This is a genomic window from Exiguobacterium qingdaonense, from assembly GCF_018617855.1.
Lineage (GTDB): Bacteria > Bacillota > Bacilli > Exiguobacteriales > Exiguobacteriaceae > Exiguobacterium > Exiguobacterium qingdaonense.
On sequence record NZ_JACSKY010000003.1, the window covers coordinates 228,939 to 271,510 of the forward strand.

Annotated in this window: 41 protein-coding genes and 1 pseudogene (1 of these 42 only partly in view); 35 read left to right on the top strand and 7 right to left on the bottom strand. The window is 48.1% G+C overall.

Translation table 11 applies throughout. The features are described from left to right. From atpB to mreB, 12 genes are all read left to right on the top strand, one after another. Positions 1-26 carry the 3' portion of a F0F1 ATP synthase subunit A gene (gene atpB / locus KNP00_RS06080; protein ID WP_215143241.1) on the top strand. It extends 712 nt beyond the left edge of the window, so the window shows 26 of its 738 coding nt (coding positions 713-738); its start codon lies beyond the left edge, outside the window; the stop codon is at positions 24-26. A 65-nt stretch (positions 27-91) separates the two neighbouring features. Continuing rightward, positions 92-313: a F0F1 ATP synthase subunit C gene (gene atpE, locus KNP00_RS06085; protein ID WP_214694520.1), complete on the top strand. Its 222-nt coding sequence runs from the start codon at positions 92-94 to the stop codon at positions 311-313. A 71-nt stretch (positions 314-384) separates the two neighbouring features. Then, on the top strand, positions 385-912 hold the full coding sequence (atpF, locus tag KNP00_RS06090; protein WP_215143243.1) for a F0F1 ATP synthase subunit B: 528 nt from the start codon (positions 385-387) through the stop codon (positions 910-912). Continuing rightward, entirely contained in the window at positions 912-1,445 is a 534-nt protein-coding gene (locus tag KNP00_RS06095) for a F0F1 ATP synthase subunit delta (RefSeq protein ID WP_215143245.1), read from the top strand. Before atpF ends, KNP00_RS06095 begins: the two co-directional genes overlap by 1 nt. A gap of 18 nt (positions 1,446-1,463) precedes the next feature. Further along, on the top strand, positions 1,464-2,972 hold the full coding sequence (atpA, locus tag KNP00_RS06100) for a F0F1 ATP synthase subunit alpha (RefSeq protein ID WP_215143247.1): 1,509 nt from the start codon (positions 1,464-1,466) through the stop codon (positions 2,970-2,972). A 36-nt stretch (positions 2,973-3,008) separates the two neighbouring features. Next, a complete protein-coding gene (atpG, locus tag KNP00_RS06105; RefSeq protein WP_215143249.1) occupies positions 3,009-3,866 on the top strand; it encodes an ATP synthase F1 subunit gamma in 858 nt (285 codons plus the stop codon). 34 nt (positions 3,867-3,900) lie between these two features. Further along, the gene (gene atpD, locus KNP00_RS06110; RefSeq protein WP_074035892.1) at positions 3,901-5,319 is read left to right on the top strand and encodes a F0F1 ATP synthase subunit beta; all 1,419 of its coding nucleotides are present in this window, start codon (positions 3,901-3,903) and stop codon (positions 5,317-5,319) included. A 28-nt stretch (positions 5,320-5,347) separates the two neighbouring features. After that, positions 5,348-5,758, top strand: coding sequence for a F0F1 ATP synthase subunit epsilon (locus KNP00_RS06115; protein WP_012727354.1), 411 nt, complete (start codon positions 5,348-5,350; stop codon positions 5,756-5,758). Between the two features lie 149 nt (positions 5,759-5,907). Beyond that, the gene (locus tag KNP00_RS06120; protein ID WP_215143251.1) at positions 5,908-7,098 is read left to right on the top strand and encodes an EAL and HDOD domain-containing protein; all 1,191 of its coding nucleotides are present in this window, start codon (positions 5,908-5,910) and stop codon (positions 7,096-7,098) included. Positions 7,099-7,298: 200 nt separating this feature from the next. Beyond that, positions 7,299-7,517 carry a DUF1146 family protein gene (locus tag KNP00_RS06125; RefSeq protein ID WP_215143253.1) on the top strand — a complete coding sequence of 73 codons (219 nt, stop codon included), beginning with the start codon at positions 7,299-7,301 and terminating at the stop codon, positions 7,515-7,517. A 238-nt stretch (positions 7,518-7,755) separates the two neighbouring features. Further along, entirely contained in the window at positions 7,756-9,057 is a 1,302-nt protein-coding gene (gene murA / locus KNP00_RS06130) for a UDP-N-acetylglucosamine 1-carboxyvinyltransferase (protein WP_215143255.1), read from the top strand. 81 nt (positions 9,058-9,138) lie between these two features. Then, positions 9,139-10,125 carry a rod shape-determining protein gene (mreB, locus tag KNP00_RS06135; RefSeq protein ID WP_215143257.1) on the top strand — a complete coding sequence of 329 codons (987 nt, stop codon included), beginning with the start codon at positions 9,139-9,141 and terminating at the stop codon, positions 10,123-10,125. Between the two features lie 215 nt (positions 10,126-10,340). Here the strand turns inward: mreB and KNP00_RS06140 are convergent, their stop codons facing one another. Next, positions 10,341-11,120, bottom strand: a complete 780-nt coding sequence (locus KNP00_RS06140) for a response regulator (protein WP_215143259.1) — start codon at positions 11,118-11,120, stop codon at positions 10,341-10,343. Then, the gene (locus KNP00_RS06145) at positions 11,101-12,879 is read right to left on the bottom strand and encodes a sensor histidine kinase (RefSeq protein ID WP_215143262.1); all 1,779 of its coding nucleotides are present in this window, start codon (positions 12,877-12,879) and stop codon (positions 11,101-11,103) included. The genes KNP00_RS06140 and KNP00_RS06145 overlap by 20 nt, the downstream gene beginning before the upstream one ends. Before the next feature lie 186 nt (positions 12,880-13,065). Here KNP00_RS06145 and KNP00_RS06150 point away from each other — a divergent pair, with 186 nt between their 5' ends. The 4 genes from KNP00_RS06150 to KNP00_RS06165 all read left to right on the top strand — a co-directional run bounded on the left by KNP00_RS06150 (position 13,066) and on the right by KNP00_RS06165 (position 17,856). Next, on the top strand, positions 13,066-15,021 hold the full coding sequence (locus tag KNP00_RS06150; protein ID WP_215143264.1) for a sensor histidine kinase: 1,956 nt from the start codon (positions 13,066-13,068) through the stop codon (positions 15,019-15,021). A 97-nt stretch (positions 15,022-15,118) separates the two neighbouring features. Continuing rightward, positions 15,119-15,892 carry a flagellar hook-basal body protein gene (locus KNP00_RS06155; RefSeq protein WP_215143266.1) on the top strand — a complete coding sequence of 258 codons (774 nt, stop codon included), beginning with the start codon at positions 15,119-15,121 and terminating at the stop codon, positions 15,890-15,892. Positions 15,893-15,903: 11 nt separating this feature from the next. Beyond that, positions 15,904-16,686, top strand: coding sequence for a flagellar hook-basal body protein (locus KNP00_RS06160; protein WP_215143268.1), 783 nt, complete (start codon positions 15,904-15,906; stop codon positions 16,684-16,686). Between the two features lie 66 nt (positions 16,687-16,752). Further along, positions 16,753-17,856, top strand: a complete 1,104-nt coding sequence (locus KNP00_RS06165) for a glycerate kinase family protein (RefSeq protein WP_215143270.1) — start codon at positions 16,753-16,755, stop codon at positions 17,854-17,856. A gap of 13 nt (positions 17,857-17,869) precedes the next feature. Here the strand turns inward: KNP00_RS06165 and mscL are convergent, their stop codons facing one another. Continuing rightward, the gene (gene mscL, locus KNP00_RS06170) at positions 17,870-18,250 is read right to left on the bottom strand and encodes a large conductance mechanosensitive channel protein MscL (RefSeq protein ID WP_215143272.1); all 381 of its coding nucleotides are present in this window, start codon (positions 18,248-18,250) and stop codon (positions 17,870-17,872) included. A 194-nt stretch (positions 18,251-18,444) separates the two neighbouring features. On the opposite strand from mscL, the gene KNP00_RS06175 reads away from it, so the two are divergent. From KNP00_RS06175 to KNP00_RS06235, 13 genes are all read left to right on the top strand, one after another. Beyond that, a complete protein-coding gene (locus KNP00_RS06175) occupies positions 18,445-18,699 on the top strand; it encodes a DNA-directed RNA polymerase subunit beta (RefSeq protein WP_215143274.1) in 255 nt (84 codons plus the stop codon). A 13-nt stretch (positions 18,700-18,712) separates the two neighbouring features. Then, complete coding sequence (fabZ, locus tag KNP00_RS06180) at positions 18,713-19,135, top strand: 3-hydroxyacyl-ACP dehydratase FabZ (RefSeq protein ID WP_215143276.1); 423 nt, start codon at positions 18,713-18,715, stop codon at positions 19,133-19,135. Positions 19,136-19,146: 11 nt separating this feature from the next. Continuing rightward, positions 19,147-19,602, top strand: coding sequence for a hypothetical protein (locus KNP00_RS06185; protein WP_215143278.1), 456 nt, complete (start codon positions 19,147-19,149; stop codon positions 19,600-19,602). Positions 19,603-19,698: 96 nt separating this feature from the next. Continuing rightward, positions 19,699-21,435, top strand: coding sequence for a methyl-accepting chemotaxis protein (locus KNP00_RS06190; protein ID WP_215143280.1), 1,737 nt, complete (start codon positions 19,699-19,701; stop codon positions 21,433-21,435). A 63-nt stretch (positions 21,436-21,498) separates the two neighbouring features. After that, positions 21,499-22,548, top strand: a complete 1,050-nt coding sequence (locus tag KNP00_RS06195; RefSeq protein ID WP_215143282.1) for a C45 family autoproteolytic acyltransferase/hydrolase — start codon at positions 21,499-21,501, stop codon at positions 22,546-22,548. 59 nt (positions 22,549-22,607) lie between these two features. After that, positions 22,608-22,880, top strand: coding sequence for a hypothetical protein (locus KNP00_RS06200; RefSeq protein WP_215143284.1), 273 nt, complete (start codon positions 22,608-22,610; stop codon positions 22,878-22,880). 119 nt (positions 22,881-22,999) lie between these two features. After that, entirely contained in the window at positions 23,000-24,481 is a 1,482-nt protein-coding gene (locus tag KNP00_RS06205; RefSeq protein ID WP_215143286.1) for a cryptochrome/photolyase family protein, read from the top strand. A 193-nt stretch (positions 24,482-24,674) separates the two neighbouring features. After that, positions 24,675-25,271 carry a glycerol-3-phosphate responsive antiterminator gene (locus KNP00_RS06210; protein WP_215143288.1) on the top strand — a complete coding sequence of 199 codons (597 nt, stop codon included), beginning with the start codon at positions 24,675-24,677 and terminating at the stop codon, positions 25,269-25,271. Next, positions 25,268-26,359, top strand: coding sequence for an ABC transporter ATP-binding protein (locus tag KNP00_RS06215; RefSeq protein WP_215143290.1), 1,092 nt, complete (start codon positions 25,268-25,270; stop codon positions 26,357-26,359). The genes KNP00_RS06210 and KNP00_RS06215 overlap by 4 nt, the downstream gene beginning before the upstream one ends. After that, positions 26,356-27,261 carry a carbohydrate ABC transporter permease gene (locus tag KNP00_RS06220; RefSeq protein WP_215143292.1) on the top strand — a complete coding sequence of 302 codons (906 nt, stop codon included), beginning with the start codon at positions 26,356-26,358 and terminating at the stop codon, positions 27,259-27,261. The genes KNP00_RS06215 and KNP00_RS06220 overlap by 4 nt, the downstream gene beginning before the upstream one ends. After that, on the top strand, positions 27,258-28,067 hold the full coding sequence (locus tag KNP00_RS06225) for a carbohydrate ABC transporter permease (protein ID WP_215143294.1): 810 nt from the start codon (positions 27,258-27,260) through the stop codon (positions 28,065-28,067). The genes KNP00_RS06220 and KNP00_RS06225 overlap by 4 nt, the downstream gene beginning before the upstream one ends. A gap of 16 nt (positions 28,068-28,083) precedes the next feature. Continuing rightward, positions 28,084-29,391, top strand: coding sequence for an ABC transporter substrate-binding protein (locus KNP00_RS06230; RefSeq protein ID WP_215143295.1), 1,308 nt, complete (start codon positions 28,084-28,086; stop codon positions 29,389-29,391). Position 29,392: 1 nt separating this feature from the next. After that, the gene (locus KNP00_RS06235; RefSeq protein WP_215143296.1) at positions 29,393-30,067 is read left to right on the top strand and encodes a glycerophosphodiester phosphodiesterase; all 675 of its coding nucleotides are present in this window, start codon (positions 29,393-29,395) and stop codon (positions 30,065-30,067) included. A 35-nt stretch (positions 30,068-30,102) separates the two neighbouring features. Here the strand turns inward: KNP00_RS06235 and KNP00_RS06240 are convergent, their stop codons facing one another. The 3 genes from KNP00_RS06240 to KNP00_RS06250 all read right to left on the bottom strand — a co-directional run bounded on the left by KNP00_RS06240 (position 30,103) and on the right by KNP00_RS06250 (position 34,938). Beyond that, positions 30,103-31,188, bottom strand: a complete 1,086-nt coding sequence (locus KNP00_RS06240) for a GGDEF domain-containing protein (RefSeq protein WP_215143297.1) — start codon at positions 31,186-31,188, stop codon at positions 30,103-30,105. Between the two features lie 127 nt (positions 31,189-31,315). Continuing rightward, positions 31,316-32,602 (bottom strand): glycoside hydrolase family 32 protein, encoded by a 1,287-nt coding sequence (locus KNP00_RS06245; RefSeq protein WP_215143298.1) that lies wholly within the window; start codon positions 32,600-32,602, stop codon positions 31,316-31,318. Beyond that, the gene (locus KNP00_RS06250; protein WP_215143316.1) at positions 32,599-34,938 is read right to left on the bottom strand and encodes a glycoside hydrolase family 65 protein; all 2,340 of its coding nucleotides are present in this window, start codon (positions 34,936-34,938) and stop codon (positions 32,599-32,601) included. The genes KNP00_RS06245 and KNP00_RS06250 overlap by 4 nt, the downstream gene beginning before the upstream one ends. A gap of 172 nt (positions 34,939-35,110) precedes the next feature. On the opposite strand from KNP00_RS06250, the gene KNP00_RS06255 reads away from it, so the two are divergent. Further along, on the top strand, positions 35,111-35,824 hold the full coding sequence (locus KNP00_RS06255) for a DUF1189 family protein (protein WP_215143299.1): 714 nt from the start codon (positions 35,111-35,113) through the stop codon (positions 35,822-35,824). Here KNP00_RS06255 and KNP00_RS06260 read toward each other — a convergent pair whose 3' ends face one another. Further along, positions 35,825-36,841: a LacI family DNA-binding transcriptional regulator gene (locus KNP00_RS06260; protein WP_215143300.1), complete on the bottom strand. Its 1,017-nt coding sequence runs from the start codon at positions 36,839-36,841 to the stop codon at positions 35,825-35,827. It abuts the gene before it with no gap. A gap of 228 nt (positions 36,842-37,069) precedes the next feature. Between KNP00_RS06260 and KNP00_RS06265 the strand changes: the two genes are divergently transcribed. The 5 genes and pseudogenes from KNP00_RS06265 to KNP00_RS06285 form a co-directional block, all read left to right on the top strand. Then, on the top strand, positions 37,070-38,347 hold the full coding sequence (locus KNP00_RS06265) for an ABC transporter substrate-binding protein (protein WP_215143302.1): 1,278 nt from the start codon (positions 37,070-37,072) through the stop codon (positions 38,345-38,347). Positions 38,348-38,407: 60 nt separating this feature from the next. Then, the gene (locus KNP00_RS06270) at positions 38,408-39,373 is read left to right on the top strand and encodes a carbohydrate ABC transporter permease (protein ID WP_215143304.1); all 966 of its coding nucleotides are present in this window, start codon (positions 38,408-38,410) and stop codon (positions 39,371-39,373) included. A gap of 12 nt (positions 39,374-39,385) precedes the next feature. Continuing rightward, entirely contained in the window at positions 39,386-40,210 is an 825-nt protein-coding gene (locus KNP00_RS06275) for a carbohydrate ABC transporter permease (RefSeq protein ID WP_215143306.1), read from the top strand. 11 nt (positions 40,211-40,221) lie between these two features. Continuing rightward, positions 40,222-40,872 carry a beta-phosphoglucomutase gene (gene pgmB / locus KNP00_RS06280; RefSeq protein WP_215143308.1) on the top strand — a complete coding sequence of 217 codons (651 nt, stop codon included), beginning with the start codon at positions 40,222-40,224 and terminating at the stop codon, positions 40,870-40,872. A gap of 52 nt (positions 40,873-40,924) precedes the next feature. Beyond that, positions 40,925-42,394 (top strand): annotated as a pseudogene (locus KNP00_RS06285) (alpha-glucosidase); the annotation flags it as partial. Between the last annotated feature and the right edge of the window lie 178 nt (positions 42,395-42,572).

Below are 42,572 nucleotides of genomic sequence, written 5' to 3' on the forward strand. Positions count from 1 at the left end.
GACATAAAGCTTCGGCCGAACATTGATTCGGACATCTCGCCAAAGCGTTACAAACAAATTATTTACTTAACATTTAGGAGGAATATACACAATGGAACAACTCAATCTTCTCGCAACAGCAATTGTTATCGGTCTTGGAGCACTCGCAGCTGGTATCGGTAACGGTTTGATCGTATACGGAACAGTACAAGGGCAAGCACGTCAACCAGAACTTAAAAACGAACTTCGTCAAACGATGTTCATCGGTATCGGTTTGGTTGAGGCCCTCCCGATCATCGGTGTGGCTGTCGGTTTCCTTCTCCTCAACTCTTGATTTCGAGTTAACGAGAATAGCGTAAGAGGGAGCATGTCTCCCTCACTTATTTAGTCAAGAGGAGGGTATGCATGGATACGATGATGATTGCAGCTGGTGCTGGCGGCGAAGGCCTCCGCATTCTGGATATGATCTTTACAATTTTCACATTCCTCGTACTCTTGGCCCTGTTGAAGAAATTTGCTTGGGGACCACTCCTTGGAATGATGAGACAGCGTGAAGAGTATGTAGCGAACGAAATTGAACTCGCTGAAAAGAGCCGCAAAGATGCGGAGAATTATGTTGTTGAACAACGTGACGCTCTCAGTGCGGCACGTACAGAATCAAAAGAAATGCTCGATGCAAGCCGTCGACAAGCAGAAGCAGAACAAGCACGCTTGGTGGAGCAGGCGCGTTTGGAAGCGGATCAAATTAAAAACGAGGCAGAGAAGGCGATTGAGCGTGAGCGCGACCTTGCGAAACAATCACTTCAAACCGAAGTCGTCACACAGGCGCTCTCGGCAGCACGCCACGTCCTTCAATCCGACCTTAAAGGTGATGAAGCGAAACAACGTGCCCTCGTCACAGACTTCCTGTCTAAAGCGAAAGGTGCGAACTGATGAACGCATCATTAGCGAAACGCTACGCCAAAGCACTCTTCGACTTAGCGCGGGAACAAGGCACGCTCGACCAAGTCGAAGCGGAAGTGCGTCTGCTCGATGAAGTGCTCCACGCGACTCCTGAACTCATGGATCTCTTAACGAATCCGGCGGTCAGTGACAGCGAGCTTGCACAGCTTTTAAAAGACAGCTTTGGTGATATGACGGCGATTGTCGTGAACACACTTCTTGTCATGGTCGAAAATGACCGTGCGACGGAAGTTCGTGCATTGCCACGTTATGTCCGCGAATATATCAACGACTATCGCGGGATTGCAGAGGGTGTTGTCACAAGCGCCTACCCGTTATCGGCAACAGACTTGAAAGACGTCGAACTCGTCTTCGGTGAGAAGCTCGGGAAGACGCTCCAATTGCAGAACGTCGTCGATGAAGAAGTCATCGGTGGACTGCGTGTCCAAGTCGGATACACGACGTACGATGATACGATCGAAACGAAATTGACACGCCTCGAGCGTGAATTGTTGAATGCGTAAGAAATAGGGGTGAATTCAATGACAATCAAAGCTGAAGAAATTAGCGCCCTGCTAAAAGAACGAATCGCTTCGTACGGTTCTGAAATCGAGGTCAGCGAAACAGGTACAGTCATTCAAGTAGGTGACGGTATCGCTCGTGCACACGGACTCGATAACGTTATGGCGGGGGAGCTCGTAGAGTTCTCTAACGGCGTAATGGGCTTGGCGCAAAACTTAGAAGAAGGTAACGTCGGGATTATCATCCTTGGCGATTACAAAGGCATCAAAGAAGGCGACTCTGTCAAACGTACAGGTCGCATCATGGAAGTTCCAGTCGGTGAGGCACTCCTCGGACGTGTCGTCAACCCGCTCGGACAACCAATCGATGGTCAAGGACCAATCGTAACTGACACGTATAACCCGATCGAGCGTAAAGCTTACGGTGTTATGGCGCGTAAATCAGTTCATGAACCACTTCAAACAGGAATTAAGGCGATTGATGCCCTCGTTCCAATCGGTCGTGGTCAACGTGAGCTCATCATCGGTGACCGTCAAACAGGTAAGACGTCGGTTGCGATTGATGCAATCATCAACCAAAAAGAAGAGAACATGATTTGTATCTACGTTGCAATCGGTCAGAAAGAATCGACTGTACGTGGTGTTGTAGAGACGCTTCGTCAAAACGGTGCGCTCGACTATACAATCATTGTTTCGGCATCGGCGTCACAGCCGGCACCACTTCTTTACCTTGCGCCATTTGCAGGGGTATCGATGGGTGAGTACTTCATGGACCGTGGACAACACGTCCTCGTCGTATATGATGATCTCTCGAAACAAGCGGCAGCTTACCGTGAGCTCTCGCTCCTTCTCCGTCGTCCTCCAGGCCGCGAAGCCTACCCAGGGGATGTCTTCTACCTCCACTCACGCCTTCTTGAGCGTGCGGCGAAGTTGAATGACGAACTCGGCGGCGGTTCATTGACTGCACTTCCGTTCATCGAGACACAAGCATCGGATATTTCGGCATATATCCCAACAAACGTTATCTCGATCACAGACGGTCAAATCTTCCTTCAATCAGACCTCTTCTTCTCTGGGGTACGTCCAGCGATCAACGCCGGTCTCTCGGTATCGCGTGTTGGTGGTTCGGCCCAGGTGAAAGCGATGAAGAAAGTTGCCGGTACACTTCGTCTTGATCTCGCGTCATACCGTGAGCTCGAAGCGTTCGCTCAGTTCGGGTCAGACCTCGACAAAGCGACACAATCGAAGTTGAACCGTGGTCAGCGTACGGTTGAAGTCTTGAAACAAGACTTGAACGCACCGCTCTCTGTCGACAAGCAAGTCATCATCATCTACGCTCTCACGAAAGGTCATCTCGATGACATCCCAGTCACAGACATTCGTCGTTTCGAAACAGAAATGAACGCATGGCTCGACCAAAACCGTAAAGACCTCTGCCGTGAAATCCGTCAGACAGGAAATCTTCCTTCAGACGAAGCAATGGTCGACGCAATTACGGAATTCAAAAAGACGTTCTCGCCATCGGTTTAATCCGGTGACGAGCGTCTATTAAGGTGGTGAATCGAAATGGCATCATTACGTGAGATCCAGATGCGGATCACCTCGACCCAAAGCACGAAGCAAATCACGAAAGCGATGAACATGGTGTCGGCATCGAAGTTGAACCGGGCTCAAGGGAACAACGCCAACTTCAAGCCGTACATGGACAAGTTACAAGAAGTCATCTCGTCGATTGCCGGTGGTACATCAGGCGCGACACACCCGATGCTTCAAGTACGTCCCGTCAAACGGACTGGTTATATCGTCATCACGTCAGACCGTGGGCTCGCCGGTGGATATAACGCCAGCGTCTTGCGGGACGTGTACCGTGAACTCAAAGATAAACACACATCAACAGATGAGTATCGTCTTTACGTGATCGGAAAAGTCGGCGTCCAGTTCTTCAAGTCACGCAACATTCCGGTGTATAGCGCGATGACAGGGCTAAACGACCAACCAACTTTCGTTGAAGTCGCAGAGATCGTCAAGCAGACGGTAGGTGCCTTCAGCGAGAGCGAGATTGATGAATTGAAGCTTTGCTACAACTCGTTCATCTCGGTCATCAGCCAAGAAGTGAAGATTCAACAATTGCTCCCGCTTGGGAATATCGAACAGTCCGCATCCAATGTGATGTATGAATACGAACCAGAAGAAGAAACGATCTTAGCGGCGCTCCTCCCGCGTTATGCGGAAGGACTCATCTATGGCGCCTTGCTCGATGCGAAAGTATCAGAGCATGCAGCCCGGATGACGGCGATGTCGAGTGCGACGGATAATGCGGATGAACTCATTCGCGGACTCAAACTCAAGTTCAACCGCGCGCGTCAAGCAGCGATCACACAAGAAATCACAGAGATTGTCGGAGGTGCGTCGGCGCTTGAATAAGCGCACGCCCTCTAGATTGTAGGAGGCTAACACGATGAACGAATACGGCATGAAAGGCCGCGTAGTCGCAGTCATGGGCCCAGTTATCGACGTTAAATTCGACAACCACTTACCGAACATCTACAACGCTCTCAAAGTCACACACGTGGCAGCGACAGCAGATGATGTTAGTGTCGATTTGACGCTCGAAGTAGCTGTTCACCTTGGTGACGACACGGTCCGTACGATTGCGATGGACTCAACTGACGGCGTTCGCCGCGGTATGGAAGTACTTGACTTAGGTTCACCGATTTCGGTACCAGTTGGAGAGATGACACTTGGACGTGTCTTCAACGTTCTCGGTAACCCAATCGATGATAAAGAAGTGGCAGCTGACGTGCTTCGTGCACCGATTCACCGTCAAGCGCCAACATTTGACGAATTGTCAACGAAAGTTGAAATCCTTGAAACAGGGATTAAAGTCGTCGACCTTCTCGCACCATACATCAAAGGCGGTAAAATCGGTCTCTTCGGTGGTGCCGGTGTAGGGAAAACCGTCCTCATCCAGGAACTCATCAACAACATCGCGCAAGAGCACAGCGGGATTTCTGTATTCGCAGGGGTCGGTGAGCGTACGCGTGAAGGGAATGACTTGTTCCATGAGATGACGGATTCAGGCGTTATCAAACAAACGGCGATGGTCTTCGGTCAGATGAACGAACCACCTGGCGCACGTCTCCGTGTTGCTTTGACTGGTTTGACGATGGCAGAATACTTCCGTGACGAGCAAGGACAGGACGTTCTTCTCTTCGTCGACAACATCTTCCGTTTCACACAAGCAGGTTCTGAGGTATCGGCCCTTCTCGGACGTATGCCATCGGCGGTAGGTTACCAGCCGACACTTGCGACTGAAATGGGTATGCTTCAGGAGCGAATCACATCGACTGCGAAAGGATCGGTCACATCGATTCAAGCGGTTTATGTACCAGCCGATGACTATACGGACCCGGCTCCAGCAACAACGTTCGCCCACCTTGATGCAACAACGAACCTTGAGCGTCGTCTCTCGGAGATGGGGATTTACCCAGCCGTTGACCCACTCGCATCGACATCACGTGCCCTCTCGCCTGAAATCGTAGGGAAAGAGCACTATGAAGTCGCGCGTAACGTTCAGCAGACGCTTCAGCGTTATAAAGAACTTCAAGACATCATCGCAATCCTCGGGATGGATGAGTTGTCTGAAGATGACAAGCTCACGGTTCACCGTGCACGTCGTATTCAGTTCTTCTTATCACAAAACTTCCACGTGGCTGAGCAGTTTACAGGCCAAAAAGGTTCGTACGTACCGGTCAAAGAGACAGTGCGCGGCTTCAAAGAGATCCTCGAAGGTAAACACGACGATCTTCCTGAAGATGCATTCCGTCTCGTCGGTCCAATCGAAGACGTCATCGAAAAAGCGAAGACGTTGGTCTAAGACCTACGCGGAAGGGGGAAACTAGACGATGAATACTGTTCACGTCAACGTCGTCACCCCGGATGGTGCAGCCTTTGAAGGGGACGCACGAATGGTCATCGCCAAATCGGTCACTGGTGAGCTCGGTATTTTACCGAAGCACATCCCGATGGTGACACCGCTCGACGTCTCAGTCCTCAAACTGCGCCACGAAGATGGTGGACGCACGCTGATCGCAATCAGCGGCGGTTTCATGGAAGTTCGTCCCGACACGGTGACGATCTTAGCTGAAACAGCCGAAATGGCGGATAAGATCGATTATGACCGCGCTTCTGCGGCGAAAGTTCGGGCTGAGCGTCGTCTGCAAGACACGAAACTCTCAGAACTCGAATTCCGTCGTGCGGAACTCGCGCTCAAAAAAGCGATCAACCGCTTGAGCATTCGCGATATGAAAGAATAAACAGGACTCTCACACGAAAGTGTGGGAGTTTTTTTCTGATTTCTGGAAAAATGGGTCTTTAGTCATAACACTAAATCATAGGACTAGTAGAATCTATATGGAAAAAGACCGATAATATAAGTGGGAACTACCGTAAAGGAGACTAAAGAATGAAAGTTTACGTTGCGCGACAACCGATTTTTGACCAAAAATTACGCGTTTGCGGCTACGAGTTGTTGTATCGCCGCAGCGAAAATAATTTCTTTGAGAATGTCGATGATTCGTTAGCGACGGCTGACGTAATCCATAACGCTTATCTCGTCTTTAATTTTCGAGAACTGACAGAAGGGACACGTGCATTCATCAACTTCCCTCAAACGTTGATTGAAGGAGAGGTGCCATCGTTATTGCCCCGTCAATCTCTCGTCGTCGAAGTGCTCGAGCACGTCGAGCCGACCGAGAAAGTGTTACAGTCTCTCCGCTCGTTGAGACGTCAAGGTTATACGATTGCACTTGATGACTTTGTATTTGAAGAAAAATATCGTGCCTTGATTGGACTGGCCGACATCATTAAAATCGATTATCAAGCGACGCCTGTGGAGCAACAACAGAGGCTGATTAATGCGCTTGGGCATCGGGTCGAGTTTTTAGCTGAAAAAATCGAAACACCGGCAGAATATGAGACGGCAAAGCGATTAGGATATAAAATGTTTCAAGGGTATTTCTTCAGCCGTCCGATCGTAGTTCACGGGGCAGAGGTGCATCCGTTGCGTCATACGCTCATCGAGGTGTTAAAAGAACTCGATCGTCCTGAACCTAGTTTTCGGCGCATTTCGGCGCAAATCGAACGGAGTGTCGACTTATCCTACAAGATGCTTCGCTCCGTCAATACGGTGTATCAAAAAGGGCGTCACATCATCCAATCGATTGAACAAGCCGTCGCACGAATCGGATTAGATGAATTGAAACGATGGTCGTATTTGATGCTTCTCCGGGAGATGCAAACGTCTGAATCAAAAGAACTGATCAAGCAGAGTGTCATTCGCGGGAAGATGATGGAACTCGTCGCAGAGGATACGTTAGAGGATGTGTCACCGTTTGACGCGTTCATTACCGGAATCTTCTCTTCACTTGACGTCATCTTAGATGAGACGATGCAAATATTGATCGCAGAGCTCCCAGTCGCGCCTCCTGTTAAGGCCGCATTACTTGGTGAACAGAACAGTCTGCGGATGTTACTAGAGAACGTGATCGCCTACGAACGGTTGACGATTCCGCTCGATAACACAGAATCGGATTGGTCTCAATATTACGTAGAAGCGATTCGTTGGTCTCACAGCCTTGACGAATCAAGTGAATAATGTTTGAAATATGTGAGGGGCGTCAATTAATGTAGTAAGGCCTTACTGCAGATGACGTCCCTTTTGGTGTGCTTATAGAGAAAGTGAGTTGATCGAATGGTTCAAACCGCTCGAAACTTGAGACACTGAGTCTTTTTTTCTCTAACACGACATGATATGATTGAAAATGGTACGAATTTTAGAAAAGAGGGGAATCGTTAATGGTCAATACCGTATTTTCGCTAGCGATTTATGTCATAGCGATTTACGTCGCTTGGTGGGCGCTTTTACCCGTCAAATGGGACAAGTTGCTTAATCAAGTGAGAAGTCCGCAAGCAGCAGTCTTGCGTGTGCTCGTAGCGGTCGTTTTCGGTTCGCTAATCGCCCAGTTCTTTTTGGAGTATATCCGATTGGCGCAGGCGCTCGCACCTATGCAGTAGTCGCAGAATATTTAACAAACTGTAATCCTGCTGTAACGACTCCTATATGAATATCATGTAGGATAAATTCGTCTGACATGATGCCTGTTTCATTCCATACGCATTTATTTATTTTCATTTTTTGGAATGAACGTCATCACGTTTTGCAAACCATTCTAATAATCGACATCATCACATCCGGAAGCGGATATCGACGCACTATATAAAAAAACAATGAAGTTGGAGGACAAAGAGAGATATGAAGGATTTGATTGTAGTCCGTGGAGGACGTAAATTGTCAGGTACTGTACGCGTTGAGGGAGCAAAGAACGCCGTACTCAAAACATTGGTTGCCACTCTGTTAGCTAGCGAAGGAAAGTCAATCTTGCAAAATGTACCGCGTCTTGCGGACGTATACACGATTAATAAAGTACTTCGTCACCTCGGTGCAGAGGTGTCGTTCAATGAAGAAAAGAATGAAGTAACTGTCGATGCGTCGGGCGATATCAAAGATGAAGCACCGCTTGAATATGTGCGCAAGATGCGTGCTTCGATCCTCGTCATGGGACCTCTACTTTCTCGCCTCGGTCACGCTCGCGTAGCGATGCCGGGCGGATGTTCAATCGGCTCACGCCCGATTGACCTCCACTTAAAAGGGTTCGAAGCGATGGGCGCGAAGACGGTCATCGGTAACGGATTCGTGGAAGCTTCGGTAGAAGGGCGTCTCCAAGGCGCGAAAATCTACTTGGACTTCCCATCTGTCGGTGCGACAGAGAACATTATGATGGCTGCTGTGCTTGCAGAAGGCACGACGGTCATCGAGAACGTCGCAAAAGAGCCTGAAATCGTAGACCTTGCGAACTTCTTGAACGGAATGGGCGCACACGTCCGCGGCGCAGGGACAGAAACAATCCGCATCGAAGGTGTCGAAACACTTCGTGGCGCAGAACATTCGATTATTCCAGATCGCATCGAAGCGGGTACGTTCCTCGTCGCTGGGGCGATCACGGGAAGTGACATCGAAGTCATCGGTGCAGAGCGCGAGCACCTTCGTCCATTGATCTCAAAAATGGAAGAGATGGGTGTCCATTTTGAAGATACGGCAGAAGGAATGCGCGTCACAGCTCCAGACGAGTTGAAGCCGGTTGATGTGAAGACGATGCCGCACCCAGGGTTCCCGACAGACATGCAGTCTCAAATGATGGCACTTGTCCTAAAAGCCGGTGGCACATCTGTCATCACAGAGACGGTATTTGAGAATCGCTTCATGCACGTGGAAGAATTCCGCCGCATGAACGCGGACATTAAAATTGAAGGACGTTCTGCCATCGTCAAAGGCGGCGTAGGCCTTCAAGGAGCGGAAGTCGTCGCAACGGACCTCCGTGCCGGTGCAGCACTTATTCTGGCGGGTCTCATCGCTGAAGAAGAGACACGCGTCGGTGATTTATACCATATCGACCGTGGATACGTTGACTTCCACAAGAAACTTCAAGCACTCGGTGCCGACATCGAGCGCACGGAAGGAACTGTCGAAACGTCTGAAACATTGGTTCAGAACTAAGAAACGAGCACGAATGAGAGGGCGAGGAGAGACTCTTCTCGCTCTTTTCAATGAAGAAACGAACGGAGGAACCTACACATCATGTTTTCAAAAGATATCGGGATTGATTTAGGGACAGCAAACGTTGTCATTCACGTCAAAGGGAAAGGAATCGTCTTGGACGAACCTTCTGTCGTTGCGATGAAGCGCTCTACGGGGAAAGTACTAGCAGTCGGTTCAGAAGCGTATGAGATGGTCGGTCGTACACCTGGTGATATCGTGGCGATTCGTCCTCTCCGTGACGGGGTCATCGCCGATTTCGCCACAACAGAAGAGATGCTCCGTCACTTCATCGAAAAAATTCAAGTCCGTGGCTTCTTCGGAGGGATTCGTATGTTGATTTGTACACCTGCGAACGTCACACCGGTCGAAGCGAAGGCAATTCGTGAAGCCGCCGAAAAAGCAGGCGCGAAGGAAGTCTTTCTCGCCGTCGAACCAAAAGCAGCGGCAGTCGGTTCAGGCATGGATATTTGGAAGCCGGTCGGTCATATGATCATCGATGTCGGTGGAGGGACGACGGACGTCGCCATCTTGTCGATGGGGGACATCGTCTGCGGTGAAACGATTAAAATCGCAGGGGATCGCTTCGACACGGATATTCTTCGTGCCATCAAAGAGAAGCATAAGCTCATCATTGGAGAGCGCACGGCGGAACAGATCAAGAAAGAAATCGCCACAGTCTTCCCTGGAGGACGTAACGAGTCGATGGACATTCGCGGACGTGACATGGTACGTGGATTGCCACGTACGGTGACGATCACGTCAGAAGAGCTTCGTGAAGCGATGGCTGAATCGGCCAACGAGATCGTCGAAGCAACGAAACGTGTCCTTGAACAAACACCTCCAGAACTCGCGGCGGACATCATCGACCGCGGAATCATCATGACAGGTGGAGGGTCGCTCCTTCACGGGCTTGACCAACTTGTCGCAGAACGCGTCATGCTCCCGGTCATGATGGCCGAGGAGCCGACACTTAGTGTTGCGCACGGGACGGGCGTCATGCTCGAGAACTTAGATCGATTGAAATAAAACAAGCGACCGCGCGAGCGGTCGCTTGTTTTTTGTACGTTCACTCAACGTTTTGGCCAGAGGTGCTAAGACGTTGCATCAGAGTCTTTGAAGAAACGGATCAATTAGAATCGGAGGACATTATAAACACTGACCCTCATAAAAAACGGTTAATGAAGCTCGATCGATTGAAGACAGAGTAAAGGCATCTCGCTTTAAACGTGAGATGCCTTTTATTAATGCCATGTGTAATCTTTATCTACAAACAAACGATTGTTCAATTCTGTCTTAGAAATGGAGGAGTCTTTTTCATCGAGCCAATCATAGTAGTCACATACACATGAATCGCCGAGTTCAATCGAGTAACCATTGTTGATTGTCTTTACCGTTATATCCAATTGGTGTTCAGCCAGTGTCTTTTTTAATCGATAGATGGCGTTGTAGACGTTGTGTAGGGCACGTTGAGGCTCATCGATATCTGGATACAGCATTTCAGCGAGGACCCATTTGTTGACGACTTGTTTACGATGATAAATCAAATAGGCGAATACCTCTTCTGTTTTTTGCGTAGGCCATTTGACAAGATTGCCATCTTGAGTACGAACCGAGAAACGGTCAAAACATTGGATGCGGCATGATTGATGCGCATTCTTTTGCTGGATGGACTCATAACGCTGAACGATACGCGGTATGACGCTATGAATCATCTGTTCTGTGATGGGTTTTAACAAATAGTGTGTCGCATGCAGGTTGAATGCTTCGACGGCATACTGTTGATGAGCGGTCGTAAAGACGACCTGCGTTCGTTCCGGCAAATAGGTCGCAAGCTCGAGTCCGGTCATTTCAGGCATTTCAATGTCTAAGAAAACAAGGTCGACCGGATGTTTTCGAATAAACGTGAGGGCTTGAATTGGACTTTGGAACGAACCGACCCATTCGAGGGAAGGTTCATCTTTTACGATCCGCTCCATCATCCCCAAAATATGATGTTCATCTTCAATTAAAATCGTACGCATTTACGTGCTTCGTCCTTTCTTGTTTAGGTAACCTCAAATGAATGACAGTGCCTTGTCTCAAAGTAGAAGTCAAGTCGAATGTCGCACCACATAAGTGTTCGATCCGCTTTTTAATATTATTCATCCCAATTCCTGATGAGTCAGTCGATTGATCCACATCAAATCCGCACCCCGTATCGCTCACACAAATATCAAGCATCCCGTTTTTTTCTTGAATGGAAAGTGTCAGTCGCTTTTGTCCGGGGTGTCGATACAGTCCATGTCGAACTGCGTTTTCAACGAGAGGTTGAATCAACAATGGTGGGATTGCACAATCTAAAAGTGAGTCGTCAACTTCTTTTATGACTTCAAATGAATCTTGGAACCTTGTTTGTTCGATGGCTAGATATGAGTCAATCATATCTAGCTCTTGCCGAATAGAGATCTCGTTTTCCGTTCGTCCATTTTCAAAAATAAAGCGGACATACGTACTCAAGTGACTAAGCAGACGAGCCGCTTCCGGTGGTGAGGTATAACAAAGCGCAATCACGTTCCCGAACGTGTTGTAAAGAAAATGAGGTTTGATTTGGGCATTGAAAAAAGACATCTCGTGTTGCAAAGCCAATGCCTCGACCTGCTGTTTCTTCTTTTTGTCCGTGGACAAGTGAATCGGTAACAGTAAAAACATCAATAAAAAATAAATGATTGTAAACGTATTCCCATACAATTGTTGATTCGGCGATACGATAAACGTTGACGTCATAATTCCAATATACCCGACAAGCTGGGCGAATGTGAACGTCAATAGTTCAAACGGGCTCGTCTTCTGTTTTTCAAGTATCCAGCCGATGTTCAGTCCGACCCAAAAGAATGTGATGAACAAGACAGTCATCCATACAAAATATTCGAACACATCGTATGTAGAGGGAGGGAGGAGGATGGACAAAACCGTCAACACGTAAAGCGGATATCTCGCAATAGACAGAAAACGGTCGAACGACACGTGCTCCAAGCATCTCGCAAACTGAATCAACATGATGATACTAAGTAATGCTGAACTTAACGTCAACTTATCATTACTTGAGATCCATATTCCGTCCCGAGACATGATGGATAGGCTCGTCAAAAAGAAGAGAGCCGTCCCGTAGCCATACAATCGTTCGTTTTGATGGAACAAGCAGACAATCGCATAAAAGATTGCGATGAGAATCGAGATGAGCAACATAAAAAAATCGTAGCTGAAATTAGCACTTTGAGCTGTGATGATTTCCTTCAATGGGCCGATTAAAATACTTTCTTCGATTGGTTGGAAGTTCCCTGCTTGTCGTGTATGTTGAATCGTTAAACGGAATTCAGTCGTTTCGTCATCTAATACAAGTAAAGACGGTTGCTCGGCAACACGCTTTGTTCCAATCTTTGTCGTTTCAGCCGGGGTCCCATCAATCAAAATCGTAGAGGTGGACAACGACTCAGGAAAAAGTAACGCGAATGTCCCTATTGGCAATGCGATATCAGTTTCGTATGTGGATTCTCGGTGAGGTATTGTAAATGGAACAGCTCGATAAGAACGACGGTCGACGCTAGAGACGATTCCTGACTCGTAACGCCATGACCCATCAAGGCGTAAAATCTCCTCATGAACGGAAGTAGAGAGAAGAGAAGCCTCGCCTTGATTGACTGTGACGATTGAGGCGATGGATTGGTGGCGAATCAGTAAAGTGAGGCTTCCGACAATCGACACGATAAGGATGAACAAAAATAGCATTCGATTACGAGTCATCGGCACATTCCCTTCATTTCTTGTGAGTTTCTTGTGAGGACACTACGTTACTCTCTTCAATAGGTGAATGAATTTTTGTAGTGACCCTCTATCTCATCATCGTACCCGAACTTTTTTTGCTTGAACAGAAAAAGTCATTCACCGAACGAGGTGAGGCATTCCAAGAATAAAGGAAGAAGGCATTCCATGAAACGTTGGATTGAACAGCGCATTAGTCGACAAGTCATGACGATTTTTTATATATTGATTGCTTTAGTGACGTTTACATCGATTGGGACGTACTATTACACACAACAATCGATTCAAGAAACGACTGTCCAGTTAGAGCGAATCAGCGAACAACGAGCACGTGCGACGAATCTATTCGAAACGTGGCAATCGATGCAATATGAGTTACGTGGTCATGTTTTATTAGGAGACAGTGCTCTTTTGGAGAACGTGCGAACGGCTCAAGCAGACATCGATGAACAGACGACATGGTTTGAGGCACAGGCGAATAACGAAGAGGAAACTCGGTTCGCAAACGATGCACGACTCCTCTTTTCGATATACACGTCACGCGTCATGCCGGCACTTGAACAATATGTGATCGCGAAGCAGGCGGGAGAAGTAGATGAACCTTTTCTACAAATGGGTACAGTCGGACAATTCATGCCGAAAAATGAAACGTCCGTACAAACACGATTTCAACTCAACTCAAGTAGCACAGCAGACATGAGTGCAAGCATCGTCGATATGGAGTCGGTCTTTACCGACTATCGACAGAACCTTGATTTCCAAGAAAGTGAACTACGAGACACATTGTCAAAACAGTTAGTGAAAGCGCAGTGGATGTGGCTCTTGATTTTACTCGGGGCACTCTTCATTTTGTTCATCGGATTACAACCTTATATTGTGAGACTGACGAATCAACTGCAGACGCTCATGATTAACAGTGAGCGGCTAGCGATGAACCCGAGTGCGTCTCTCATTCCGATCAAACCGTTAAAAAACGAGGTCGGACAGTTATCGGAGGCGTTCAACGAGATGGCGACCTCGCTTCGGAATCAACAAGACCAAGTCGATCTCGAACGAGAAAAGACCGCGCGAATCTTGCATACGATGCGTGACTCGGTCGTCTATACGGAGCTCGCGACGAATGAACGCTTCGCTAACAGTGCACTCTTCGACTTGTATGAACATCCGATTCCGTCGACGGAACGAGGGAGCTTATATCCGATTTCGATGTATTACCCGATGTTCATGAGTCAAATCGATGACCAGGAAGGGCTGAATCGATTCACGAGACGGGCAAAAGAAGAAGGGATATTCGACGAGACGTTCACGTATACGATGCAAAATGGTCAGAAGACGATACGGATGTATGCGGAACCGATTGACTTACAGAATGAGCGCGTCGGTGTCATTTTCGTTTCTCGTGATATTACCCAGGAAACCGAAATCAACAAAATGAAAACAGAACTCGTCGCAACAGTGTCACATGAACTGCGGACGCCGCTCACGTCGATTCTCGGTTTTTCAGAACTACTCAAAAGTCGTCAATTGGAAAACGCGAAGCGAGAACGCTATTTAGACATGATTGCGAGTGAGACGAAACGCCTTGAGCGTCTAGTGAGTGACTTGTTGGACGTTCAAAAAATGGAGGCGGGCATGGGAGTGCCAGATTTCAAAGTGGAGAGCCTATATGAACTTTTATCCGATTTGCTGGAGATTCATGCCGGTTCGACAGAACACCACTTCTTCCATTTTGACTGTGATGAGACTCTTTTCGTTGCGGGGGACCCGGCACAGTTACGACAAGTCTTCTCGAACATTTTGAACAATGCAATTAAATATTCACCAGATGGTGGAGATGTGACGGTCGATGTAACGTGTGAACAAGATACGATCCGCATCGCCATCACAGACGAAGGGCTTGGACTTTCTGATGAAGATGCAGACCGGATTTTTGATAAATTTTATCGGTCGCAATCAGAGGAGAGTCGTCAAATCGGTGGGACCGGTCTAGGTTTATCCATCTGTAAGGAAATCGTCCAATTACACGGTGGCACGATTGCCGTCCGCTCTCAAATTGGAAAAGGGACGACGATGATTGTCGAGTTACCGATGGCCCAGCCTGTAAATGAAGAAAGTTCATCCTAATTTTTGGATGAACTTTTTTTGAAAAAACGGTGAATGCTATGCTCATTTGGTACGATATAGAGAGTGAATGATGCTAAAGACCGAAAGGGAGACGAAGATGTTACGCGGATTATATACAGCAGCAGGCGCAATGAATGCCCTTCAGCGCCAACAAGAAATTTTAAGCAATAACCTTGGCAATGTGAGGACACCAGGATTCAAGGCGTCTGACGGCGTGGTCCGGTCGTTCCCGGAGATGTTGCTCGCACAAGTGAGCAATCCGGATAACGGGAAGTCACGCGTAAAAGGAGAAGTAGGAACGCTCTCGATGGGTGTTTATCTCCAAGAAACGATGCCGCGCTTCACAGCTGGGAGCATCACAGAGTCTGGTAGCCCGACAGACCTCTACTTGAAAGCACCTGCTGATTTCACGGGAGCACCGATGTTTGCAGTCGAGCAAGGCGATGAGACGTTGTATACGACGAATGGACGTTTCTCAATCGATGAGGCGTTATTCCTTCGATCGGCGGACGGCGGATATATCCTTTCTGATGAAGGGGAACGGATTCAACTTCCATCGAGTGAGTTTCAAGTAGGGAAAGACGGGGTCATCACATCGCTTGGCCAAAATGTGGCGACACTTGGTGCCTATCAAATCGATGACTTGACGACGCTTGAACAAGTCGGGAATGACTGGCGTGTGACGGGTGAGGCGCCAGCACCGGCTCAAGTAGAGGTGTTACAAGGATTTATCGAAGAAGCGAACGTCAACCTGGACCAGACGATGGCTGACCTCATGATGACGTATCGCCAATTTGAAGCCAATCAAAAAGTCGTGCAAGCATATGATAAAAGTGCCGAGCGGGCTATCGAAATCGCTCGTATTCGTTAAGGAGGAACACCATGCAGTCGATTTATAACTCGGTCAACTCCCTGTCTCAACTCCAACGTCAATTGGATGTGACGGGTCATAATATCGCAAACGTCGACACGGTCGGTTTCAAGCGACAACAGGGTCATTTCGCCTCTTTATTGTCACAGGCGTACAACAACCAACCGCGTCCTGAATTTGAAGTCGGACGGGACACGCCGAACGGTATCCGCATCGGAGTCGGTGGACATGTCGCTGATATCACCCAACAGTTTAATATCGGACAAGTTCGCACGACAGACCGCGGTTTAGACGTCTTTTTGAAGGCGAGCCGTCAATTTTTCGTCGTGGACACACCAAATGGCGTCGGGGTGACACGGAGCGGAAATATGCAACTATCCGTCGGTGACGAGACGACACTTGTCGATGTGAACGGCAATCCGCTTCTTGGAGATGATGGCAATCCGATTACGATGCCGAACGATGCGACGAATCATCGGATTCGACAAGACGGTGTGGTCGTCGCGAGCGTGAACGGGGTGGAACAACAATTTGGGCGACTCGATATCGTGGAAGTCCGAAATACGTCTGAGTTACGTCCGCTCGGAGATAACGTGTTCGCAGCGGATTTGGAGGCTGAAGTCGATCGTCCGCTCGGAAATCTATTGATTGAAGGAACGCTCGAGTCATCGAACGTTGATTTGACGAAAGAGATGACCGATATGACAATCACACAGCGAGCATATCAAATGAATTCACGAGCAATGTCGATGAGTGATCAAATGATGGGACTCGTGACGGCGTTACGTCCATAAAGCGTGACCGCTTCTCTACATGGGAGGCGGTTTTTGAATAGGATGTGAAAAAGGAGGCTGACCAAGATGCGAATTGTGGTGGCGATGGACTCGTTCAAAGGTTCACTCTCAAGTATGGAAGCAAATCAGGCTGTCAGTCGTGCGCTTGAAGGACACGATGTAACGGTCATTCCGGTTTCCGACGGTGGGGAAGGGTTTCTCGATGCGTGGCTTGCGACACATTCGGATGCGACAATCGTCGAGGAAAACATCATATGTTTAGACGGGACGCGCCGTATCGCTCGTTTTGGTTTTGACAAGTTTAAAAAGCACGCGGTCATCGAAGTGGCGGAGACGACCGGGCTAACACTTCTCTCTCACCTCGATCCATGGCACTACAGTTCAGTCGGAGTCGGTGATCAACTTGTTCGAGCGTTAGACCTTGGAGCAAGCAGAATTACCATCGGACTTGGCGGGAGCGGAACGATTGATGGTGGAAAAGGGATGCTCGAAGCGCTAGGCGTACGTTTTCTTGATGCGAACGGATCTGTTTTATCGACCAGCCCACATCAGCTAGCAGACGTAGCATCAATCGATTGGTCAGGTCTTCATCCGCGAGTGCGAGAGGTGGAATGGCAAATCGCCTCGGATGTGCAAAATCCACTTGTTGGAGCGAGTGGCGCAGCGCATGTGTTTGGCCCGCAGAAAGGCTTGGCGGTGGACGACGTGTCGCGCTACGACCGAATTCTCGAAAAATACGCGAACTGCTTTGAATCGGATATGAAAATGGTAGAGGGGGCCGGGGCGGCCGGTGGCATTGGATTTTCACTCTTTCAGCTTGGCGCAACGTATGCGAGAGGGATCGAGGAGGTCGTCCGTTGGTCTAAACTAGAGGAACAGTTAGATGGGGCGGATTGGTTGATTACCGGGGAAGGACGGTTTGATGCACAAAGTCTTGAAGGGAAGGCACCTTATGGATTGGCCCGTCTGGCACATGCATATCGGGTACCGACACTCGTCTTCACCGGACAATCCGATTACACATCCCATATGGAGTCCGGCATCGTCGCCATCTTTCCGATTGTGTCACGGATTATGACGTTAGAAGAAGCGGTCTTTGAAGCGGCTCCGTTACTGACCAATGCGGTTCGACGCGTACGTCACGTCATAGAACAAGCGCCTCGACAATAGTCAAGGCGCTTATTTAAATAGAGCGATCTTTCAGCAAATCACGAATTTCTGACAATAGTTGCTCTTCTTTCGTAGGAGTCGGGGCAGCTGCCTCTTCGACTTCCTTCTCACGTTGGAGACGGTTGATGATTTTGACGATTAGGAAGAGGGCAAAAGCAATCAAGATAAACGATACAATCTGCTGTATGAAGTTCCCGTATAAGACATCCACTCCGAGTACGCTTGCTTTTAAGTTCGAGAAGTCTACTCCACCAATAATGATTCCAAGAAGCGGCATAAAGATATCGTTGACGAGCGAGTTCACGATAGCCGTAAACGCCGCACCGAGTACGACGGCGATGGCTAAGTCGATGACATTCCCTCGCATCGCAAATTTTTTAAATTCTTTCCACATAAACAAACCTCCTGATGTTAAGTAGCCTAAGCGTAGCATAAATCAAAGGATAAAAAGAAATCGTTCGTCTTCTGTTTGGCTGGGAAGCTTGTTCGACATTTATGCATAAGGTACACTAATAAGGTGACAAAACACATATTTTAATACCAGGTACTAATATGATATAATCATTTTAGCTGAAAGGATGGTTGGACGTGGCGAACGATGAACAGACGAGTTCGGAAGAACAAAAAGGTTCACCAGAACAAGAGACAGAGCAAAAAAGACGATTATCGAATCATCGTCGATTTCCGATTTTATTGCGCGTGCTCGTTGTTTTAGTGTTGGCAATCGCAATGCTTGCTCTCGGAGCAGTCATTGGATATAGCGTCATTGGCGGAGGCGATTGGAGAGATGTATTTGACATCGACACCTGGCGTCATATCACCGATTTTTGGCTAACCTCTTAAAGGCGGTGGATGGATGTATACAATTGAACAGATTAAAGAAGTAATTCCACACAGATACCCTTTTCTGTTAATAGATCGAATTATTGAAGTCGAGGAAAAGAAGCGTGCTGTCGGATTGAAAAATGTCACGGCGAACGAAGAGTTCTTTAACGGGCATTTCCCAGACTATAATGTCATGCCAGGCGTCTTAATTGTCGAGGCACTCGCGCAGGTCGGTGCTTTCGCCATGTTGAAAGACGAATCGAATCGAGGCAAGCTCGCCTTTTTTGCAGGGATTGACAATTGTCGTTTCAAACGTCAAGTCATCCCGGGTGATCAGTTGCGTCTTGAGGTAGAAATCATGAAAGTACGTGGACCAATCGGAAAAGGTCGAGCCGTGGCCACGGTAGATGGAGAAGTTGCTTGTGAAGCGGAACTCACTTTCGCCTTGAAGTAAGGAGAATGGGGATGCGTGCTGTAGTAATTGTGTTATTGGTCGGATTAATGACGATTGTGGGCTGTCAGCAACTTCAAACGGAGGAATCGAGTAAAGAGAATGTCGTCTATGAACAGAACGTGGACGAGACGATGATTGAAAAACGGGCCGGACAATCGGATGCGATTGCCGTCTCTCTTGAACGGACGAACAATACGACGATGCTCTTTACGATTCGTATGCTTGAAAACCGCAGGCTCGAACCGACAACTGTCATGAGTTATGAAGTCGACGGTGAACGGATCTCGATTCCGTTCGGTGAATTGATTGCAGAGCGGGAAGAAGATATCCGGACGTATGAATATCAGACGGATGTAGACCTCAATCTCTTCGTAACGGAAACACTTCCACTCTTTCATTTGATCGAGGAAGGCGAGAATGAGGTAACGATTCCGCTTGAAGTTGTCAATTCGACAAATCTTGAATGAAAAACAGACGATTTTGTCGAAAATCGTCTGTTTTTTTGTGGAGATTGATCCGTTCTATCCGATACAAGGAGTAAGGACAGAATGGAGGGAATCAAAATGAAACAGAAGTCACAGTCGTTGCAAACCCGCATATTAATAGCGATGTTAGCCTTCGTCACGCTACTCATCGTCACGTTCGGGGTATTGCAATATTTTAGTACGCAACACTCTGTACTCCGTACGTTGCATTCGACATTAATCGAAGATGGCGAGCGGATAAATGAGACGCTAGATGTGGACGCTTACGCATCTTTCATTACGAATCCATCACCAAATGACCAGTATGATCAATTTCGGGAATATTTAAATACGTATCGTCAACAGATTGGTGCCATGTATGTGTATACCGTTGATACGAGAGATGAAGAAGTTCAAATCATCGTAGATGGGTTGGCTGAGACGGATGCGGCAGCCATCGGGACACCGACTACAGCATTGACTTTCAAAGAAGCAAAAGCTGCCTTTCAAGGAGAGAACGTCACGACGGATGTGATGGATGACCCAGAATACGGACAATATGTCACGGTACTCGTTCCCATCAAACGAGGCGGCGAGGTGATCGGGGTGCTCGGTATCGATAAAGCAGCGACCGAGGTCGCGGCCATTACAGGTGATGTATTAACTGAAAGCTTGCCACCAATTCTGATTGCCCTGCTCGTTTTACTTGTTGTTGCGGCGATACTCATCTGGCGGTATCTCGGTTGGAAGTTACGTCCGCTCCAAGCGTTAGAACGTGTCGCAACGTCTATCGCGGAAGGTGATCTCGCAACGGCGACGAACGAAGTTGAAACGATTCAACTGAAGTCAAATGATGAAATCAAGCGTCTGACAAAATCGATGGACAAGATGACCCATATGTTGAAAGATTTGATTTCAGGGATTCAATCGTCAGCGCAGACAGTACGGGACGAAAGCGGGAACGTCTCAAGTGTCTCTGAAGAGGTGAATGATGCTTCTCGGCAAATCGCCCACACGATGGAAGAGATTGCGAGCGGTGTTGAAAACCAAAGTGTGCTAACCATGCGTTTGTATGGGCATATGAATGAATTTTCCACACTCGTCGAGCAAACGACGTCAGATGGAGAACAAGTGAGCGAACAGGCAGAAGTCGTCAGTCGGGTGACGACGGATGGTCTACATTATATGGAGAATGCGGTCGACAAGATGACTCATATTCATGCGCAAGTGAAGACGTCGCAAGGACAAGTCCGTGACTTCGAGCAACAAGCAGACGATGTGACAGAACTCGTTACGATGATTCGCCAAATCTCGCAACAGACCAATCTACTCGCACTGAACGCGGCGATTGAAGCTGCCCGAGCTGGTGAACACGGGAAGGGATTCGCGGTCGTCGCCTCAGAGATTCGGAAGCTTTCGGACAGTGTCGCCGAGTCTGTCAGTGAGATCTCAGAGATTGTCGGAAGCGTAAAACAAAACTCGATCGCATTAGGCCAGACGTTTACTGAAAGCATGATGGCGGCCGAGGAAGGAAAAGAAACGCTTGAATCGACGAAGCGTGCCTTCACTGAAATCGAACAGAGCGTGCGTCATATGAAACAATTGACTGGTTCGATGCGTGGTCAACTAGACCGAGTGAAACTGAATCAAGACCACATTCAACATGGTTTGTCGGAAATCGCCTCGATTTCGGAAGAGAGCACGGCCGGGAATGAGGAAGTGGCCGCTTCGACCGAACAGATGTCAGCGACGAGTGAAACGATGAATCGTCTCGTGAAAGATTTGTCGAGCACGGCAGAAGACATGCAACGAATGAGTCAGCAGTTCAAGTTATGAACAGTCTCACTTCAGACAGACCTCTCGTGCGTCCGCTATAATGGGCGCAAGGGAGGTTTTTTCATGCAACAATTCTCTAGTGAACTGACACAATTTCGGGGGAGTCATTATGACTTCGGACGATTTCAAGGAAAATATATTAAACGCAGTCAACTGCTCGAGAATCGGACGGACCAGTGGAAACTACGCGTCCCACGATTCGAGATCGATGCGACCGAGGCGAAGGCTGCCTTTGATGCGTTCGCCCCAAGGATTTGGGATGAGTTGATTGGCCTTCAAGATGAACTGAAATTGTCGCTCAACGACACGTTACTTCATTTCGGTCATTTCCGTGTCAATAATCCGATTAGTGGGTGCTCGATTTTGACGGGGGACAACTTCCTCGTCCGAAACTACGACTATCATCCGATGACGTATGACGGTCGCTACAACGTCTTTCAACCGAATGACGGATACGCGGTCATCGGACCGGTGTCTCGTGTCACCGGACGCATGGACGGGATGAATGAAAAAGGGCTCGCTATGGGCTACAACTTCATCAACCGCCGTCGACCGGGGGATGGATTTGTTTGTCAGATGATTGGGCGAATCATTCTTGAGACATGTGCGACCGTGGAGGAAGCGGTTGATTTGTTAAAGGAAATCCCACATCGCGGTTCATTCACGTACGTCGTCCATGACAAGTCATCGAAAACACGTGTGGTCGAGGCGACACCTCGGGATATTCAAGTGCGTGAAGCGAATATATGCACGAACCATTTCGAGTTATTGCAACATGAAAACCGCTATCATCTCGATGATTCAACACGTCGCATGATGGAAATCAAAGTCGTACAACATTTGATCCAAGACGCAGAGAGCGCATTCCGTCTCATGAACGACTCGGACAAGGGCGTCTTCTCGGAATTGTACAAGAGCTGGGCCGGGACGATTCATACGGCCGCCTATTTCCCGGAGACGCTCGAGACGTGGTTTGCGCTCGGTGGAGACCGCGACCCGGTCATCTTCGATTTTCAAACGTGGCTTGATGGGGAAGACTTTAATGAGAGTGCCCTTGATGGTGAACTGGCGACGGATATCGAGTTCGCCAATACGGTTCAACTTTGGCGCTGACGATTGTCAGTGCTTTTTTTGACAGAATCGGGAATACAACATAACAGGAGGGATGAACGATGAAACGAATCGGAATCATATTCATCATGTTGACGCTCGTCACATTACTAGGAGGCTGTGTGCCGGGAGACGGGACATACACGACCGATCCAGCAGGCTTTTTCTGGGGCATTTGGCACGGTTGGATTGCACCAATCTCACTCATTCTAGGATTGTTCAATGATACGTACCGTGTGTACGAAGTGAACAATACCGGCTGGTTCTATGATTTAGGATTCTATATTGCGGTGATTAGTGGCTTTGGTGGATTGACGTTGACACGACGAGGGTGAATCGTATCGTTTGCTATGAGGCATGAATCAATCATTTGAGATAGGTAAATCGATATTAAGCAATCGCTTCGATTGCCTTGATTGAATAGTAGAAAGAACGAATAGAGGGAGTCAAGGACATGCGTTCATTTTGGATACTCGGCAATCAACTCTCACACGAACTTGAGATGTTAAAACAGATAAAGGAAGGCGATGTCGTCGTCATGATTGAGGCGACGTCGCGTGCGACGTGGCGACCGTATCATAAACAAAAGCTCGTCCTCATCTTCTCGGCGATGCGACACTTTGCGGAAGAGTTGCGCGACAAAGGATATATCGTCGATTATCATGAAGCGGATTCGTTCCAAGAGGCGTGGGACAACCATGTGAAACAGTACGATCCGGACGAAATTCATGTCACCGCCGTCACGGACGAACCGATGGCTAAAAAATTGAAACAATTCGGCAAGAAACATAAGCTAGTCGAACATACGGATGTCCCGCTCTTCTATTTATCGAAAGAAGAAGCGATCGAAACACTCGGGAATGAGCCGTGGCGGATGGACCGCTTTTATCGTCACATGCGGAAGCGATTCGATGTCTTGGTCGACGACGGGAAGCCCCGTGGTGGGAAGTGGTCATTTGATGCGGATAACCGAAAACCACCGAAAAAAGACCTATCGTTTCCGTCTGCCATCCATTTCCGCCCCGACGCCATCACGAAAGACGTCATCGAAAAAGTCGAGTCGACGTTCACGGAACATCCAGGAGAGGCGACCCCGTTCCATTGGCCGGTCACACATGCCGAGGCGAGACGTGCGCTAAAACGCTTCGTGGAAGAACGACTGGAGACGTTCGGTCCGTATCAAGATGCGATGATGACGGATGAACCGGAGATGTCACACAGCCTGTTGTCGGCTGCCATCAACATTGGTCTGTTGACACCGCATGAAGTCGTTGAGGCAGCTTGTCAGACGGGTGCGCCACTATCGTCGATCGAAGGATTCGTCCGCCAAATTCTCGGTTGGCGGGAATACATGCGCGCCGTCTATCTCGCTGTCATGCCCGGTTATGAAGACGTGAATACGTTCAAGCATGAACGTGACTTACCGTCCTTCTTCTGGGACGCGAAGACGGATTTGAACTGTCTGCATCAAAGTTTGAAGCCGGTCGTCGCTCATGCCCACAATCATCACATCCAGCGGCTGATGGTGCTCGGAAACTATGCGACATTGTTCGAGATTAATCCGAAGCAGACGAGCGACTGGTTCAACGAGATGTATATCGACGCCTATGACTGGGTCGTCTTGCCGAACGTACTTGGGATGGCCCTTCATGCGGACGGTGGAAAGCTCGCCACAAAACCGTATGTCGCGTCCGGAAAATATATCGACCGAATGAGTGACTACTGTCAGGATTGCCCATATAACCCGAAGCATACGACAGAAGACGATGCCTGTCCGTTCAACGCCCTATACTGGCGCTTCATCGATCGTCACGAGGAACGCTTCTCGCAAAATCAGCGGATGAAGATGATGGTCCGCAATTGGCAAGGGCGGGACGATGACGTGAAGGCAAACATCTTAGCGAAAGCTGAACAGACGTTGACCGATTCCCAGTGAATCGGTTTTTTTACGTTGTCTTCATGAAACTTTGCGATTCCTTCATCGTGTCTTTACAATCGTTCGTTACGATAGGAGCTGTGAGACCCCCTCACTCCAAGTGAATAATTACTGGTAGAACCTTTGAGAGACCAACAGAAGCCCGTACGTCGATGACGTGACGTTTCTGTTGGTCCTTTTTTTAAAAGGAAGGATGATTCAAGTGAATGAAGCGATTGCACGAATCGGACAGGAACAGATGATTGCCTCCATCAAAAGTCCGAAACAAATCGAGGCGTTTTTGCGGACGGATGTAACGACGACGTTCCTCATGATGGGCACACTCAGTACACTCGACCGCTACGTGGCGCACTTGAAGCGAGAGGACCGAACAGTATTCCTCCACGCTGAACGAATCAATGGCATCAGTCTCGACCGGGACGGCATCGATTATTTAGCTAAACGTGTCGGGGCCGACGGGATCGTCACGACGAAAGCATCGGTCCTTCAGCATGCGAAGCGGGCGGGACTGTTGACGATACAACGACTGTTTCTCGTCGACTCGGATGCGGTCACGAGTGGGCTCAAGCTCGCCGAGGCGCAACAACCGGATGCGATCGAACTGATGCCCGGTTTGATTCCGAGCGTCGTCGAAAAGATTTCTCAGGAAGTCTCCTTTCCGATTGTGACGGGTGGCATGATTCGTCAACCGATTGACGTGCATCGCGCCCTCGATCATGGGGCGTTCGCCGTGTCGACCGGGGATGAACGACTTTGGCACGTTCAAAGTCAGAAGGAGGAATTAGCATGAAGTCAATACAACTACAACAATTAGCGAAATCATTCGGAGAGACGGAAGTCATTCGAGGCATCGATGTGACGATTGAAGCAGGAGAATTTTTCGCACTCGTCGGACCGTCCGGATGTGGCAAGAGTACGATGCTTCGCATGATCGCCGGGCTCGAATCCATCACGAGCGGCACGCTTCGTATCGACGGGGTGGCGGCAAACGGGATGAAACCGAGTGAACGTCACTTGTCGATGGTGTTTCAAAACTATGCCCTCTACCCACATATGACGGTTGAGAAAAATATTACGTTCGGTCTACATACGAAAGGACTGACAAAGCTCGAACAACGTGAGCGTTGCTTACAGGCGGCCGAGACGCTCGGGCTCACTGATTATTTGAAGCGGAAACCACGTGAACTCTCCGGTGGTCAGAGACAGCGGGTCGCCTTGGCACGGGCCATCGTGACCGAGGCACCAATTTGTCTCATGGATGAGCCGCTCTCGAACTTAGACGCGAAACTGCGGGCGAAGATGCGTTCTGAGATTCGCCAGTTGCAACGAAAGCTCGGACTGACGATGATTTACGTCACCCACGACCAAGTCGAGGCGATGACGATGGCGGACCGGATCATGCTCCTGAATGAAGGGGAAGTGCAACAAGTCGGGAAGCCGCTCGACTTATACAACAAACCGGCGAACACGTTCGTCGCTTCCTTCATCGGGTCTCCCCCGATGAACTTAGTTGAAGTCACGCGACAAGAGAAAGGCTGGATGGCGACGGACGGGCGTTTATTTCATCCGAATGCAGGGACAGACGTTTCGCAGGCGACGCTCGGTGTGCGGCCAGAACAAATCAAGCCGGCAGATGACGACGTGACGTTTTATGCAGAACTAAAAAACATCGAAGTGCTTGGGACCGAGACAATTCTCGCCTTTGACGTCGGAGGGAATGAATGGTTGGCGAAATGGCCAGGACAATGGCCGCTCACGGTCGGCGAAAAAGTGGCGTGCTACGTGGCACCGAAACACATGTCGCTATTCGATTCAAATGGGAAACGAATTGAACTGAGACAACCGAAATTGTTTGAGGCGTTGGAGGTGTTTCAATGACGGTCGCCTTACCGAGAGAAAAAGTCCGCACGAGACTATCGGACGCGGCGAGCGGGCTGTTGTACTTGTCCCCGTCCATCATCTTGTTTGGGGTCTTTCTCGTCTATCCGCTTCTCCGGACGATGTACTTGAGCTTCTTTCGGACCGACACGCAAGGGACGCCGCTCGAATTTGTCGGGGTTGGTCATTACAGTAACCTGTTCACGAGCGCGGCGTTTTGGCAAAGCATTCAGGCGACGGTCGGATTCGTCCTCTTGACGGTCCCGCTGACGATTCTGATTGCACTCGGTCTCGCACTCCTCGCCAATGAGAAACTGAAGGGCATCGGCATCTTTCGGACGGCGTTCTCGGCGACGATGGGAATGAGCGTCGCGGCGTCATCGATCATTTGGATGTTCATGTACAATCCGTCAATCGGTATCTTCAACCGGTTCCTCGAGGCAGTGGGGGCAAGTGGCGTACAGTGGCTCCTCGATCCACAATATGCGCTCCTATCCGTATCACTCGCGACCGTCTGGATGAACATCGGCTTCACCTTTTTGATTCTGCTCGGTGGTCTGCAAAACATCGACCGAACGCTATATGAAAGTGCAGACATCGCCGGGACGAGCTACTGGACACAACTTCGGGCAATCACCATCCCGATGTTGTCCCCGACGCTCTTCTTCGTCGGCATCATCTCGCTCATCAACGCCTTTCAGACGTTCGGACAGATTGATCTTCTGACGAAAGGCGGACCGACGAATGCGACGAACGTCATCGTCTATGCCATCTATAAAGACGCGTTCATCAACTATAACGTCGGCAGTGCCAGCGCCCAGGCCGTGCTCTTGTTCATCGCCGTCCTTCTGTTGACGTGGCTCCAGTTCAAACTGGTCGAAAGGAAGGTGCATTACCAATGAGGTTACGGAATATCGGCGTCTATGTCCTACTCGTCTTGTGTGCTGTTGTCATGCTGTTTCCGATCGCCTATGCGTTCTCGATCAGTCTGATGGACGGGAAGGAAGTGCTCCAAGGACATCTGCTCCCACGAGAGCCTTCGTTTGAAAACTATGTAGCCGCGTTCGAACGAATCCCGATGTTGACGTATTTGTTGAACAGTCTAATTGTCGCACTCCTTGTGATGATCGGGCAGGTCGTCTTGTCGAGTCTTGCGGCATTCGCATTCGTCTTTATCGACTTTAAAGGAAAAGGACTCATCTTCATGCTTTTCCTTGCGACGATGATGGTCCCGTGGGAAGCGACGATGGTACCAAACTTTTTGACGATTCAATCGCTCGGCTGGCTCAACACCGTCTGGGGTCTATCGGTTCCATTCTTCGCACTCGCGTTCGGGACGTTTCTACTCCGGCAACAATTTAAAACGATTCCGTATGAGATGTATGAGGCGTCCCAAATCGCCGGGATTAGTCGCTTCCGTTTCTTTTGGAACGTCGTCTTGCCGGTCTCGAAGACACCGCTCGTCACATTGTCGGTGTATAGCTTTTTGACGACTTGGAATATGTACTTATGGCCGCTTCTCGTCACGAACACGGAACAGGCGCGGACGGTCCAAATCGGCATCAAACAGATGCAGTCGAACGAGGTCGCCTCGGACTGGGGCGTCGTCATGGCGGCAGTCATCTTGATTATCATTCCGACGCTTGTATTGTTATTCGTAGGACAAAAACATCTACAAGAAGGATTGACGCAAGGCGCGATCAAATAATAGGGGGATATGACAAATGAAAAAGTTAGGATTATTCGCAGGGTTGGCAAGTTCGGTGTTACTACTCGGGGCATGTGGCAGTGAGGAAGCGACACCCGTCGCGGCGACGACAGAAGACGGAAAGACAGAGGTCGTCTTTTGGCATGCGATGAGCGGTGACTTGGAGAAGGCTCTAAACACCCAGGTCGATGCGTTCAACGCTTCGCAAGACGATTATGAAGTGAAACCGATCTTTCAGGGAACGTATGAGGAAGCGTTGACGAAATTCAATGCGGTCGCCGGTTCGGAAGACGCGCCGGCCATCATGCAGACGTTCGAAGTCGGCACGAAATACATGATCGACTCGAATAAGATCACACCGGTCCAGGAGTTCATCGACAAAGAGGATTTTGACACGAGCGTATGGGAAGAGAACATCTTGAGTTATTATCAGGTAGACGGTAAACAATACTCGATGCCGTTCAACTCTTCGACACCGGTCCTCATCTACAATAAGGAGGCGTTCGAAAAAGCAGGGCTCGACCCGGAGAAGGCGCCACGGACGTATGACGAATTGAAAGAGGCGGCGAAAAAATTGACGACGGACGGTCAGACCGGATTTACGATGCTCAACTATGGTTGGTTCTTTGAACAGCTCGTCGCCGCGCAAGGTGGACTTTACGTCGATAACGAAAACGGTCGCAGTGGAGATCCGACGAAAGCCGTGTTCGATGGGGAAGAAGGGCAGAATGCGTTCAATCTCATCAAAGAAATGTACGATGAAGAGACGTTCTTAAACGTCGGTCAAAACTGGGACGATATGCGTGCGGCATTCCAATCAGGTAAAGTCGCCATGTATTTGGACTCTTCAGCTGGTATTCGTACCGTTGCGGACAATGCGGACTTTGAGATCGGTGCCTCGTACTTGCCTGTACCGAATGAAGCAGAGCGTCAAGGTGTCGTCATCGGTGGCGCCTCACTCTGGATGGGCGATGGGATTGCGGAAGAAACGAAAGCAGGCGCATGGGAGTTCATGAAGCACGTGTCATCAACGGAAGCACAGGCACAGTGGCATGTCGATACAGGCTATTTCGCCATCAATCCTGATGCATATAACGAACCGATTGTCGAAGAGATGTGGGCGACATATCCACAGCTTAAAGTGACGGTCGACCAGCTCAGTGAGACGAAACCATCACCGGCGACACAAGGAGCGCTCATCTCGACGTTCCCACAATCGCGTCAAAGCGTCGTCAACGCGATGGAGAGCTTGTATCAAGGTGTGTCGGTCGAAGACGCATTGAAACGTGCGGCCGATGAGACGACTTCCACCTTGGGACAGTGAGATGTTGATTTACGCACATCGTGGGTATAGCGCCAACTACCCGGAAAATACGTTGTCGGCGTTCGAGGCGGCCCTTCCGTACGTGGACGGGATCGAGCTCGACGTGCAACTGTCGAAAGACGGTCGGCTTGTCGTCATTCATGACGAGACCGTCGATCGGACGACAGATGGGACGGGGTGGGTGAAGGACATGACACTCCAAGAGCTACGTCAATTGAAGATTGACGGGTACGAACGCATCCCGACGTTAGAAGAAGTGCTCGGATTGATCGAACGGAGTGACGTCACGCTGAACGTCGAATTGAAGACGGATCAATACGCGTATCCGGGCATCGAACGACTCGCCTGGCTCGCCGTCGACGAGTTTCACATGACAGGTCGCGTCATCTTCTCCTCGTTCAATCGGGAGTCGCTCGTCCGGATGCGGGATGTGGCACCACATGCTCGTTTAGCGGTCTTGACGCTCACGGGAGAATCGGACACCGTCTCATTCGCTGAAATGATTCGAGCCGAGGCGATTCATGCGCAGACCGAATTTATCGGCTCTAAGGTATGGGAGGACATGCAAGGAACGACACTGGAGACACGGCTCTATACGATTAACGACGTGAAGGACCTGCCTCCGATTCCGATAACGGCAATTATGACAGATGAGGTCGAACGGTTTGTAAAGTAGGCGAAAACCCCGCTTCCAAAAGGAGCGGGGTTCATTCATGTCATGATCGGTTCTGGTGTGTCATAGGTCGTGACAACAACTTGATTGCGCCCTTCATGTTTTGCCTGATAAAGCGCTGAATCCGCAAGGTCGACCATCCGTTTGATGGGAAGAGAAGTTCCGTGGGCGACACCAACGGACGCCGTGATTTGAATCGGTGGGAATCCGTTCAAATAGAACGTTTCAGTAGCGATTCGTTCACGTATGCGGTTGGCCACCTTATCCACTTTTTTTGGAGTCAAATCATACATTAAAATGACGAACTCTTCGCCACCGATGCGGGCGACCGTGTCGTGACCTCGCGTTTCGATTTTCAATAGGTCGGCGAACTGTTGCAGGACGAGGTCGCCATTGCCGTGCCCGTATGTATCGTTCACGTGCTTGAAGTGATCGATATCGAGTGCGAGCACATTGTACGGGCGATGGGTCTCTCCTAGTGAGGCAGTATACCGGTCCCAGACGCGTCGGTTGAATAACCCCGTCAAATGGTCTCGTTCAGAAGACTGTTTGTATTCGAGTGCACGTCTCGTCGTTTTCTCTAAGTCGATGGTGAGTGTACTTGAGAGGAGACCGACAAGCATGCCAACCATCCAAATGGTCAAGACGAGTGACACATACGCGGCACTCCATCCCATATTGATATAGACAGCGATTGAGATGACGAACAGCGCCCATATGTTTAAAAAGATACTTTGAAGGAAGAGGCGTTCTAACAAAAGGCGATGAATCCAAAGCATGCCGATGCTGACGATGAAGGTAGCGATAAAGGCAATCACAGCCTGTTCGGTCACCCCAAACAAGAAGCGTGTGCTTGCGATGACAAGTGTGGCAATCAACAATGGCGACCGAGCTCCATAAAAAGCGAGCAAGACGAGTGGTAAGTGACGTAAGTCAACACGAACCGTGTCATTTGCCTCGACGGCGTTATACATCAAAAACAGACCGAGTGCACCTGCCAATAAACCGATGATCAAGCTTCGTAAATGTTTAGACCCAAACAGGGTAGAGTGATAAATTTTTGAAATGATATAAAAACCGGTGAATGCGACACAGGCATTGAGCAATAGAACAGTGAGCGTCATTCTTTCACGACCTTTTTCATAGACTATACGTTAACCGTATCAGTCTCCAAAATAATGTCAATCGTAAAATGTTCACCCTATATCAAAAAAGCAGGTCCGAAATGATTATGGACCTGCTGCGTGTTTCTCATTCGAAGGAATGAAGAATAATATTGGATACTTCGCCAGTGAGGTGATGCCGTAATGAGTGATCGACTGGATAAATACGACTTGAAAATACGTATTCACCTTCATTTACAAAAACTTCGATGGAAGATGAATCTACAAATATACGCATGCGCTCACATCTTTCATTGATTCGTCGTCGTTCGTTGTCTCGGGTGAGCTGGATGTGATCATCGGTTGCAGACAGTGTAACAGTGCCTTCGAAGCCACTGAACTGGAATGTTCCTTTCACATCGAATTCTAGTTCGAAAGCTCTTCCTGTAAAGGAAGGAGATTCAAGTGGGATGGAAGATTGCCGAAGCGATTTCATTTCTTCGACTGGCTTCATCCATAGACGCCCATTTTTTACAGTCAACTCACGAGGGATTGTCATTTGGTTCGTCCAACCTTCTTGTTGTTCTGGCCAGTCTCGTTCCCACATCGCATTCCAAGCGATAAGGATCCGCCTACCATTGTCGTCTAAAAAAGTTTGGGCAGCATAAAAATCGTGACCATAATCCAACTCTGTGAACGAACCGTGGGTGAAACGTGGTGTCGTCACGTCAAGATCACCTATAAAATAACCACATTGATGTAAGTTTTGATAGCGATCTCCTTCTCTTTCCATTCCTTGAGGAGATAGTAACAAAATCTCATGCCCGTCGAGATGAAACAGGTCAGGACATTCCCACATCCACCCATGTTGACCGGTCTCACCTGCAATGATTCCTCGTTCTCTCCAATGCAATGCGTCGTCAGATTCATAAAGGACAACTTTTCCATCCGTTTCATCACGCGTCCCGAGAACCATAAAATATTGACGATCGTCACCCCACACTTTTGGATCTCGGACATGGGCGTTTCCATGTGCAGGAATCTCTGAAATGAGAGGATTTCTAACGCTTTTCTGAAATGTAATTCCATCGGTGGAAGTGGCGAGACATTGGACTTGATGTAACGTTTCGCGTTTTTCGTCTAACCACGTGTTTCCTGTGTAATACAGATGTAGTACCCCATCCTTTACTAAAGCGCTTCCTGAGAACACGCCATCCTTGTCATAGTCATCTCCAGGGCGCAACGCAATCGGTTTATGTTCCCAATGAACGAGATTGGTCGATGTGGCGTGACCCCAGTGCATATCGTCCCATTCGACACCGAACGGATGGTACTGATAAAACAAATGATACACACCGTTGAACTGACAGAGTCCGTTCGGGTCATTCATCCAGCCGAACGACGGAGCGAAGTGGTAGAGCGGACGATATGTCATACGGATAACACTTCACTTGTGAACGTATCGAGAATGGTTTGTTTCTCCCCATAAACCTCGATTACGAGTGGTTTTGTTGAAGGGGAGCGTCGTGTGACGGTAACTTGGTCATGTGTTGCCCAAATATCGAGTGTTTCTCCTTTCCAGGCGATTGGAAAGCGTAGTTCATCCCAAGCTTTTGGTAACATTGGGGAGATGAGTAAGTTGCCAGCGGTCATCCGAACGCCACCGAAACCGTTGATGACAGCTTGCCAAATTCCACCGAGCGAAGCCGCATGAATACCAGCATCCGATGTTTTCATGTTCGGTCCAAGGTCAATCTCTGACGCTCGTCTGAACAAGTCATACGCAAGTTCTTGATTCCCAAGGTCTGAGGCGAGAACGCTATGAGTTGAAAGGGAAAGAGACGAGTCGTGAAGCGTTTTGGGCTCATAGTACTCCCAGTTGGCTCGTTTAATTTCCGCTGAGAACAAATCCTCGAGTAAATACATTAGAATCATCACATCCGCTTGTTTTGAAACTTGAATCTCATTTACTTGTTCGAGGTTATAGTCATAAAATAGTGAGCCGACATTCTCTTGATTTTTATATTTGGTCAAATCGATGATTTCTTTTTGTAGATATGTGTCATCTTGTGGTAAAACACCGTCTTCCCGTACTTGTGGTAAGTAAATCAAGTCAAGGACGTGGTGGAATCGTGTTTCAGCTGCTTGCAAATCGAGTTTTTCATTCAATCGCTCATACAGTTCAGGTTTTTCACGACGCAATAACTCGACGTATTCGATTGCTTTCTGAATATTCCAGTGCGCGGTATAGTTCGTGAACGCATTGTTGTTGACGTGTTCTTTATATTCGTCTGGACCGACGACCTGATTAATTTCATAACGATTTTCAGATTCATTCCATTCAAGTCGGCTCGCCCAAAACTTGGCCGTGTCGATCAAAAGTTCATATCCATATCGATCCATGAAATCTTGGTCACCTGTGACGTGATAATACTGCCAAGCGGCGAAAGCAACATCTGATGTGATGTGTTGCTCGATAAAGCCGGACCAAATTTTTGTGGCCTCGCCAGTCACGATGTCTGCCGCACCCCAAACGGGTGTCACTTCTCCATCGTCTAGCCATGCTGATTCCCATGGGAACATCGCGCCATCGTATCCATTTTCTTTCGCCTTTCGATGCGCTCCAGGTAGCGAAAGATAACGATACTCAAGCAAGCTACGAGCGATCGTTGGATTCGTGTACGTATAATACGGCAAAATAAAGATTTCCGAATCCCAGAATGTATGACCTTTATATCCTTCGCCGGACAAACCTTTCGCTCCGATATTCATCCGATTGTCGTGTTTCGGTGTCATGACCGCAAGGTGATATTGAGCAAATCGGATGGCTAATTGATCGAACATTTCTTTCGAGCGGATGGTAATGGGCGTACGTGACCAGACCAATTCGTCAAAGGCCTGAACATGGTCAGCGAATAAACAATCATATCCTTTTGCCTCGACTTCACGTGTCGCATTCAATGCAAAGCTTGCAAGCTCCTCTGTCGTATCGGCGGTCATATCGTGATCACGGGAAGTGAAGATTGTCGAATACTTCTCGATCGTCAACGTTTCATTCGCAGGGATGTTCACATCCGAGTAGTCAAAGAAAATTTGACGACGATCCATCTTGATGATGGACATCGGTTCAATCGATTCACGTTGATGGAATCGGTGGACACTGTGAAACACAAAATCGATGCCGGATTCTGTCGTCGTCTGAATCTGTTGCATGAAACGTCCATCGTATAGGCGTTTCGTTCCTTCTAAAAAGTGTTGAACTCCACTGTTTGTCATTTGTCCATTAATGCCTGAAGTGAGTGAAAGCGTACTGTCTTGTTTCGGTGTAATTGTCACGCGTTGAGCAATCACATGCAAATGAGCCATCGATACGAAACGGCGGAAAGTTAGGTCATAGACATTTCCGTCAGGGCTTTGCCAAGTCACTTCGCGTACGAGTTCAGCTTTCTTTAGATTGAGTGTACGACGATATGTGAGAATCGTCCCTTGCGTCAAATCAAAACGAACCCCGTTTAACTTGAACTCCATCCATAGAATGTCCGCTGCATTCGGAAGTTCGGTCACTTCATTCTCAGCGAACTTATTAAATGTTCCTGCCACGAATAAATTGCGCTTTTCATTCGCATAGTGTTCTTCGGTTACAGAACGTAACCCCATATATCCATTTCCGAGGGAGAAGATCGCCTCTCCTTTTCCAAGCCATTCTGTACGAAACCCGTCTTCCGAAACGAGCCAATGTTGTAAATCTCCAGTACCAGTCGTATAGTTCATCAAAGTGTTCGTCACGATGTAACCTCCTGTATAATAAAGCGCTTTCTTGATTCGACCTCATTCTATCCGAAACGTTTCGGATAATCAATAGCATTTTTTATTATATTTTCTTTTATTTGCAATTGAAACGTGATTAAATGGGGTCAGAAACGTTTTAGGAAAGAGGGTCGACATGGAGCAACTGATTGCTAGTCTTGGGTTTCAATTCGATAAAGTGAAAATGTGGAGAACGCAGTCTATCTGGAAATCATTTTTTTATGTAGTAATCGCGGTTCTTTTAGCGAACATGATCGTATACAGTGTGAAATGGACAAACCAATCTGCAGTAGGTCAGGAAGAGCTACCGTCTTTTCGTATTACTGAAGACGGCCTTCGTTACAATCAAGCGTTTTCGTTCGACGTTTCGGTGCTGGATTTGACGGTGATGGTAGGAGATGAAAGAGAGACGAACGCACGGCAGGCGTTAGTGCTAAGCGAAACAGGTTGGGCACTCAAACGAAGCGGGGTCGAGACGGATTTGAATAGTTATCGATCCTTGCTGGATTTTGTGGGAAGGTCGGATGTGACGGAGCGAGATGTATATGCTCTGTTAGAGGAGTTGAACTGGTTCTATCCGATTTATATTTATGGGGCCATCTTGTTTGACTTGGTCCTTCACCTTCTGCTTCTTTCATTATTGGCGCTTGCGGGGCTCGGGTTTCGGCGCTTTGTTCCGATTCGTTATAAAGAAGCATGGACGATTACAGCATACGGCATTACAGCACCGCTTTTCGTGCGAACAGCGATCGCGCTGTTGCCGATCAACGTGCCGATGTTGTCCGTATTGTATTGGGCAACTGTCGGAATATTCGCTTTCATGACAATCCGAAAAATCGGCGATGACTAATCATCGCCGATTTTTTGTGACCGATTCTCGAAGGATCAGTTGGTTGTTGACAAACACCTCGTGGGGGGCATCTTGCTCTTCGACAATGTTTACAATCATAGACGCAGCTTTGCGCCCCATTTCGTAAGGTTGTTGCCCGACTGTCGTAAGAGGAGGGGATACATATTGGGACAAGAGAATGTTATCGAATCCGATGATGGACAAGTCATCAGGCACGTTCAATCCGAGTTCGCGCGTCGCTTGAAGAACACCGAGTGCCATCACGTCAGATGCACAGAAGATTGCCGTGACTTCGGGGTGATTCAGTAAAAATGGGAGTGCCACATTCTTTGAGGCGAGTTCCTCGAAGTCCCCGTTCAGCACATACTCGTCGCGAAAGTCGATTTCATGCTCATGCAACACTTGACGATAGGCGTCATATCGAACGGTCGAGACATAGGCGTTGGGGGAGCCGTTCATAAACGCAATGTGTTGATGTCCGAGTCGGATTAGATAACGTACGGCTTGTTTGGCGCTTTCGAGCTGATTCGATGTTACGTAGCCGGTGTTCACCCCTTCGACTGGTATGTCGACCAGTACGCAAGGCACTGTGCTCTCGATCGCCTCGAGTAAATAAGGGTCATCTCGTTTCAAGCCTTGGATGACAACGCCATCTAATTGACGTTCGGCACACATCTGACTATATGTCTTGTTCTTTTGCTTCGAAGTAGAAGTGGATAAAAGTACGAACTCGTAGTTAAGGTTTGATAACTCGTCTGACACACCGCATAACGTCTCGAACATGAAATTATCTTTAATACTCTCACGTTTTAAGTCGGTGACGAGGAACCCGATTGTGTTTGATTGCTTTTTGACTAGACTGCGCGCTAGGATGTTCGGGCTGTAGCCGAGCTCCTTTGCGACATCTAAAATTTTGTCTCGAGTCTCCTTGTTCACATCGTCATAGCCGTTCAAGGCGCGAGATACGGTTGTGATCGAAAAACCGGATGCTTTGGAGACATCTTTTAATGTAGCCATGGTGAAAGACTCCTTTATATGAAAACGTTGTGATTAATTTGGGATTAATTTGATTGTATATCTAGTTTAGCCTGTATATGAAAGACTTGTAAACCGCTTATTTAAAGGATTTGTAACGGTTATATAAAAAAGTTCTTGATTTCCGAAACGTTTCGGGTTTAAAATCTAGTTGTGAGTTGAAAGCGGTTACTTTGATTCGATTACAATTATTCTAGGAGGAAAATCACGATGAACAAGAAAGTTTCAAAGCCATTATCAATTGTCATGCTATCAGGACTTGTTTTTACTGCAGCTTGCGGTGGCGAAGAGGAAGCGCAAGTGGCCTCGAACCCATCTGATCTCGAAGGGAAAGAAATTACGGTCGGGACGTGGAAAGGGACAGATGCCGAAGTCAAGGCGTTTGATGAGTTATTAGCGGCCTTCACCGAAGAGACAGGAATTAAAGCAAAGAAGAAGGTCTATAATGATTATCAAACACAACTTCAAACGGACCTCGTTGGTGGAACGGCGCCGGACGTGTTTTATGTCGATGCTTTTTTAGCGCCTGAACTATCTAAACAAGGTGTGCTCGAACCACTGGATCAGTACATCGAGCAAGCAGAGAAAGATTTAGTCGATTTCTATGAACCGGCCATCAATGCTTTCAAATCAGACGATCAATTGTTCGGTCTGCCGAAAGACTATTCGACACTTGGCCTTTACTATAACAAAAAAATGATTGAAGATGCAGGATTCACAGCAGATGACATCCCATCTGACATGGGTGAGCTTCCAGGTTTCTTGGAAGAGTTGAAAGGAAAGCTCCCGTCTGGTGTGACGCCGGCAATTACAACATCTGAACTTGCACGTCATATGTTCGTACTCCAATCTGGCGGCACGGAGGTCGTCGATGGGGACGGAATGGCGGTATTGGCGCAACCTGATCAAATCGCTGCCATCCAACCCCTTGTAGATGCCTACCAAGACAAGCTTGTTCAACGTCCGGCTGATCTCGGTCAAGGGTGGGCCGGCGACTCGTTCGGAGCAGAAAAAGCGGCGATCATGATTGAAGGGAACTGGGCGATCTCCCATATTAAGCAAAACTTCCCGAACGTTGAAATGGGAACGAAAGAAGTGCCTACGATTGGTGGAGACAGTGGGTCGATGATGTTCACAGTATCGTATTCGCTCAATAGCGATTCGGAAGAAAAAGCGGCGGGATGGGAGTTTATCAATTATGCGACATCGAAAGACGGCATGAAGATTTGGTCTGAAGGAGCCGGTGTCCTGCCGTCACTCAAATCGATTGCGGAAGAATTGAATCTTCAAGACGATGAATTGAAAGCGCCATTCGTTGCGGCTGGGGCTTATGCGACACCTTGGCAAAAAGGAGATTCACTGTCAATCGTTGCTCGTGAGTATAACAACTTGTTACCAGCAGCTTTAAAAGGCGACATGACGCTTGAGGAAGCGATGAAAAAGGCGGAAGAAACAGCGAATAAAGATATCGAGACGCAATTGAAATAAAGAAACAATTGGGCTCGCGTAACTGCGCGAGCCTTACTGTGTTCGGAAAGGAAGGGTTCTATGGGCACACAGCTCGAAATCAATCGACGTACTGATACGGCATCACAAGCACCACCACCAAAGAAAAAGAAAGGTAGTGAACGTGATCGTCGTGAGGCGGTACAGGGGATGACATTTATGTTGCCAACGCTAATCATCTTGGTGACATTCACGTTGCTTCCAATTGCGTATTCTCTGTTCTTGTCGTTTACACGCGTGAATTTGTTTGGTGGGATCGACTTTCAGTGGGTCGGCTTGGACAACTACGTCAACGCGTGGAACGATGACCGGGTATGGACAGCGTTAAAAAATACATTCCGTTACGCCCTGTTCGTTGTGCCAATCCAAACGGCCATCGCACTTCTAATGGCTGCCGTCTTAAATTCGGGAATTCGTTTTCAAAACACGTTTCGGACGATTTACTTTTTGCCGACACTTACTTCAAGTTCGGCGCTCACGATGATTTTCATGTTTTTATTCAGTTTAAATGGTCCAATCAATAACATCCTCGTCAGTTTTGGATTGTTAGATACGCCAGTTAACTTTATCAATGAAACAGATTTCGCATTGACGACCATCATGGTCATGAACATTTGGTCGACTGTTCCATTTTTCATGACCATCTACTTGGCAGGGCTTCAAGATATTCCGTCTTCACTTTATGAGGCGGCATCGCTTGATGGTGCGAACGCCTGGCAAAAGCTGATGAAAATCACGGTTCCGAATCTGACACCTGTGACAAACTACGTCCTGTTGATGGGAATCATCGGATGCTTCCAGTTGTTTGACCAAGCATATATCATCTCAGGAGGGACTGGCGGACCGAACAACGCGACGCTCACCTTCTCGCTCATCATTTATCAATATGCGTTCAAGACGATTGGGACGATGGGATACGCTTCTGCCCTTGCGATCATTTTGACAGCGATCATCTTCACCGTGTCGATGATTGCCCGTAAATTGAACAAAGAAGAGTCTAACTATTAAGGGGGAATGGATATGAAAAAGAAAACATGGCCGCGTATCGTGATGTACGTCATTCTCGTTTCGTACGCGCTCGTCACACTGTATCCATTCTTATGGGCAGTGCTCGCCTCGTTTAAACCGTATAGTGAGATTGTAGCGGGAGGACTTACGCTTTGGCCGGAGAATCCAACGCTAGCAAACTTTGAACACATCTTTACGAAAGATCCACTTTTTCCACGTTGGATCATGAACTCTTTTTTGATTGCGACGCTCGGTACAATCGTAAACGTCATCTTCAACACGATGGCAGGTTATTCACTTGCACGTCTCCGGTTTCCTGGCCGTAACTATCTATTTTTATTAATATTGGCGGTCATGATGGTACCGGGACAAATCTTGCTCATCCCGAACTACTTGATTATGAGATCGCTCGGTATACTCGACACATATTCTGCCTTGATTATACCTGGGGCTATAAACTTCTCTTACATCTTCTTAATGCGACAATTCTTTATCAACTTCCCACGTGAAGTCGAGGAAGCCGCACAAGTGGATGGGCTCAATCGATTCCAAACGTTTTGGCGTATCGTTTTCCCGATGGCCCGCGCCTCGGTAGCAACACAGGCTGTCTTCGTCTTCCTAGGATTTTGGAACGAGTTCTTGAAACCGCTACTTTATATCACATCACCTGAGAAATATACGCTCACGCTTGGTTTGCAGTCATTCCAAAGCCAGAACGCGACTCAATGGAACTACATTATGGCGGCTTCAGTCGTCAGTATCATTCCGATTATCATTTTGTATATCATGCTGAATAAATACTTCATGCAAGGTTTACGAATTGGTGGGGATAAATAAGGAGAATTATGATGAAAGCGTTTATCTTTGATTTAGATGGTGTCATCACCGATAGTGCAGAATACCATTACTTGGCATGGAGGGCTCTCGGAGAAGATCTTGGCATTGCCTTTGATCGTGAATTCAATGAGACATTGAAAGGGGTGAGTCGAACCGAATCGCTTGAACGGATTTTACGTCTGGGAGGACGTGAGAATGATTTTTCGGTCGAGGAGAAGGAGCGACTTGCGACAAAAAAGAATGAACACTATGTATCTCTTATTTCAAACATCACGAGCGCAGACATCTTACCAGGTATTGAGGGGTTCTTAGGCGATTTGAAAGAAGCTGGCTATAAAGTCGGGATGGCGTCTGCTTCTAAGAACGCACAGATGGTGACACGTCAACTCGGATTACTCGATGCGTTTGACCATATCGTCGACGCGGCGACGGTAACCGATTCGAAGCCGCACCCTGAAGTATTTTTGAAAGCTGCCGCAGCACTCCAAGTCGAACCGAAAGATTGTGTAGGGATTGAGGATGCTGTCGCTGGCATCGAAGCGATTCATGCAGCTGGTATGTTCGCTGTCGGTATCGGAGACCCGGAGGTGTTGACCGAGGCTGAACTCGTCTTTACGGACACGAGTAGCCTCACGCTCGATCACGTCTTAGCGCGGATTTAAAACAAAGCCTCGAGTGGTCACGCTCGGGGTTTTTGAATGAGGAGGAGATGAATTGGAACGGACATGGTGGAAAGAGGCGATTGTGTATCAAGTATATTGGCGAAGTTTCTTTGATACAAATGGCGACGGTTACGGTGATTTAGAAGGTGTCCGTCAAAAATTATCGTATATTAAAGAACTCGGTGCGGATGTTGTCTGGCTTAACCCATTTTATGTATCGCCCGATAAGGACAACGGCTATGATATTGCGGACTATTATCGTGTCATGGAAAAAGCGGGGACGATGAAAGATTTTGAGCGTTTGCTCGAATAAGCGCATACGCTTGGATTGAAAGTCATTTTAGATTTAGTGGTCAATCATACATCTGACCAACATCCTTGGTTCCTTGAAGCAAGGACATCAATCGATTCACCGAAACGAGACTATTATATTTGGCATGATCCTGTTGATTGTAAAGAACCGAATAACTGGCGCTCTTATTTCGCTCCATCGTGTTGGGAACATGATGCAAGGACCAATCAGTATTACTATCATTCGTTTGCTGTCGAACAACCCGATCTCAACTGGGAAAATGAAGAATTACGCCATGAAATCTATAAAATGATGCGCTTTTGGCTCGATAAAGGGATTGACGGCTTTCGCATGGATGTAATCAACTTACTCGCAAAACGACAAGATTTGTCTGATGTCGAGGATCCGTATGATTTAAGTTATTTAGCGAACAATTCTGGCATTCATGAGTACCTTCAAGAAATGCATGAGGAAGTTCTAAAACATTATGATTGTATGACGGTCGGTGAGATCCCGTTCGTTACTCCGAAGGAAGGGGTCCTTTATGTAGATGAGACGCGTCATGAGCTAAATACATTGTTTCATTTCCAAATCGCGGATGAGATGCCGTCGTGGGATATGCTCCGTTTCAAAGAAATTCAGCGTGGCTGGTATGAAGGATTGAAAGGAAAAGGTTGGAACTCGCAATTCTTAAATAATCACGACCACACGCGTCAAGTGACGCGATATGGTAATGACGCGGAACATCGTGTTGCTTCGGCAAAGCTATTGGCCACTTTGACGCACACATTACCTGGCATTCCTTATATCTATCAAGGTGAAGAAATCGGTATGACGGGTGTCACGTTTGATTCGATTGACGACTATCAAGACATTGCGATGAAAAACCGTTATGTAGAAGAGGTTAGCAAAGGGCAAGATCCGAAAGTCGTGTTGGACAGCTTGCGCTTGCTCAGTCGTGATAATTCCCGAACACCCATGCAGTGGAATGGTTTTCGGGAAGCGGGATTTACGGAAGCGATCCCTTGGATGACGGTGAACCCGAACTATATCGATGTAAATGTAGAAGCTGATTTGCTTCGAGAAGATTCGGTGTTTCGATATTATCAAAAAATGATTCAATTAAGGAAATCAAATGAAGCGCTTGTTTATGGAGGGTTTCACGATTTAATTCCAAAAAATAAGTCGCTACATGCATATGAACGCTTTTTAGGACAAGATCGATTTTTAACTAAATCAGGTGAGAATTCTCCCTCCTCTAAGCGTCTCGGGGCGAAGCCCGGCGTAGGTGGGAGATGAATCGCCCGGTCCAAACGTCTTTTCCCCCTGTGACAGATATGACGAACAAAAGTTCGTGATTCCGTCAGATTCTCCCTCCCCTTCCACGGGTATCGGACGAGGAGGATAC

Coding starts and splice junctions, on each gene's coding strand:
- atpE (WP_214694520.1), top strand. CDS start 92: ATGGAACAACTCAATCTTCTCGCAACAGCAATTGTTATCGGTCTTGGA.
- atpF (WP_215143243.1), top strand. CDS start 385: ATGGATACGATGATGATTGCAGCTGGTGCTGGCGGCGAAGGCCTCCGC.
- KNP00_RS06095 (WP_215143245.1), top strand. CDS start 912: ATGAACGCATCATTAGCGAAACGCTACGCCAAAGCACTCTTCGACTTA.
- atpA (WP_215143247.1), top strand. CDS start 1,464: ATGACAATCAAAGCTGAAGAAATTAGCGCCCTGCTAAAAGAACGAATC.
- atpG (WP_215143249.1), top strand. CDS start 3,009: ATGGCATCATTACGTGAGATCCAGATGCGGATCACCTCGACCCAAAGC.
- atpD (WP_074035892.1), top strand. CDS start 3,901: ATGAACGAATACGGCATGAAAGGCCGCGTAGTCGCAGTCATGGGCCCA.
- KNP00_RS06115 (WP_012727354.1), top strand. CDS start 5,348: ATGAATACTGTTCACGTCAACGTCGTCACCCCGGATGGTGCAGCCTTT.
- KNP00_RS06120 (WP_215143251.1), top strand. CDS start 5,908: ATGAAAGTTTACGTTGCGCGACAACCGATTTTTGACCAAAAATTACGC.
- KNP00_RS06125 (WP_215143253.1), top strand. CDS start 7,299: ATGGTCAATACCGTATTTTCGCTAGCGATTTATGTCATAGCGATTTAC.
- murA (WP_215143255.1), top strand. CDS start 7,756: ATGAAGGATTTGATTGTAGTCCGTGGAGGACGTAAATTGTCAGGTACT.
- mreB (WP_215143257.1), top strand. CDS start 9,139: ATGTTTTCAAAAGATATCGGGATTGATTTAGGGACAGCAAACGTTGTC.
- KNP00_RS06140 (WP_215143259.1), bottom strand. CDS start 11,120: ATGCGTACGATTTTAATTGAAGATGAACATCATATTTTGGGGATGATG.
- KNP00_RS06145 (WP_215143262.1), bottom strand. CDS start 12,879: ATGACTCGTAATCGAATGCTATTTTTGTTCATCCTTATCGTGTCGATT.
- KNP00_RS06150 (WP_215143264.1), top strand. CDS start 13,066: ATGAAACGTTGGATTGAACAGCGCATTAGTCGACAAGTCATGACGATT.
- KNP00_RS06155 (WP_215143266.1), top strand. CDS start 15,119: ATGTTACGCGGATTATATACAGCAGCAGGCGCAATGAATGCCCTTCAG.
- KNP00_RS06160 (WP_215143268.1), top strand. CDS start 15,904: ATGCAGTCGATTTATAACTCGGTCAACTCCCTGTCTCAACTCCAACGT.
- KNP00_RS06165 (WP_215143270.1), top strand. CDS start 16,753: ATGCGAATTGTGGTGGCGATGGACTCGTTCAAAGGTTCACTCTCAAGT.
- mscL (WP_215143272.1), bottom strand. CDS start 18,250: ATGTGGAAAGAATTTAAAAAATTTGCGATGCGAGGGAATGTCATCGAC.
- fabZ (WP_215143276.1), top strand. CDS start 18,713: ATGTATACAATTGAACAGATTAAAGAAGTAATTCCACACAGATACCCT.
- KNP00_RS06185 (WP_215143278.1), top strand. CDS start 19,147: ATGCGTGCTGTAGTAATTGTGTTATTGGTCGGATTAATGACGATTGTG.
- KNP00_RS06190 (WP_215143280.1), top strand. CDS start 19,699: ATGAAACAGAAGTCACAGTCGTTGCAAACCCGCATATTAATAGCGATG.
- KNP00_RS06195 (WP_215143282.1), top strand. CDS start 21,499: ATGCAACAATTCTCTAGTGAACTGACACAATTTCGGGGGAGTCATTAT.
- KNP00_RS06200 (WP_215143284.1), top strand. CDS start 22,608: ATGAAACGAATCGGAATCATATTCATCATGTTGACGCTCGTCACATTA.
- KNP00_RS06205 (WP_215143286.1), top strand. CDS start 23,000: ATGCGTTCATTTTGGATACTCGGCAATCAACTCTCACACGAACTTGAG.
- KNP00_RS06210 (WP_215143288.1), top strand. CDS start 24,675: ATGATTCAAGTGAATGAAGCGATTGCACGAATCGGACAGGAACAGATG.
- KNP00_RS06215 (WP_215143290.1), top strand. CDS start 25,268: ATGAAGTCAATACAACTACAACAATTAGCGAAATCATTCGGAGAGACG.
- KNP00_RS06220 (WP_215143292.1), top strand. CDS start 26,356: ATGACGGTCGCCTTACCGAGAGAAAAAGTCCGCACGAGACTATCGGAC.
- KNP00_RS06225 (WP_215143294.1), top strand. CDS start 27,258: ATGAGGTTACGGAATATCGGCGTCTATGTCCTACTCGTCTTGTGTGCT.
- KNP00_RS06230 (WP_215143295.1), top strand. CDS start 28,084: ATGAAAAAGTTAGGATTATTCGCAGGGTTGGCAAGTTCGGTGTTACTA.
- KNP00_RS06235 (WP_215143296.1), top strand. CDS start 29,393: ATGTTGATTTACGCACATCGTGGGTATAGCGCCAACTACCCGGAAAAT.
- KNP00_RS06240 (WP_215143297.1), bottom strand. CDS start 31,188: ATGACGCTCACTGTTCTATTGCTCAATGCCTGTGTCGCATTCACCGGT.
- KNP00_RS06245 (WP_215143298.1), bottom strand. CDS start 32,602: ATGACATATCGTCCGCTCTACCACTTCGCTCCGTCGTTCGGCTGGATG.
- KNP00_RS06250 (WP_215143316.1), bottom strand. CDS start 34,938: ATGAACTATACGACTGGTACTGGAGATTTACAACATTGGCTCGTTTCG.
- KNP00_RS06255 (WP_215143299.1), top strand. CDS start 35,111: ATGGAGCAACTGATTGCTAGTCTTGGGTTTCAATTCGATAAAGTGAAA.
- KNP00_RS06260 (WP_215143300.1), bottom strand. CDS start 36,841: ATGGCTACATTAAAAGATGTCTCCAAAGCATCCGGTTTTTCGATCACA.
- KNP00_RS06265 (WP_215143302.1), top strand. CDS start 37,070: ATGAACAAGAAAGTTTCAAAGCCATTATCAATTGTCATGCTATCAGGA.
- KNP00_RS06270 (WP_215143304.1), top strand. CDS start 38,408: ATGGGCACACAGCTCGAAATCAATCGACGTACTGATACGGCATCACAA.
- KNP00_RS06275 (WP_215143306.1), top strand. CDS start 39,386: ATGAAAAAGAAAACATGGCCGCGTATCGTGATGTACGTCATTCTCGTT.
- pgmB (WP_215143308.1), top strand. CDS start 40,222: ATGAAAGCGTTTATCTTTGATTTAGATGGTGTCATCACCGATAGTGCA.